This is a genomic window from Stenotrophomonas sp. CFBP 13725 (genome assembly GCF_014841935.1).
GTDB lineage: Bacteria > Pseudomonadota > Gammaproteobacteria > Xanthomonadales > Xanthomonadaceae > Stenotrophomonas.
The window spans coordinates 57013-98564 of record NZ_JACYUV010000012.1; the positions used below are offsets into that span (position 1 = coordinate 57013).

Below are 41552 nucleotides of genomic sequence, written 5' to 3' on the forward strand. Positions count from 1 at the left end.
GCTCACTTCGCTGCTCCAGCACGACGTGCTGCCGCGCATCCCGGCGGAAGGATCGGTCGGCGCAAGCGGTGACTTGACCCCGCTGTCCTACGTGGCGGCCGTGCTGTGCGGGGAGCGCGACGTCCTGTTCGAAGGACGCGTGCAGCCTGCGGCCGAGGTGCTGCCGCGGATCGGCATGGTGCCGCTGCGGCTGCGACCGAAGGAAGGCCTGGCGTTGATGAATGGCACTGCGGTGATGACCGGGCTGGCCTGCCTGGCCTGGCACCGTGCCGACTATCTCAGCCGCCTGGCGACCCGCTTGACGGCATTCAACGTGTTGGCCAGTGATGGCAACGCCCATCATTTCGACGAGACCCTGTTCGCGGCCAAGCCGCATCCGGGCCAGGCACGCATCGCCGCCCGCCTGCGCGCGGACCTGCACAGCGAGCGGCCGCCGCGCAACGCGCAGCGACTGCAGGATCGCTATTCGTTGCGCTGTGCCCCGCATGTGATCGGCGTATTGGAGGATACGTTGCCGTTCCTGCGGCAGTTGATCGAGACCGAACTCAACAGCGCCAACGACAACCCGCTGATCGACCCGGACGAAGAGCGCGTGCTGCACGGTGGCCACTTCTATGGCGGCCACATCGCGCTGGCCATGGATACCTTGAAGAACACCGTGGCCAACATCGCCGACCTGCTGGACCGGCAGCTGGCGCTGCTGGTCGATGCACGCTACAGCCATGGCCTGCCGGCCAACCTGTCTGCCGCCACGGGGCCGCGCGCGGCCATCAACCACGGGCTGAAGGCGCTGCAGATCAGTGTCTCGGCGTGGACGGCCGAGGCGCTGAAAAATACCCTGCCTGCCTCGGTGTTCTCGCGTTCCACGGAATGCCACAACCAGGACAAGGTCAGCATGGGCACCATCGCCGCGCGTGACTGCCTGCGCGTGATCGAGTTGGTGGAGCAGGTGGTGGCGGCAATGCTGATCGCGGCGCGTCAGGCGGTGGCGCTGCGCCAGCGGGTCGGCCTGCAGGCGCAGCTGCAGGGTGCGCTGGATGCGATGAATACCGATCTCGTCGGGCGCATCGCGCTGGTCGAAGAAGATCGCGCGTTGGACGGCGAGCTGCGCCAGCTGCTGCAGGACATCCGCGGACGCGCGTGGGCGATCTATGCCGATGCATGATCTGACGGAAGAAATCGCCCTGTCGCCCGCGTTCCACGACTGCGACCCGATGCAGGTGGTCTGGCACGGAAACTATTTCAAGTACTTCGAGATCGCCCGCTGCGCGCTGCTGCAGCGGCATGATTACGACTACCCGCAGATGCAGGCGTCCGGCTTCCTGTGGCCGGTGGTGGACGCGCGGGTCAAGTACATCCGGCCGTTGCGTTTCCAGCAGGCGCTGCGCGTGGTGGCACGCATCGTGGAGTGGGAGAACCGCTTGAAGATCACCTACGAGATTTTCGATGCGCTCAGCGGTGAGCGCCTGACCCGCGCCCATACCATCCAGGTCGCCGTCGCCGCTGACAGCGGTGAGATGCAGTACCTGTGTCCCCCGATCCTGTGGCAGAAGCTGGGAGTACCCGCACCATGAAACTGTTCGCTCCGCTCCGCATGTTGGCGGTGGTGTCGCTGTGTCTGCTGGCGTCGGCAACCAGCGCGGCCGACGCGGTCATCGAATCGATCACCCGGGATGTCGCGCGTCCTGCCGTGCTGCGTGGCAGCTTCAGCCAGCAGAAGCAGGTGGCGGGATTCCGCAATCCATTGCAGTCGCAGGGGCGCTTCGTGGTGGCGCACCAGCGCGGTGTCATCTGGTCCACCCTGAAGCCGTTCCCCTCGGAGATGGTCATCACCGCCGACCGCATCCTCAGCCGGCAGGCCGATGGCAGTACCCGCGTGGAACTCGATGCACGCGAGCAGCCGGCAATGCGCTCGGTGAACGCCACGCTGTTCGCGCTGATGAGCGGCGACGTGCAGGCACTGTCCAGCCAGTTCAATGTCGATGCGCGGCGCGAGGGGGCGGGCTGGACGCTGCAGCTCACGCCGAAGTCGGCGATGCTGGCAAAGGCATTCACCTCGCTGCGGCTGCGCGGTGACCGCTACGTACGTGACGTGGAGATCGTGGAAGCGGGCAATGACCGCACCCTGATCACCTTCAGCGCATTGACCGAAATGCCGGCCACGCTGAGCGCTGAAGAGGCCGCGCGCCTTGACTGACATGCGCCCTGGCGCGGCCGCGGCCGCCAGCCCACACCGCGCCTGGCGCTGGCTGGCCCTGGCGTGGCTGCTGGTGCTGCTGGCGCTGGGTGTGCAGCAGGCCCTGCAGTGGCGCCAGCAGCCACCGATCGACACCGACATCCTGGCGATGCTCCCGCAGGACGCCCACGATCGCCTGCTGTCCGATGCCACCCGGCGCATCGCCGATGCGAACTCGCGCGACGTGGTGGTGCTGCTGGGCAGCGATGACAGCGCAGCCGCTCTGCGTGCGCAGGAGGCATTCGCGCAGGCCATGGCCGACGATGCGGACAGCGGCCTGCTGCGGCCTGCCGGTGGGATGGACGGGTGGTTCGACCAGGCACGCGGGTTCTACGCCCCGTACCGGGATCGCCTGCTGACGCCAGCCCAGCGCGATCAGCTGCAGCAGACCGGCGCCGACGATCTGGCAGGGCAGGCGCTTGCGTCCCTGTACGGGCCGATGGGCGGTCCGCGTTTGACGGCGTGGCTGCAGGACCCTTTGGCGCTGTGGCCGGCATGGTGGCAACAGCAGGCCAAGGCGGCAGGCCTGCGCCTGGGCGACGATGGCTTGGTGCAGGCCGATGGCAAGCACTGGGCGGTGCTCCGTTTCGATACCCGTGATTCCGCCTTCCAGCTGGATGGCGAGCCGCATATCGACGCGCTGCTGGAGCGCGCGGGCACGGCAGCACGTGGGGCGGCGCCCGGGCTGGAAATCCTGCATGCCGGTGTTCCGTTGCATGCTGAAGCCGCCGCCGTGCAGGCCAACCGGGAGATCAATACGATCGGCTGGGGCTCGTTGGCGGCCGTGCTGTTGCTGGTCTGGCTGGCGTTCCGCTCGCTGCGACCGATCCTGCTGGTGGCGGTGTCGCTGCTGGTGGGGTGTGGCGTCGCCTTGGCCGTGACCGTGCTGGTGTTCGGCAAGGTGCACCTGCTCACGCTGGTGTTCGGTGCCTCGCTGGTGGGCGTCGCCGAGGACTACGGCATCCACTGGTTCGCGTCGCGCCAGGCGGCCCCACGTGAGAGCCGTTGGACCCTGCTGCGGCACCTGCTGCCGGGCCTGTGGCTGGCCTTGCTGACGAGTGCGCTGGCTTACCTGGCGCTGGCCATGGCGCCGTTCCCGGGGCTGCGGCAGATGGCACTGTTCTCGGTGGTCGGATTGTCCGCGGCGTTCGTGACGGTGATCTTGTGGTTTCCGTGGCTGGACGGTGGCCAAGTGCGGCAGACCGGTTTTTCGCACTGGCTTGGCGGCACGCTGCAGCGCTGGCCACGGCTTGCCGGGCGACGCCTGCTGCTGGTGCTGGTCGGTCTGGTGGTGCTGTCCGCTGCGGGCATGACCCGGTTGAAGGTGGACGATGACCTGCGCAGCCTGCAGTCCTCGCCTCCGGCATTGATGGAGCAGCAGATCCGTATCTCGCGGCTGCTGGGGATGCCCAGCCCCGCGCAGTTCTTCCTGGTGCAGGGGGGAGATGCCGAACAGCTGCTGCAACGCGAAGAGGCCCTGACCCGGCGGCTGCGCGCGCTGGAGCACGACGGCCGCATCGGCAGTCATCGCGCGATCAGCGACTGGTTGCCTTCAGCGGCGCAGCAGCACGCCGATGCCGCACTGACGCGTGGCATCGAGGCGGGCGTGCTGCGGGCCGTGGCGGAGGTCAGTGGCGAAACGCTGGAGCGCCCGGCGTTCACTGCGGCGCCGATGACCATCGAAGGCTTCGTGGCCTCTCCGGCGTCGTTGCCGGTCCGCCCCTTGTGGTTGGGCCGGCTGGGCGACGGGGTCGCCAGCGTGGTGCTGGTGGATGACCTGTCGCAGCCGCAGGCGCTGCGCGACCTGCAGGGTGCCGGAGCGGGACTGGACGGCGTGCGCTGGGTTGATCGCACCGATGATTTCTCGCGCTTGCTCGGTCACTACCGCAGTCTGATGAGCGTCATGCTGCTGGCAGGCACTGCACTGGTGTTTGCCGCGCTGTGGTGGCGCTATCGTCGCGATGCGTGGCGGGTGATGGTGCCGACGTTGTTGGCGGGGACGCTTACCGTCGCCCTGCTGTCCTTGTTCGGCCAGCCCGTGCAGCTGTTCAATGTGCTCGCCCTGATGCTGCTGCTGGGCATGGGCATCGATTACGGCATCTTCCTGCTGGAGCATCGGGGTGACCCCAGTGCGTGGGTGGCGGTCTGCGTGGGCGCGGCGAGTACCTGGCTGTCCTTCGGACTGCTCGGGCTGTCCGCGACGCCGGCGCTGCGTGCCTTCGGCCTTACCCTGCTGCTGGGTATCGGCCTGGTCTGGCTGTTGTCACCGCTGTTCCGGCCGGCCGGTGTGCATGAAACAAAGGAGTCCACCTGATGCGTTGGATACGCTGCGTTCGCCCCGCCCTGCGCCTGTTGGCGGCGATGACCGTACTCGCCGCGCTTGCCGCGTGCGCCGGCCGGCCCACGCGGACCGGTGGCGATCTGCCGCCGCTGCGGCTGTCGCCGGCCAGCCTGCAGGGCACCCTCGCACTGCAGCAGCAACTCCACTTCCGCTTCGGCCGGGTGGAGCGTGATCTGGATGCGTTGCTGGAGGCCGACGACGCGCAGGTGCAACTGCTGGTGCAGGCGATGGGCCAGACCGGCTTCCGCGTGCGCTGGGATGGCCAGCACCTGGACGAACAGCGCGCCCCGTGGCTGCCACGCCAGGTGCGTGCCGAACGGGTGCTGGATGATCTGCAGTTCGCACTCTGGCCCACCGCCGCCATCGCCGCCGTATTGCCGGCCGAGTGGACGGTCACCGACGATGGTGAACATCGCCGCCTGCAGCACGCCGGCCAGGAGGCACTGCATCTGCAGCGCCATGCCGATGGCAGCCTGCAGTTGGACAACCTGCGCGAAGGATACTCATTGACCATCCGTTCGGTGGATGGCGCGGCTGCACCGGCGCAGGAGACGCCGCCGTGACCGCCGCGGTGTATCTCAATGGGCTGGGCGTGGTGTGCGCCCTGGGCGCAGACCGCCACAGCGTGGCCAAGGGGCTGTTTGCCGCGGCCCCTGGCGGGCTGTCCGACTGCGATGACGTGGTGCGCGGGCGCACCCTCGCGCTGGGGCGCGTACGGGACGCGCTGCCAGACCTCTCGGCGCTGCCGATCTCGCTTCGTGGTCGCAACAATGCCCTGCTGGATGCGGCGCTGGTGCAGATCGCACCGCTGGTGAAGCAGGCCATCAGCCAACATGGTGCCGAGCGTGTCGCCGTGATCATCGGCACCAGCACATCCGGCATCGGTGAGACCGAACCTGCGCTTCGTGCGCTGCAGTCTGATGGCCAATGGCCTGCCGGCTTCTCTTACGGGCAGCAGGAGATGGGCAGTGCGGCATCGTTCGTGCGCCATCGCAGCGGGGCCGGCGGCCCGGCATGGACCTTGTCCACGGCCTGTTCGTCCAGTGCGAAAGCGTTGGCTTCGGCGGCGCGGCTGCTGCGCGCCGGGGTCGTCGATGCGGTGATCGCCGGTGGGGCCGACTCGCTGTGCCACTTCACCGTCGCCGGTTTCAGCGCATTGGAGTCGATCTCGGCCACGCGCTGCCTGCCGTTCTCGCGCAACCGCACGGGCATCAACATCGGCGAAGGGGCGGCGTTGTTCCTGCTCAGCCGTGAGCCGGGCCCGGTGCAGCTGGCCGGGTGGGGGGAGAGCTCCGATGCCCACCACATGTCCGCGCCTGACCCCAGCGGCGCCGGCGCCACGGCTGCGCTGCTCGAGGCATTGCAACGTGCAGGGTGGTCACCGGACGAGGTGGACTACATCAACCTGCATGGCACCGCCACGCGGCACAACGATGCGATGGAGTCGCGGGCAGTGGCCGGCGTGCTGGGCAGCACGGTGCCGGCCAGCTCGACCAAGCCACTCACCGGCCACGCGCTGGGTGCCTCCGGTGCCATTGAAGCCGCCCTGTGCTGGATCGCGCTGGTCGACAATCCCGATAACCGCCTGCCGCCGCACTGGTATGACGGCGATATCGATCCGGACCTGCCGGCACTCAGGCTGGTCACCCCGGGCGACTGTTCACCGGTCCCCCTGCAGCGGATGCTCAGCAGCTCGTTTGCTTTCGGCGGCAGCAACGCCGTGCTTGCCCTGCAGCGGAGTACGGCGGCATGACCGTGTATCCCATCCGGGACGTCGTGCCGCACCGGGCCAGCCTGCTGCTGTTGGACGAGCTGGTGCACTGGGACGATGACAGCATCCATGCCGCCCTGGTGGTGCCGTCGGAGGGCGCATTCGCCGGGCCTGACGGCGTGCCGGCGTGGATCGGCATCGAGTACATGGCGCAGGCCATCGCGGCCTGGGCCGGCTGCCGTGCGCGCCGTGATGGCGGCGAACCGAAGATCGGGTTCCTGCTCGGCAGCCGCCGCTACAGCAGCCAGCGCGATCTGTTTCCCGCCGGCACCCGGCTGGAGGTGTACGCGCGCCGCGAACTGATGGGTGACAATGGCCTGGGCATGTTCGCCTGCCGGATCGACGCGGGCGGGGAGACATGGGTGGAAGCAAATGTATCGGTGTTCGAGCCCGCTGACGCGCAGGCCTATCTGGAGAGTGGAACCGCATGACAGCCAACCTGGCGGTGCTGGTGACCGGCGCAAGCCGGGGCATCGGCCGTGCAATCGCGCTGCGCGCCGCGCGCGACGGCTTCGACGTGACCGTACATTGCCGCAGCCGCGTGGACGAAGCGCAGGCCGTGGCCGATGAGATAACCGCGATGGGACGGCAGGCGCGGGTACTCCCGTTCGATATCGCCGACCGCGCCGCAGCACGTGCCGCCCTGGAAGCCGATGTCGAAGCGCACGGCGCCTACTACGGTGTCGTCTGCAATGCCGGCATCGCCCGCGATGGCGCGTTCCCTGCGCTCAGTGAAGACGACTGGGACCAGGTACTGCACACCAACCTGGACGGCTTCTACAACGTGCTGCACCCGCTGGTGATGCCGATGGTGCGCCGTCGCCAGCCCGGCCGCATCGTGACGCTGGCATCGGTATCCGGCCTGATCGGCAACCGCGGCCAGGTCAATTACAGCGCGGCCAAGGCCGGCATCATCGGCGCCAGCAAGGCGCTGGCGGTCGAGCTGGCCAGCCGCCGCATCACGGTCAACTGCGTGGCCCCTGGCCTGATCGACACCGACATGCTGGATGCCGGCGTGCTGGAACACGCCTTGAAGGGCATCCCGGCCGGTCGTGTCGGGACGCCCGACGAGGTCGCTGCCACCGTCGCATTCCTGCTGTCCCCTGACGCTGCCTATATCACCCGGCAGGTGATCTCGGTCAATGGCGGGCTTGCCTGATGGCACGTGACGGGCGCCGCGTCGTGGTGACCGGTGCGGCTGCCATCAGTCCGTTGGGCCACGACTGGGCGACCATCCACGCGCGGCTGCGCGCACTGCGCAATGCCGTACGCGCGATGCCGGAGTGGGATGTCTATGAAGGGCTGAATACCCGGCTGGCTGCGCCTGCCGCGCCTTTCGAGCTGCCACCGCACTACAACCGCAAGACCACCCGTTCGATGGGACGGGTCGCCTTGATGGCAGTGCGTGCCAGCGAGCTGGCCCTGCAGCAGGCCGGACTGATCGACCACCCGGTGCTGCGGGGTGGACGCACCGGGGTGTCCTACGGTTCGTCTTCCGGCAGCCATGAAGCGGTGGGCGAATTCGGCCGGATGCTCAGCAGCTTCAGCACCGAGGGCATCACCGCCACCACCTACCTGAAGATGATGAGCCACACCGCGCCGGTCAACATCGGCGTGTTCTTCGGTCTAAGCGGGCGCATCCATACCACTTCCAGTGCCTGCACATCCGGCAGCCAAGGGGTGGGCGAAGCGTACGAAACCATTCGCGCGGGGCGCCAGACCGTGATGCTGGCCGGCGGTGCCGAACAACTTGATGCGACCGCCGCGGCGGTGTTCGACACCCTGTTCGCCACCAGCGTACGCAACGCGGCCCCAGCCACCACGCCGCGTCCGTTCGATGCCGGGCGCGATGGCCTGGTGCTGGGTGAAGGCGCCTGCACCCTGGTGCTGGAGGATCTGCAGCACGCGCTTGAACGCGGTGCCACGATCCTGGCCGAGGTGCGCGGCTATGCCAGCAACAGCGATGGCCAGCATGTCACCCAGCCCAGCAGCCCGACCATGGCCCAGGCGATGCGCCTGGCGCTGGAGGATGCGGGGCTGGACGCTGCACGGATCGGCTATATCAACGCGCACGGTACGGCGACCGAGCACGGGGACATCGCCGAAAGCCAGGCGACCGCCGAGGTATTCGGCAGCGCCGTACCGATCAGTTCGCTGAAGAGTTACGTCGGCCACATGCTGGGCGCGTGCGGCGCGTTCGAGGCGTGGGTGAGCATCGAGATGATGCGCAGCGGCTGGTTCGCCCCCACCCTGAATCTGGAAGACCCGGATCCCCGCTGTGCGGCGCTGGACCACATCATCGGCGACGGCCGTACGTTGCAGGTGGACCACGTGATGAGCAACAACTTCGCCTTCGGCGGCATCAATACGTCGCTGGTGTTTGCGCGTTTCGACGCCTCGGCAGCCTGAACGGCCTGCGGACAATGATGAACCCGGTGCACGAAAGTTCGCCGCGGTGGCGCTGTCGGGGCTGTGACGCCTTCCGCCCGTGACGGGTTTCCGACACAATCATGTCTTAAAGGGTAAAACCTGAAAGCATGCAAGCCTACGTCTACAAAAGCCACCGTAAAGACGACACCTACGTCTATCTCGCCGAGCGTGATGGCTTCGCTGTGCTGCCTGCACCGCTGGCTGCCTCGCTGGGAAAACTCGATCTGGTGATGGAAGTCGCGCTGACCGAAGATCGCCGCCTTGCCCGCGCCGACGCGGCGCTGGTGCGTGCCGAGCTGGCCAGTCGCGGGTTCTACCTGCAGGTGCCGCCCAGCATCACCAGCATGATGCCGCGCCACAATGACTGACCGCAGGCCGCGCGAGGTATACGGCGCCCTGGGGCTGGGCGCGCTGCTGTCGCTGGGTGCCGCCATCGGGGGTATCCCCGGCGCGGTGCTGGCGGCGCTGGCGCAGCCGGTGTATGCGCTGGGTGTGTCATGGGCCCGTCGCAGCCGCGTACCGCGCGCCGTGCCGCAGGTGCTGCGCGAAGAGGTTCCCGCGCTGTTGGCGCTGTGGTTGGCCGGCCCTGCGGTGCTGGCGCTGCTGATGGCCTGGCCCCTGGCTGCGCTGCGTGAAAGCGGCAGCCTGGCCGCCGCGCTGGGACTGGCGGTGCTGCTGGGGGTCGCGTTGCTTGCGGTCTGGCGTACCTGGCCGTTGTGGAGCGACGTGGAGCGTCTGGCCGGTGGCCTGCAGCGGCATGGGGCAGGCCTGTCCGGCCGCGACCTTGGCGCGTGGCGCGGACTGGCCGTTGCGGCCCTGGTACTGGCGATCAGTGCGCTTGTCGTGTTGCCAGCGTGGCCGGCGCTGCTGCCGGCGGCGCTGCGCTGGCCTGCCGTTGCTGCCATCGTGCTGCTGTCGCCGCTGCTGCACCTGATGCTGCAACGGATCGCACCGGCCGGCGCGGGGCGCGTGGCCCCGGCGACCCACACGGATGCGCTGCGTACCGCGTGGGAAGCAAACGAGCCCAGGGTCGACGCCGTGCCCACGGCGCTGGAGCCCATGCAGGCCGATGCCTTGGGCCCGGCCCTCTACGAAGCGGCGCGACATGGCCGCATCGAGCGCGCGCTGCAGCTGCTGCAGGCCGGCGCGGACCCGCGTGCTGCGCCGGACCCGCAATGGCGCGACCAACGTAATCTTCCGGTGCTGGCCGCGGTGCTGCCAGACCTGCGGCTGCTGCGCGAACTGATCGCCCGTGGCGTCGACGTCAATGCACCGCACAAGGGAATGACGCCGCTGCTGGCGGCGACCCGTGACAGCTGGCACGGTCGTCCCGAAGCGGTGATGACATTGCTCGCCAATGGCGCGGATTCGCGCGCCACCGACGCCGATGGCAATACGCCCCTGCACCATGCCGCGCGCAGTTCGGATCCCGGGGTGGCCGCGCTGCTGCGTGACGCCGCCGCCGAAATCGACGCCCTGAACAATGAAGGCTGGTCACCGTTGGCCGTGGCCTGTCAGGTCGGCAACTGGCGGCTGGCGCGTTTCCTGCTGGAACGCGGCGCGCGGGCCGAGCCCGTGGAAGGCATTCCGGTGCTGCTGGCCGCTGCGGCGACCGACGATGATGATCCCGCGGGCGTCCAGCTGCTGCTCAAGCACAAGGCGCGCGCCGATGCGCGTGACGCCCAGCGCCGCAGCGCGCTGCATGAAGCGGCGCTGGCAGGCCACTCGGCCATCATCGATGCGCTGTTGGCGGCCGGAGCCAACCTGGAAGCGCGTGATGCCCTGGGCCGCACCCCGCTGCTGGAGGCTGCCGCAGGCGGTCGTGCCGCCGTGCTGGAACACCTGTTGCCGCACAAGCCCGACCTGGCGGCGGTGGATGGCGACGGCCGCAACGCGCTGATGCTGGCCGCGATGGCGACGGACGTCCCGCCGCAGCTGGTCCGTCGCCTGCTGGACCTGGGTCTGGTCGCCGACCTGGCAGATCCCGTGGCACGACGCGCGGTGGACAGCGCTGCCGAAGCGGGCCGTTGGGCCATCGTCAGCATGCTCGACCCCGCGTATCCGCTGCCCGCCGCGGTCAGCGACGGCCTCGCGGCCGCCGAAGGCAGCGAAGGCGGGGCGTCGCTGCTGCCTGACCGGCCGCCGTTGGAACTGCTGCGCGAGTCCTTGGGCTTTGGCAATCTGGACGGCCTGGACGCGCTGGTCCGGCTGTGTCGCCCTGACGAACTGGGCGCGCTGCTGCACGATCCGGAACTGGCACTGGATCCACGCGCGGTCAGCTGGCTGCTGCAGCACGGCGCCTCACATGACGCGCTCGATGCCTGCACCGACACGCCGATGTTCGCGTTGCTCGCGCGTGGCGTGGACGCTGTGCCTGCCTTGCAGGCCATGCTGGAGCAGGGCGTTTCGCCCGCCGGCGCCGGCGGTCTGGCACGGTTCCTGGCGGCGTGTGCACAGCATGACCACGCCAGTCGCGGACTTGAACAACTGGCGCTGGAGCTGCTGGAGCGGGGCGCGGATCCGTTCGCGGCGTCCCCGGCAGGCGATCCGCCGCTGTCGCTGGCCGTGCGCTTGGGCTGGCTGCGCCTGCAGACGGGCCTGTTGAGCCTGGGCGTGGACCGCGAAGCACGCGACAGCCATGGCATGACGGCCCTGCATCTGGCGACCGCACTGGGTCGCGAAGCCGCATTGAAGACACTCGTCCGCCATGGCGCATCGCCGGAAGCCCGTGCCGCCGACGGCCAGACGCCGCTGGGCGTGGCGCTGTCCAGTGGCCGCCGCGATCTGGCCGATTGGCTGGACTGGCGGGTATGGACCCTGCCGCGCCGCACCTTGCGCGAGTCGGACGTGGCCGCGGCGGCCACCACCGGCGATGTCGATGCCGTGCGTCGCCTGATCGACCTGGGTTTCGCCGTCGACAGCGTCGATGCGCAGGGCTGTACCGCCCTGCTGCGTGCCGCAGGCGGCGGGCACCTGGCCGTGGTGGACCTGCTGCTGGCCCGCAAGGCGGATCCGCAACATGCCTCGGCCAGCGGTGCCACGCCGTTGTCAGCGGCGGTCAGCATGCGCCAGATGGACATCGTGTCGGCCCTGCTGGACGCCGGTGCGCAGCTGGAACACCGGCTGCCGGGCGGCGTCACGGTGCTGATGCTGGCCTCGGCACTGGGCCTGCCCGACATCGTGGCGCGTCTGCTCAGCGCCGGTGCCGACGTCCACGCGTGCGATGCACAGCAGCTGGCGCCGCTGCATTGCGCTGCGCTGTACGGATTCTCCGCGCGTGATCGTTCGCGCCTGCTGGCGCTGCTCGACACCCTGCTGCTGGCAGGGGCCGAACCGGATCAGTCCGCTGCAGGTGACGTAACCCCGCTGCTGTTGCTGCTGGGCGCGCGTGCCGAACCGGGCACGGCCTGCGACGAGCAGGTGGTGCTGGCCGGCGTCGAACGCCTGCTGGATGAAGACGTATCGCTGGACGTCCGCGATCCACGCGGGTTCGGGCCGCTGCACCTGGCCGCATTGCATGGGCTGCCGTTGCTGGTCCAGCGCCTGTTGCGTGCAGGAGCGGACCCCGAGGCACGCGACACGCTCAACCGCAGCCCGCGCGAGATCGCGGTGATGCGCGGTTTCATCGACGTGGCAGGTGAGTTCGCACCCCGGGTCCCGGGCGTGTCATCGATGGCGCGTTTCCTGCGCGAATGAAGCGCTGCGCCGCTGACCAGTGACGAGCCCCTATCGTCACTGGTCCTCGCGCGACCGGTCCCCATCGTGGCCTGCGTCGGCCTCGAACAGATGCATCAGATCGGCACGGGCGTCACGCGAGGTCTGGATCACGGCGGTCTCATCGTCGTACACCAGGTACTGGTCACGCAGCAGCTTCTCGTCGTGCTCGCGGAAACGCTGCACGTGCCGCTTCGCCGTGTCGCCCGGGATGCCCAGCGCGATCAGTACCCGTTCGCTGAGCTCCAGGCTGGTCCCGAAGACTTCGCGGAACGGTTCGGCGGCCATGTCCATCAAGCGCCACGCATGCTGGCGGTTACGCGCACGCGCCAGCACGCGCGCGTCCGGATACAGCCTGCGGATCAACCGCGTCGCGCGCAGGTTGGTTTCCGGATCATCCATCGTCACCACGAACACCGCGATCTCGGCGCCGCCGGCTGCGCGCAGCATCTCCGGGCGGGTCGGATCACCGTAGTAAAGCTGGTTACCGAATCGCCTCAGGTCGGCCACGGTATCCGGGTTGGCTTCCAGTGCGACGAAAGGCACCTTCTGCGCCGTCAGCAGCCGCGCCACCACCTGGCCGAAGCGTCCCATGCCGGCAATCAGCACCTTCGGCCGATTATCCGGTGCGACGTCGTCAGCCGGCGGGGCCTGGGTGGTCGTGCTGGCTTCGCGCCCCAGCAGCCGCAAGAGCACGATCATCAGCAGCGGTGTCAGCGCCATCGACAGACCGACGATGGCGACCAGCCGATCATGGTTGGCACTGCCCAGCAGCTGCGCGCGCTGTGCCTCGTTGAACACGACGAAGGCGAACTCACCGCCCAGCCACAGCACGCTGCCCAGCAGCAGCGCCTGTCGCGACGGCAGCTTGGCCAAGCGGCCGATGGCGTAAAGCATGCCGAACTTGACCACCAGCAGGATGCCCACGCCGGCGGCGATCATGCCCGGCTCGGCGATGATGCGGTCCAGATCGATGCCCATGCCGACGGCAATGAAGAACAGGCCGAGGAACAACCCCTTGAAGGGTTCGATCTGCGCTTCCAGCTCGTGCCGGAACTCCGAATCAGACAGCAGCACCCCGGCCAGGAACGCGCCAAGGCTGGCACTCAGCCCCGCTTCCTGCATGAACCACGCCGTGCCCAGCACCACCAGCAACGCCGTGGCGGTGAATACCTCCGGGCTGCGGCTGCGTGCGACCACGCCGAACACGCGGCGCAGCAGCGGGCGTCCGCACAGGATGACCACCGCCAGCGCACCGATCGCGATGGCGGCATCCTGCCAGTGCAGGGTCTGGTTGCGCGCGCCGCCCAGCAGCGGAATCGCGGCCAACAGCGGGATGGCGATGAGGTCCTGGAACAGCAGGATCGCGAAGGCCAGTCGGCCATGGTTGCTGTTCAGCGCCTTGTGCTCGGACAACAACTGCAGGCCCACCGCCGTGGATGACAGGGCCAGGGCGATGCCCACGACCAACGCGCTCTTCCATTGGAAATGATCAAGCATCAGCAGGCCGCCCAGCACGAGTCCGCAACTGGCGACCTGCAGCGCGCCGGCGCCGAACACCGAACGTCGCATCACCTTCAGTCGCGACGGCGATAGTTCCAGGCCGATGACGAACAGCAGCATCACCACGCCGATCTCAGCCGCGCCGAGGATGCGGTCTGCATCCTGCACGAAGCCCAGGCCATCGGGCCCCAGCACCACGCCAGCGGCCAGGTAGCCCAGCACTGCCCCGAAGCCGAGGCGGCGGAACACGGGGACGGCAATCACCGCCGCAAGCAGCAGGACCAACGCGAGTTCAAGCACACCGCTATGCATGGGGAGGAACGTCTGGGATGCGGGGGAACGGGCCGGATGCGAAGCACCGGACCCTCGGCGGTCATTATGCGCCGCGTGTTGCCCACGGCGCAGCGCGGAAACTGAGTGCGACCCTACCCGGTGCCGCGATGGGGTTGACCCACCCTGCCGACAGGTCCATCCTGCCCCCCGCCACGGCATGCCCGTCGGCACACCCTTCCGGAGTCCAACCCCCATGTCCAGCGACAGTAGAAGTCGACCTCGTTCGACGCCAGCGACGGCGACCGCCTGACAGGGACGGTTCGCCTGCGTTGGCGTTGCGCTTGCAACCACGAAGGCGAACCACGATGAACCAGAAGCAGATGCTGCGTCCCGCTGCCGACGCCGCCACCCTTGCCGCACCCCTGGCCGGTTTCAACACGGCCGATGCGGTCGAATACCTCAACACCTTGTTGCTGTCCCGCGCAGTGGAACTGCTGGGCGCGCTTCCGTTGCCGCGCGCGGTGAAGCTACTGGAAGCGCCGGAGCTACAGCGCGCCGGCGACCTCGTGGCTGCATTGCCGCCGGCCCGCGCCGCCGCGCTGCTTGGGTTGATGGCCGATGACCGCGCCACCGATATCGTCCATCAGCTGGATGAAGAAGAGCGCGCCCGGCTGGTGCCCCTGATCAGTGCCGACGCACGGCAGGTGATCCAGCAGCTGTTGAGCTATCCACCGCATACCGCCGGTGCACTGATGACGACCGAATTCGTCAGCGTGCCTGCCACGTGGACGGTCGGGCAGACCCTGCAGCACATCCGTGATGTGGAGCGCACGCGCGAGACCGTGTACGCGATCTATGTGCTCGACCCGACCAGCCAGCGCCTGCAGCAGGTGGTGACGATGCGCCGCTTGATCACCGGCCGGGCGGAGGACGCCATCCTCGACGTGGCGCAGGTCAACGCACCGGTCACCGTGGACGTGCAGATGGACCAGGAAGAAGTTGCGCAGCTGATCCGGCGCCACGATCTGTTGGCGATCCCGGTGGTGGATGCAGGGCAGCGCGTGCTGGGCATCGTCACCGTGGACGACATCCTGGATGCGCTGATCGAAGAGTCCACCGAGGACGCGCATAAGTTCGGCGGCATGGAGGCGTTGGAAAAGCCGTACATGCAGATCGGTTTCCTGGAGATGCTGCGCAAGCGCGGCGGCTGGCTGAGCGTGTTGTTCCTCGGCGAGATGCTGACCGCCAGCGCGATGCAGCACTACGAACACGAGCTCGCCCGTGCGGTGGTGCTGACGCTGTTCATCCCGCTGATCATGAGCTCCGGCGGCAATTCCGGTTCGCAGGCGACCTCGCTGCTGATCCGCAGCCTGGCACTGCGCGAACTGCGCCTGCGCGACTGGTGGAAAGTGGCCCTGCGTGAACTGCCCACGGGCATCGTGCTGGGTGTCATCCTGGGCACGCTGGCGATGACCCGCATCACGGTGTGGCAGCTGGGCGGACTGCACGATTACGGCGAACACTGGCTGCTGCTCGGCTTCACCGTCGCGGCAGCACTGGTCGGCATCGTCACCTTCGGCTCATTGTCCGGCTCGATGCTGCCGTTCGCCCTAAAGCGGCTGGGCTTCGACCCGGCCAGCGCCTCGGCCCCGTTCGTCGCCACCCTGGTCGACGTCACCGGACTGGTCATCTACTTCAGCATTGCCGCCACGATCCTCCACGGCACCCTGCTGTAAAAAAAGGGGACGGAGGGGATTAAGTCGTAATCGACCGCTGCGTAGCGAGCCGATTACGACTTAATCCCCTCCGTCCCCTTTTTTTGCTCTACTACGGCCATGAGCACCTACAACCTGCAGTCCGTGTTCCGCCCGCAGTCCGTTGCCGTTATCGGGGGCAGTCCGCGTGATCGTTCGGCGGGCCGTGCGGTGATGCGCAACCTGCGCGGGGCGGGCTTCGCCGGCAAGGTGGCGTGGGTCAATCCACGCCATGCGGAGATCGATGGCACGCGCACCGTCAAGCGCCTCAAAGACCTGGACTGGGTGCCGGAGCTGGTGGTGGTGACCGCGCCGGCCAGCATCGTGCCGCAGGTGATCGCCGATGCGGCGGCGCTGGGCGTTGCGGCGGCCATCATCCTTACCGCGCATCTGGGGGAGGGGCCCGGTTCGTTGGCGGCGCAGGTCGAAGCCAGCGCGCGCGCCAAGGGCCTGCGCATCCTCGGCCCGCACTGCCTGGGCGTGATCGCGCCCCATGCACGGTTGAATGCCAGCATCGCCGCGCACGTGCCGCAGGCCGGCGACCTTGCCTTGATCTCCGAATCCAGCGCCATCGCCGCCGCCCTGGTGGAGTGGGGCGTGGCGCGCTCGGTCGGGTTCTCCGCCGTGGTGTCGCTGGGTGACACGATGGACGTCGACTTTGGCGACCTGCTGGATTACTTCGCCACCGACTACCGCACGCGCGCGATCCTGCTGTATGTCGAACAGATCAAGGACGCGCGCAAGTTCATGTCTGCTGCGCGTGCAGCCGCGCGCTCCAAGCCGGTGATGGTGGTGAAGTCGGGGCGTGCCGAACGGATCATGCCGGGCAATGACACCCACGTGCAGGCGCTGGCACGTGCCGATGATGTGTATGGCGCGGCGTTCAACCGCGCGGGCCTGCTGCGGGTGAGCGCGCTGGACGAGCTGTTTACCGCGGCAGAGACCCTGGGCCGGTTGGGCGCATTCCCCGGCCGCCGGTTGGCCATCCTGAGCAACGGGGGCGGTGTGGGCAGGCTCGCGGTAGATCAATTGTCGGCACTGCGCGGCACGCTGGCCGGCCTGTCCGACAGCACCGTCAAGCAGCTCGATGCGGTGCTGCCGCGCGGGTGGTCACGCTCCAACCCGGTGGACATCGTGGTCGACGCCGATGGCGATCGGTATGCCGCCGCCATCGAAGCGCTGCTGGCCGACAACGAAAACGACGCCCTGCTGGTGGTCAACGTGCCCACGGCGTTCACCTCATCGGCCGACGCCGCGCAGGCACTCACCCGCACCTTGGGCCTGCGGCCACGGCATCAGCGGGACAAGCCGGTGTTCGCCGTCTGGCTGGGCAACGACGAGCGCGCCACGGCCACGTTGAACGCCGCGCGCGTCCCGACCTATCCCACCGAAGCCGAGGCCGTGCGCGGCTTCCAGCACCTGGTGCGCTATCGCGATGCGCAGAGTGCGCTGATGGAGACCCCGCCCAGCCTGCCGCAGGATTTCGTTGTCGATGCCGGCGCAGCGCGCGCGATCGTCGAGGCGGCACTGGCTGCCGGCCAGCGCTGGCTGGACCCCTTGGCGACGCATGCGCTGCTGAAGGCCTATGGCATTCCGTCCGCACCCGTGCTGCATGCCCGCGACGCCCACGAGGCGATGGACCTGGCCCAGCCCTTGCTGGAGCAGGGTGCCAGCGTGGCCTTGAAGATCCTGTCGCCCGATATTCCGCACAAGTCCGAGGTGGACGGTGTACGCCTGAATCTGTCCACCCTCGCGGCGGTGCAGGCCGCAGCGATCAGCATCCTGTCACGCGCGCGCGAACTGCGTCCCGATGCTCGCATCGACGGCCTGCTGGTGCAGCCCACCATCGTGCGCCCGAAAGCGCGCGAACTGATTGCCGGCATCGCCGACGATGCGACGTTCGGGCCGGTGATCGTGTTCGGTCGCGGCGGTACCGCCGTCGAAGTGATCAATGACAAGGCCCTGGCGCTACCGCCGCTGGATCTACGGCTGGCCCACGAGCTGATCGGCCGCACGCGCGTGTCGCGCATCCTCAAGCCCTACAGTGATTTCCCGGCGGCCGACGAGCGCGCCGTGGCGCTGGTACTGGTCAAGCTTGCGCAGCTCGCCGCGGACATCCCCGAGATCCGCACCCTGGATATCAATCCCCTGCTGGCCGATCGCGAAGGCATCCTTGCACTGGATGCCCGGGTGGCCGTCGCGCCATCGCGCATCCTGCACAAGGGACGCGGCCACCCGCGGTTCGCGGTGTTCCCGTATCCCAAGGAATGGGAGCGCGAACTGGTGCTGTCCGATGGCAGCACCGCCTTCGTGCGGCCCGTCCGTCCGGAGGACGATGCGCTGTTCCGTGCGTTCTTCGCCCGGGTCAGTGACGAAGATCTGCGATTGCGTTTCTTCCAGTCGGTGAAGCACTTCAGCCATGAGTTCATCGCGCGCCTGACCCAGCTTGATTACGCACGCTCCATTGCGCTGGTCGCCCTTGATCCGCGATCGGGCGAGATGCTCGGCGCGGTCCGCCTGCATGCCGATGCCGATTATCACAGCGGCGAGTACGGCATCCTGATCCGGTCGGACCTGAAGGGCCACGGCATCGGCTGGCGTCTGATGACGATCATGATCGAGTACGCGAAGTGGCTGGGCCTGGACACCGTGGAAGGCCAGGTGCTGCGCGAGAACAGTACGATGATCGCGATGTGCCAGAGCCTGGGCTTCACTACCCGGCTGGACCCGGACGACTCCACGGTGATGATGGTCAGCCTGCCGGTGCAGCAGGTGGCGTCTACCTTGTTGGCGTGATGCGCGGACCGGCGATAATGCACGAATGACCGAACGCATCCCGCTGCTGCTGCTCCCCGGCCTGCTCAATGATGCAGAGCTGTGGCGCGACCAGTTGACCGCACTCGAGGATATCGCGGCGTGCAACGTCGGCGATCTGACCCGGGGCGATACGATGCAGGCGGTGACCGACGCCGTACTGGCGCAGGCGCCACCGCGTTTTGCACTGGCCGGATTCTCGATGGGCGGTTTTGTCGCCCAACAGATTGTTCGCACTGCACCCGAGCGTGTTCTCCGGCTGGCCCTGATCGGCACCTCGATTCGTGCTGATTCGCCCGAACGCGCTGCGCAGCGCGCAACGCAGGTGGCCAGCGTGCGTCTTCCGGGCCGGTTCAATGGGTTCGGTGACACGCTGATGCGCAGTTACATCGATGCCTCGCGGCTGGATGACGAGGCGCTGGTACAGCGCGTGCGGGCGATGACGGCCCGGCTGGGCGCGGAGGTGTTCCTGCAGCAGAGCGCGCTGCAGCGGGTGGACGGGCACGATGTGCTGTCCGGCTATCAGGACCCGTTGTTGATCGTCTGTGGGGCGAATGACCGCATCACCCCCGTGTCGATCAGCGAGGAAATGCAAGCGCTGGTGCCGCATTCCACGCTGGTCGTCGTGCCTGGCAGCGGGCATCTGGTGCCGATGGAGAAACCGGCCGAGGTCAGCGCGGCGCTGCGCGCGTGGTTGCTGCGGGACTGACGCAATCCGCCGAGCATGGCTCGGCGCTACCAAAGCGCGACAAAGGGGCCCGCCGAACCGGCTCGATCAGTCCCACGCCGGGGCGATGCCCTCGGGATTGGCGAGTCGATGACCGCGGTCCAGTTTGGCGATCTGCGCCAGGTCCTCGTCGGTCAGCCGCAGGCGGGCCGCTTCCAGGTTGCCGGCCAGGTTCGCGCGCTTGGTCGAAGACGGGATCACCGCGAAGCCCTGCTGCAGGGCCCAGGCCAGCGCGACCTGGGCAGCCGTCGCCTGATGGCGCCCTGCGATGGCCTGGATCACCGGATCCTTGATCACCTCACCGTAGGCCAGGCTCATGTACGCGGTGATGTGGATGCCCTGTTCCTGCAGGAACGGCACCAGCAGGCGGTTCTGCAGGTAAGGATGGATCTCCACCTGATTGGTCGCGATCTGGTCCGCACCGAGGATGCCGATGGCGCGGCGGGTCTGGGCGATGGTGAAGTTGGAGATGCCGATGGCGCGCGTCAACCCGCGCGCCTTCGCGTCAGCGAGGGCGGGCAGGTAGGTCTCCATCGGCACCGCGTCGTCCGGCGACGGCCAGTGGATCAGGGTCAGGTCGACCCGATCGGTGCGCAGCTTCTGCACGCTGGCCTCCAGGCTGGCGATCAGCGCATCGGGCTGGAACTCGCTGATCCAGATCTTGGTGGTCAGGTACACGTCATCGCGCGACACATCGGATTCGGCGAGCGCCTGACCGACCTCCGCTTCATTGCCGTAGATCTGCGCGGTATCGATGGCGCGGTAGCCGACGTCGAGTGCGTTGCGCACCGAATCGATCACCGCTTGGCCTTTCAGGCGGAAGGTGCCGAGGCCGAGAGCAGGAAGGGTCATGGGGGAGGACTCCAGCAGGGGATGGAAAGAGGGTAGGGCAGGGGGTGTGTGCATGCGGGCAACGCTGCGTCGTGGCAGCGGGATGGTGCTCAATGCGCGGCCACGGCAATGCCGTTGGCCTGCTCATCGATGCCATCACGTCGATCCAGGCGGCCGCTCAGCGCCGTCAACCCGAGCGCGCCCAGGACCACCACGGCCCCCAACCAGGGCGTGTGCATCAAGCCGACGTGTTCCACCACCAGGCCGCCCAGCGAGGCGCCGAGGGCGATACCGATGTTGAAGGCGGCGATGTTCAGGCCGGAAGCCACATCCGTTGCCTGCGGTGCGTAACGCTGCGCCTGCTTGACCACGTAGACCTGCAGGCCGGGCACGTTGCCGAACGCCACCGCACCCAGTGCCAGCACGGTCAGCAGGACCAGCCAGGTGTTGTACGCGGTGAACGTCAGCACCAGCAGCACCAGCGCAAGCAGCGCGAAGATTCGCTTCAGCGCGGGAATCGGGCCCAGCCGGTCGGCCAGTCGGCCGCCCCACACATTGCCGAATGCCACCGAGATGCCATACACCAGCAGTACGCCGCTCACGGCATTGGCCGAGAAGCCGGTGACATCCTGCAGGATCGGGGCGAGATAGGTGAAGGAAAGGAACGTGCCGCCGTAGCCCAGCGCGGTCATGGCGTACACCAGCAGCAGGCGCGGCTGTGCCAGCACCCCCAGTTGTTGCCGGAACGTCGCCGGCGCGCTCTGTGCCAGGTTGCGTGGGACGAACAACAGGCTGCCCAGCAGGGCCACGACACCCAGCGCGGAGACCGCAAGGAACGTCGCACGCCATCCCATGTGCTGGCCGATGAAGGTGCCCAGCGGCACGCCGGTCACCAGGGCGACAGTCAGGCCGGTGAACATGATCGCGATCGCGCTGGCGGCCTTCTCCTTCGGCACGACCGAGGTGGCGATGATCGAGCCGATGGAGAAGAACACGCCATGCGCCAGGCCCGTGAGGATGCGCGCGACGATCAGTGAGCTGTAACCGGGGGCCAGGAAGGCGACCAGGTTGCCAAGGGTGAACACCACCATCAGGGCGACCAGGAGGGTTTTGCGCGGTACGCGGCCGGTGAGCGCGGTAAGCACCGGGGCACCGATCGCTACCCCCAATGCGTAGAGGGACACCAACAGGCCTGCCGAGGGCAGGCTGACCTGCAGGTCGGCGGCGATGGTGGGCAGCAGCCCGACAATGACGAACTCCGTGGTGCCGATGGCAAAGGCGCCGAGAGTCAAAGCCAGAAGGGCGAGGGGAATGCCACGGGTCATGACAGGGTCCAGCGAGGAGGAAGGAGCGCAGTCTGCGCCGCGTACCTTTGCGCCGGAAGCCATCTTCACGCCAATCACTCTTGCGCCATGGTCAATAATGGCTCCATGAAGACGACCCTTGATGAGATGCAGGCGCTGCTGGCGGTCATCGACTGCGGCACCCTCAGTGCGGCAGCGGAGCAGCTCGGCCAGACCACGTCAGGGGTAAGCCGCGCACTGGCGCGCCTGGAACAAAAGCTCGGCACCACGCTGCTGACCCGCACGACGCGGCGGCTGCACCTGACCGCCGAAGGCGAGGCATTCGTACGCCAGGCGCGGCACATCGTGGAGGCGGTGGAGACGGCCGAAGAGCAGATGGCGCTGCGTCGCCAGCGTCCGGCCGGCCGCCTGCGCGTGGACGCGGCGATGCCCTTCGTGCTGCATGTCATCGCCCCCTTGGTGGCCCGCTATCGCGATCAGTTCCCCGACGTCGCCCTGGAGGTCAACAGCTCGGAGCGCTACATCGATCTGTTGGAACGACGAACCGACCTGGCCATCCGCATCGGCCCACTGGCCGACTCGACCCTGCATGCACGCCTGCTGGGCCGGTGCAGGTTGCAGCTGGTGGCGGGCCCGGGATATCTGCAGCGACACGGCATGCCGGACAGCCTATCGGCCCTGCAGGGGCATACCCTGCTGGGATTCAACGAGCCTGAATCGCTCAACCGTTGGCCAGTGCCCGGTGATGATGAGGGGCAGCTGCGGATCCGCCCGGACATCGCCGCGTCGAGCGGCGAAACGTTGCGCCGGCTGGCGGTGGAAGGCGCCGGCATCACCTGCCTGTCCGATTTCCTGACCCACAGCGACCGCGCTGCCGGCAGCCTGGTACCGGTGTTGTCGGCGCAGACCCTTGATGTCTTCCAGCCCATCCACGCGGTGTACTACCGCAACACGGCGGTGTCAGCGCGCGTACGCTCGTTCCTGGACGTGCTGGCCGCGGAAATGCAACGGGCGCCGTTCGTGCCCGTTGCCTGACCCCTCCGTACGACCAGCAGACGCGATGGCCGTTATGCGGTGGCCATCGGACGACGCGCCGCATCCAGCGTGAACACGCCGACCGCGTCCGTCAGCCGCGCTGCCTGCTGCTCCATGCTGCGGGCGGCGGCCGAGGCCTCTTCCACCAGTGCGGCATTCTGCTGGGTCGCACCGTCCATCTGCACGATGGTCTGGTTGACCTGTTCGATGCCGGCACTCTGTTCCTGGGACGCTGCGGAGATGTCAGCCATGATGTCGGTGACCCGCTGCACCGATGCGACGATGTCGCCCATCGTGGCGCCGGCCTGACGCACCAGTGCGGACCCCTCGGCCACGGTGTCCACCGAGGTCGCGATCAGGTCTTTGATCTCCTTCGCGGCGGCAGCGGAGCGTTGTGCCAGCGTGCGTACTTCGCTGGCCACCACCGCGAAGCCGCGACCCTGGTCACCGGCGCGCGCGGCTTCCACGGCTGCGTTCAACGCCAGGATGTTGGTCTGGAACGCGATGCCGTCGATCACCGTGATGATATCGGCGATGCGCCGCGAAGCGGCTTCGATGCCGCTCATCGTGGCCACTACCTGGCCAACGACATCGCCGCCCTCCGAGGCGACCGTCGCGGCGCGGTGTGCCAGTTCGTTCGCCGTGCGCGCATGGTCAGCGTTCTGGCGAACGGTGGACGTCAGCTCCTCCATCGAGGCGGCGGTTTCTTCCAGATTGGCCGCCTGCTGTTCGGTGCGCTGCGATAGATCGTTGTTGCCGGTGGCGATCTCGGCGGCCGCATCCTGCACGCTGTTCGCCACCTGCTTGATGTCGGCGACTATGGTGGCCAGCTGCGCCGCCGTCGTGTTGGCATCGCCGGCGATGCGCGCGAACACGCCGTGGAATTCGCCATGCATGCGCGCACGCAGGTCACCATCGGCGATGGCGCGCAGCATGGTCGACACCTGGCCCAGATTGCCATCGGTCACCTGCATCAACTGGTTGAGGCCAGCGACCATGTCGGCGAAGTCATGATCGAAGCGTGCCACGTCGCCCCGCTGGCTGAAGTCGCCCGACGCCGCGGCACCGGCAAGCTGCTTGATCTGCGCATTGATCGCGCCCAGATTCACCTTCGCCCGATCCAGCGTATCGGTGATCACCTGCTTTTCGCCCGGCAGGCGGTCCATGTCTTCGGACAGGTCACCCACCGCGTAGCGGCTGACGATGTCGATCACCCGCATCTTCACCTGGATATGGGCCGCAACCAGTGCGTTGCAGTCGGCGACCATGCGCCCATACGCGCCGGGGAAGGCGTCGGCCTGCATGCGGTAGCTGATCTGCCCGGCGTCGTGGGTACGGGCCATCTCCGCCTGCGCGGCCAGCACGCCACGCAGCGTGCTCTGCACGTCCTGCATCGCCTTGGCCAGTCGACCGATTTCGTCATTGCCCTGCACCGGTACCCGGTAATCAAGGTCGCCGGCCGCCACCGCGCGTGCGGCCGCTTCCATCGCCGCCACCGGGCGCACCACGGCGCGGCGCAGCCACCAGGCCAAGGCAAGCAGCAGCAACAGTGCGGCAATGACGGTCACGACGGCGCTGGTTACCAGAAGTTCGCGCGCATCCGTAGCGCGCTGGGCGATGGCCGCATCGGCGACCTTTGCGGTATGTGCGGCGAGCGCATCCAGCGCCTGGGCCAAAGGCCGGTCGCGCCCGCGCACCGGCGCATCGCCGGCAGCCGGGTCGTAACCGGATGCAATGTAGGCCTGGAGTGCACTCTGGTAGTCGCGCTCCAGCGTGTCCTGATCGGCCATGAAGGCGGCCACCTGTTCGCGGGTCGTCGCATCTTCAGCACGGCCAACGGTGGCCGCCAGATCGCGCACCTTGCGGCCTTCTTCGACCAGCGCAGCCGTGTGCTTCTCGCGCAGCGCATCGTCGCTGCCGCGCAGCAGCACGTTCTTCCATTCCTGCACCTGCAGGCGGAACTCGCGCTGCAGCTTCTCCGCATCGCGGTTCACCGCATAAGAGGCAGGCATCGCGGTACCCAGGTCAAACCAGGCCGACGCCAGGCCGGCCAGGGCACTGGCGACCAGGAGCAACAGGCCCAGCGCCGTGGCACCGACCAGCTTGAACTGGATGCCACGCGCAGGGAGGGAGGAAGCCGGGCTGGCGGTGCGCATGAGCTGTCTGATCCGGGAAGGGAATTTCGGTATCGGTCAAACAGCGCCGCGCTTAAGTGCCAATTCGGTCACGGTTCGTGTTGCATTCAATGAGATGAAAGCTTCGTGATAGCGCTTGAGTCTGCGTCTATGGAACGAATCAAGACCATAGACATCAGCATTAAATGTAACTATTGTAGTTACATGAAAGCCGCCAACCCATTGTCCGACGCCCTGCACGTCATGGCCCATCTGGTGGGCCAGACCATGCCGATGACCTCCACGCAGCTGGCCACGTGCCTTCCCACCCATCCGGTGGTGATCCGGCGGCTGCTTTCGCAGATGCAGCAGGCAGGCCTGGTGCACAGCGCGCGCGGCCACGGCGGCGGCAGCCTGCTGGCCCGACCGCCCGCAACGATCTCGCTGCATGACATCTACCTTGCCGTCGGCGCGCCCTCACTGGTGCAGGGCCAGGTGCAGCACGAGGGCATCGGCTGCCCGATCCGCCAGCTCGTCGAGCAGGCGCTGCACGAAGGCGCCGTGCAGGCACAACGCCTGCTGGAAGCGCGCCTGCGCTCGACCACGCTTGACACGCTGGGGGCGGAATTCGCCCGCCACCTGCAGCACCACCACCACGGAGCGCACCATGCAGACTGAAGTCATCATCGTTGGCGGTAGCTTCGCCGGCCTGTCCGCCGCGCTCATGCTCGCCCGTGCCCGCCGCGATGTGCTGGTGATCGATGCTGGCAAGCCGCGCAATCGCTTTGCCAGCCATTCGCATGGCGTGCTGGGGATGGATGGCATCGCCGGCAGCGACCTGCTGAAGACCGCGCGCCAGCAATTGCTCGATTACCCCAGCGTGCGCTGGCTCAGCGGTGAAGCGGTGGAGGCTGCCGTCGGCGCCGACGGCGTGCAGGTGGGCTTGGCAGACGGCACCCTCGCCACCGCGCGCAAGCTGCTGCTTGCGACGGGCATCAGTGACCAACTGCCCGACATCCCCGGCCTGGCCGAGCGCTGGGGAAGCACCGTGCTGCACTGCCCCTACTGCCATGGCTACGAAGTAGGCGGCGGGGCGATCGGCGTACTGGGTGGCGTGGAGGGTGCTGCCGCAAAGGCGGCGTTGCTGGCCGACTGGGGCACGATCACGTTCTTCAGCCAGGGCCTGCCGATCACCGACGACGAGGCGGCCAGCCTGCAGCAGCGCGGCGTTCAGATCGAAACCACGCCGGTGGTCGCCGTGCAGGGCGAGCAACTGAAATGGCTCGAACTGGTCCTGGCCGACGGCCGATACAGCGCGCAGCGGGCACTGTTCGCCCCTGCACTGCAGGCCATGGCAACGCCGCTGGTCGAGCAACTGGGCTGCCGGTTGGTCGACAGCCCGCTGGGCGTACTGATCGACGTCGATGCGCAGAAGCAGACCAGTGTCCCGGGCGTCTATGCCGCCGGGGACGCTAGCGTGATCGGCAACATCACCCTGGCCAGCGCCGAGGGCGTGCGTGCCGGCGTCGGCATCCACCATGCCTTGGTAACCGAAGACAGCCGGCCCCGCCACACCGCCGGCTGACGCGCGCGATTCCTGGTGGTCCGCTGCCGCGTCAGCGAGCACCATCATCGTCAGTTGATCGACGGCAGGGTTCCCCCATGCGTTCCGAAGCACCGCTGGCGCAGGCCCGCTGCGCTTCGCAGATGACCTTCAGCGTCTCTTGCGCGTTGCACGACGGGCTGGGCGGTCTGGCAGGACGTGCGGTCTCCGGCGTCGGCAACCTGCCGCTGCCGGTGCTGCCCGCCGCGCTGCAGAACGAAATGCGCGCGGTGTTGCACGGCGCAGGCCGCGAACTGATCCACTGGGGAACCGTGCTCGGTTTCTCCCGTGCCGTGCAGCAGGCTGAACGGCTGATTCCCGGTGTCAGTCTGCCCTACCAGGCGTATCAGCTGTTCTCGGCGCTGTCTGCGGCCGGCAGGGGACAGATACTGAGCGCGCTGCAGCAGCTGCCGTTCTCCGCGCTGGTGCCTGCGCAGGTGCTCCAGGCGCTGGCGGAGAGCCTGCGCCGAATCACGGGAGAACGGCTGCCGGCGCACGGCGACATCGCACCGATCGTGCTGGGCCTGGCCGTCTGTGCGCTGCTGTGTGCCAGCCAACGCCCCGCCATGTCGCCGCCGCAGACGGCCCCCGGACGCGCGCTGGTGGCGGGCATCGGCTGGCTGCGTGTGCTCGCAGGCCTGCATGCTGCACTGCCGCCTGCCACCGCGTCTGGCCGCACACGGGCCGCCGGCAGGACGGTCGCGTTCGTCCCTGCACACCACAACGCCACCGGCCTGCTGCGCGTCGGAACGACGGGCTGGCCTGCCCTTCCGTCGCTGGCAGGGGGGCGGGCCGCGCCGACATGGACCGAGGCAAGTGCCTGGCCGCTGCAGGGCGTCGAGGCCGGCGTAGCGAAGGTCAAGGTGAAAGTACCGGTAAAGCTACCGCGACCGGCGTCGCAGGCGGGTAGCGGCCGGACCGGTGCGGCTGCGCCTCCGGGCCGCAGCCGGACCACCCACCACCGCCGGTGGCATGCGCGGCCGGATGGCCGCTTGGGCAGCGACGGCCGCGGCGCGGTCGATCCTCAGCTTCCGCCGTGGCGCCCGCAGGGCGTCGTCGGCCAACAGCCCCCGCACGCAAAGGAAAGCACGGCAGTGGCCAAGCAGGCGATCGCCCATGGCACGAAGTCAGGCCATCCCGCCATGAACCGCAACGCGCGCCTCACCCCTGCGCCGCCGTCCGCCGGCCTGCGGGCCATCCTGCCGACCAACGCCAGCATGCCGCTGGCACCACCCGATACCGCCGCGCCACCCGCCGAGCCATCAGGCGAGCCCCTTTCCTGCCTGCGCTTCCACGACATCGACGAGGCGCGCCTGCAGGTTGGCAAGATGCGCTTCCTGCCGCTGCAGCCGGCTTTCTGCGTGCCGCCCGACACGCGCGCGGACTTCCTGGATGGGTTCGACGCCGCGCCCTCGTCACGCGACGCGGCGGCAAGCTGGATGAAGTTCCATGCGGTGCACGAGGACCTGGCCGCCGCGCAGCGCCGCGCCGGGGCCAGCAAGTACTTCGGCTTGGGCCAGATCGAACGTGCCGAGCCACGCGACGCCACCGCGCTCGGTGACGATGCGCTGTACGCGCTGATGACGGTATCGGTGCTCAAGGATGGCGAGCTTCAGCGGCGCCAGGTCACGTCTGCGCAGGTGCTTGCCCGCAACAGCTTCCGCCTGCTGCAGCACCGCGCGCCGTCCGGCCTGCAGAAAACGTTTCTTGTGTTTTTCATCAACGCGGCCGCTTCGCCGTGTCGGGGGGCGCGGGCGGGTTTCCTGGAGGTGACCGCGGCGGCCGATGGCGAGTACGCCGTGCACGATGAAGTCGCAGGGTTCGGCCTGTCGGGCAGCTCGCTCGATGCGCTGGTGGAAGGTGCGCAGAAGATGTCCGGCTGCCGTTTCGAGGCGACGCCCTTGCCGGCCGCTGGGTCCAGCGGGAGTGAAGAGGCCGACCTGGCCGTGCCCGCGCGCCACCTCTTCGTTCGCGAGCAGTCCACATGGTGCGGCAATGCGCGCTACATGCCGCAGGTGCTGAACGACGATCTGCCCTTCTTCATCGCCAGGAGCGTGCACGTGCCGGGGCAGGCCGACCCGACCATCCTCTACCGGAACAGCTTTTCATTGGGCACTGACATCCTGGTGCACATGGACGAGCATGGCCAGGTGGGCGCGCTACCGCTGCAACTCTCAACGTCGGTGCCGGGAAGGGTGATGCTGAGGTCGCCGGAGAGTGCCGTCACCCGTCGCCTCATGGGTCTGCACGACCTGCACGACGGCGATCAATACCTGCTTCTGGACCTGATCGAGCGGTTTGAACGCGGCGGCATGAGCTGGATTCCCGGCGCCATGGCCGCCCCCTGCCGACAGCAGGACGACGTCGAGGTGAGCGGGCAAGCCATCGCCTGCGCTCTGATGCCCGCCACTACCGACAGGCCGGCATCACCCCCTGCGCCGCCGCCCCGATCCCTCTTTGTATGGGCGGATGATGAGGTCCGCTACGTGGATCACGATGGAACACCGGGCACGCTTTACTTCCTGCGCAGCGGCATGAGAGCGCGCAATCTGGTGCTCGCGCCAGAGAACGATGAGGACACCCTTGACTTCGCGCGACGCAATGACCTGCGGCCCCACACGCGATACGCCGAAGATGAAGTGCTCTGGCTGCTGAAAGGCGAAGGCTTCGAGCGCATCCGTGCGGAGACCTCAGCGGACGCCGATGACCAATCGCAGGAGACGGCCTGATGGTCATGATCGAGATCGCCGCCATTCAACCCCGCTACGAGGAACCAGCATGAGCCACGCACCGGTTCGCCTGCGGTGCGATGGCCTGCAGCGGGCGTTTCAGCCCTGCGCGCTGGCCTGCTCCAGCTCGGCGACATCCTGTGCGGACAAGGCAACGCGGGCCGCCGCCAGCACGTCGTGCAGCTGCTCCACACTGGTCGCACTGACGATCGGCGCGGTGATCGACGGACGTGCGATCAGCCACGCCAGTGCCACCTGGGATGCCGTCGCGGCATGTCGACTGGCAATGTCATCCAGCGCCGTCAGGATGCGTTGGCCGCGCGGATTGAGATACTTCTCAACCACGCTCTTGCCACGGGCAGGGCTCTTGGCGGCATCCTCGGCGCGGCGGTACTTGCCACTGAGGAAACCACTGGCCAGTGAGTAATAGCTGATCACCCCGATCTGTTCGCGCTCCACCAGCGCTTCCAGTTCCGATTCGTAGCCGACCCGGTCGTACAGGTTGTACTCCGGCTGCAGGCTTTCATAACGGGGCAGGTGGTAGTTCGCCGAGACCTCCAGGGCGTCCGCAAGGCGCGATGCACTGTAGTTGGAGGCACCGATCGCATGCACTTTGCCCTGCTCGATCAACCGGGCGAACGCACCCAGCGTGGATTCCAGCGGTGTGGACTCGTCATCCTCGTGCGCCTGGTACAGGTCGATGTGATCGGTCTGCAGGCGGCGCAGGGAGTCTTCCACCGCGGCATTGATGTTGTCCGGGGACAGACCGGGACGCTCGGACCACTTCGCCACCTTGGTGGCCAGCACGACGTTGTCGCGCTTGCCGCTGCGGGCGAACCACCTGCCGATCAGTGTCTCCGACTCACCGCCCTGGTTGCCGGGCACCCACGCGGAATAGGCATCGGCGGTATCGACCAGATTGAACCCTGCATCGACGAACGCATCCAGCAGGGCGAAGGTCTGCTTCTCATCCGCACTCCATCCGAATACATTGCCGCCGAACGCGATGGGATGCACCTGCAGGCCGGAGCGGCCGAGTTCGCGGGTTGCTGTCATGCGAAGGTCTCCTGGATAACCGAGCATCCAGCATAGATCGTGTTGCATGACCGCGCTGCGGCAGTGACCACAAAACTGTGTTGCGCACGCGTGCGCCGCGATAACGCTATGTGAACACCATGGGCGCCTCGGCTGCTAGTCTGCGCCCACCATCCGCGGGAGCCGATCCATGAAAACCCTGTTGAACGCATCTGCCTGTTGCCTTGCCCTGGCCATGGTGCTCGCCGCACCGGCGCACGCCCTGTCGCCTGTTGCCAACCCCGGCGCAGCGGATATGCAGGCATCCCCGGCGATCGAGGCGGCGGTGAAGTCCGCTACGCGCGATCCGGCCAACATCACCCGCGACGCCTACCGCCATCCGGCGCAGACGCTGTCGTTCTTCAAGGTGACGCCGACCAGCACCGTCATCGAAATCACCCCGGGCAACGGCTGGTACAGCGAGATCCTGGCGCCGCTGGTGCGCCAGCAGGGCCAGTACGTGGCCGCCGTCGTGGATCCGATGTCCGTACCGGAAGGACGTGGACGGGACTACCAGCAGCGCAGCCGCGAGGGCCTGCAGAAAAAGTTCGGCGCCGCGCCGGCGCAGTTCGACAAGGCATCCGAGGTCGCTTACAACCCGGCCGCCCCGGTGTTCGGCAAGCCGGGTTCGGCCGACGTGGTGCTGACCTTCCGCAACGTGCACAACTGGCGCAAGTCGGGCCAGGCGCCTGGCATGTTCAAGGGCTTCTACGAGGTACTGAAGCCGGGTGGCGTGCTGGGCGTGGTGGAGCACCGTGCGAAGGCCGACGTCGGTGATGACGATGACACCGGCTATGTGGGACAGCAGCAGGTGATCGCCATGGCCAAGGCCGCAGGGTTCACGCTGGACGCGAGCAGCGAGATCAACGCCAACCCGCGCGACACCAAGGATCATCCCAACGGCGTGTGGACCTTGCCACCGTCCAACAACCATGATGCCGCCGACGCCGCGAAGTACAAGGCAATCGGTGAGAGCGACCGCATGACGCTGCGCTTCATCAAGCCGCGTAGCTGATCCAGGGTGACGCGATGTGGCGGGTGCCTTGCACGGGCACCCGCGGCACTCCGCCGGCAGGCCCTGTGACGGATGGGACGGCATGCGTCAGACTTGACGTACTTTCCTCCTGCCACGCCTGCCCGGTGGATGTGCTGTCCGTCCGGGCACGCATCGCACTGCCGGCCAGGACCGAGCCCTGCACCGATGGCCCTGATCCTTTTCAACAAACCTTTCAACGTGCTCTGCCAGTTCACTGACCGCAGCGTACCGCCGCGCCCGACCCTCGCCGGGTTCGGCCTGCCGCCGCAGGTATATGCCGCCGGTCGCCTGGACCATGACAGTGAAGGCCTGCTGCTGCTGACCGACGATGGTGGCCTGGCGCATCGGTTGACCGACCCACGGCACAAGGCCGACAAGACCTACTGGGTGCAGGTGGAAGGGGAGCCGACCGACGACCAGCTCGACCAGTTGCGGCGTGGCGTGGTGCTCAATGATGGCCCGTCGCTACCTGCCAGCGCCGTATCCATACCCACCCCCACCCTGTGGCCGCGCGATCCGCCGGTACGTTTCCGCAAGAGCGTGCCCGACGCGTGGCTGGCCGTGACCCTGCGCGAAGGGCGCAACCGTCAGGTTCGTCGGATGACCGCAGCGGTCGGTCTGCCCACCCTGCGGCTGGTGCGGGTGGCCATTGGGCCGTATCGGCTGGATGACCTGCAGCCTGGCCAATGGCGGCAGGTGGACTGACGCGCAAATGACGAAGGGCGCGGTTTTCACCACGCCCTTCGTCACTGCGATGTTGCGGACAACGGGAGGCGGATCATCGATCCACCCCGTCGGCTCAGGCATCGCTGCCGATATCGCTGTGCTCGTCCACCACCGTGTTGGCACGACGGTCACGGGCGGCCACGCGCTTGGCCTGGCTGTTGACGACATGACCGCCTTCCAGCTTCTTCTTCTGCTGCTTGCGGTACAGCGCATAGCCCAGCAGGCCCACGCCCACCGCTGCTGCCGCGATCGTCACCGCGGGGTTACGGCGCACGGCCTTGGTCGCGATCCGGCCACCGGTCTTTACGGCACCCAGCGCGGCGCCGGTCTTCAGCCAATCTGCAGCGGTCGGCCCGAAATGACGCAGGCTGCCGCCCAGGTTGCCGCCTGCGTGCTTGATGCCGTCGCCGGCGCTGTGGGCCAGGTCAAGGGCGCGTTCCAGTGCACGGTCGGTGATTACGGTCAGTCTGCTCATGTAGGGTCCTTTGCCTCGGGTCGGACTCCAGTGTCGCGCGGTCGCTGTAAACGGCATGTCAGGCAAGCGGGCCGATGGCGTGACTCCATGGCCGCCATTCAGGAATCCCGCACCTCCTGATGACTGGGTTACGTTCCGCGGGGTTTGGCGCGGTGCGTTGCCGTGGCCGTCCACGGGTCCTCCGGCCAGGGATGCCGGGGATACCGTCCCTTCATCTCCTTTTTCACCTCGGCATAGGTGTTCGCCCAGAAGTTGCGCAGATCCTGGGTGACCTGCAGCGGACGTCCGCCCGGCGACAGCAGATGCAGGGTAAGGGCGACACGGTTGTCGGCCATCCGTGGCGTATCTGCCAAGCCAAACAGCTCCTGCAGCTTCACCGCCAGCACCGGGGGCACGGGTTCACCGGTCTCGCTGTCCAGGGCGTAGCTGATCGCGCGCTCCTGCCCGGACGGCACACGGATGCGGGTTGGTGCATGGCGCTCCACCAGCTGGCGCTGCGACCAGTCCATCGGCGTTTTCAGTGCCTCGCCAAAGCTGGCTTCATCCAGCGCATCCAGCCGGGTCTTACCGCGGAAGGCAGGCTGCAGCCACGTGGCGCGACTGGCCAGCAGCGCGGCATCGCCGACATCCGGCAAGCCGAGCTCGGGCATCCAGCGGCGCAGCCCCTGCACGCGCGCCTGCCATTGGCGCAGGCCGTCGGTCCACGGCAGGGCCTGCAGCCCGAGTTCGGCCACCGCCTCGGTCAGCGCGGCGGCGGCATGGGCGGGATCGACGCGCCCCGCCGACCGGCTGTCGAAGACGATGCGGTCGAAACGGCTTTCCCGCAGCGCGACCAGCGCGCGTCGATCGGCGTCCCAGCGCACGATGTCCTCGGTGACGAAGCCCGCCGGAAACGCACGGCGCAGGTACTGCTCATCCACCGGTGCAGCGCGCAGCAGCAACGCATCACCGCGTGCCTCGAAGCGCAGCTCGCTGGCCACCAGCCACGGCTCGCCGCGCAGGTCGCTGAGTTCGTGCAGGCGCGCGCTGCGGCCGTTGGCCAGCAGGTAACGCAGCGGGTCGTTGGGATGTCGGTACGCGATGCGGTCGGGGAACGCATGGGCCAGCAGGTCGCCCAGTTGATGCGCTTCGATGCTGGTGGGCGGCACGGCATTGCAGCGCAGGCGTCGGCGCCATTGCTTCGCGGCCGCATCGATGGCGGCCAGCCCACTGCGGTTCGCGTCGTGGGGCGCGCGGCCGGCGCGGAATGCGGCCAAGGCACGCCAGCGCGCGGCCAGCCCGTCACCGCCCTGGCGCAGCGGATCGCGCGCCTCCAGCAGCGCGGCGACGTCGGCAGCCAGCGCCTGCTCGCCTGCCGTATCGGCCGCCAGCAGCATCGAGGCCAATCGCGGGTGTGTGCCCAATGCCAGGATGCGACGGCCCTGCGCCGTGATCGCGTTGCCGGACGACAACGCCCCCAGGCGCTGCAGCAGCTCCCGCGCGGCGGCCAACGGTCCGGCCGGCGGCGCGTCGACGAAGCGCAGGTCGCTGCTGCCCCACGCCGCCAGCTCCAGCGCCAGGCCGGCCAGTTCCACCTGTTCGATCTCCGCCCGGCGCTGGGGCTCCAGCCGCTGCGACTGCGGCCACAGCCGCCACGCCCAGCCGCTGGCGACGCGACCGGCGCGACCGGCGCGCTGATCGGCCGAGGCCTGCGCGATGTGCACCACGTCCAGACGGGTGAAGCCGCTGTTGGGATCGTACTGCGGCTCGCGTGCGAGGCCGCTGTCGATCACCACGCGCACCCCGGGCAGGGTGACCGATGATTCGGCTACGTTGGTGGCCAGCACCACGCGTCGTCGGCCATCGGTGGCGGGCTGCAGCACGCGCCCTTGTTGTTCCACCGGCAGCTCACCGTGCAGCGGCAGCACCTCGGTGCCGTTGTCCACGCTGTCCTGCAGACCCGCCAGTACGCGCTGGATTTCGCGCTGTCCGGGCAGGAACACCAGCACATCGCCGGGATGGCTGGCCAACGCCTGCTGCACCGCGCGGCGGACCTGCAGTTCCAGCAGTTCGTCGCGGCGTGCCGGGAAATGGCTGACCTCCACCGGAAAGCTGCGCCCCTCGCTGGACAGACGCGGCGCATCGAGGAACTGGGCAAGCCGTTCGCCATCCAGCGTTGCCGACATCACCACCAGGCGCAGGTCTTCGCGCAGCTGTGCCTGCACATCCAGCGCCAGCGCCAGGCCCAGGTCACCACTGAGATGCCGCTCATGAAATTCGTCGAACAGGATCGCGCCGACGCCCTCCAGCATCGGGTCGTCCTGCAGCATGCGGGTCAGGATGCCCTCGGTCACCACCTCGATGCGCGTCCGCGCCGACACTTTGTTGTCGAAGCGGATGCGGTAGCCCACCATGTCACCGACGTCCTCGCCGCGCTGGCGCGCCATGAACTGCGCGGCACTGCGCGCCGCGACGCGGCGCGGCTCCAGCAGGATGATCTTCCTGCCCTGCAGCCACGGGGCATCAAGCAGCGCCAGCGGTACCTGGGTGGTCTTGCCGGCCCCGGGGGGGGCCTCCAGCACCAGCCGGGGGTGCACCGCCAGCGCATCCAGCACCTGCGGCAACAGCGACGAAATCGGGAAGTGCGGGGTACTCATCCTGCAAGGATAAGGGCGCACGGGGCCATGGGTACAATGGCGCGGCGTTTTCCCCACAGCGATGACCATGCAACTGATCGATATCGGCGCCAACCTGACCCATGACTCCTTCGACCGTGACCGCGATGCCGTGCTGGCGCGTGCGCGCGAGGCGGGCGTGGCACAGATGGTCATCACCGGTGCCAGCCGCGAGCACTCGCCGCTGGCCCTGCAGCTGGCCCGCCAGCATCCCGGTTTCCTGTACGCCACGGCCGGCGTGCATCCCCACCATGCGGTGGAATACACCGACGAATGCGATGCCGAGATGCGCGCGCTGCACGCGCACGCCGAGGTCGTGGCCGTGGGCGAGTGCGGGCTGGATTACTTCCGCGATTTCGCACCGCGCCCGGCGCAGCACCGCGCCTTCGAGCGGCAGCTGCAGCTGGCCTCGGAGGTCAGCGCTGCGGACGGCGGACGCAAGCCGCTGTTCCTGCATCAGCGTGATGCGCACGACGATTTCATGGCGCAGATGAAGAACTTCGAGGGCCGCATCGGCGCGGCGGTAGTGCACTGCTTCACCGGCGAACGCCAGGAAATGTTCGACTACCTGGACCAGGACTGGTACATCGGCATCACCGGCTGGCTGTGCGACGAGCGCCGTGGCGCGCACCTGCGCGATCTGGTCAAGCACATCCCGGCCAATCGCTTGATGATTGAAACCGACGCGCCCTACCTTCTGCCGCGTTCACTGAAGCCGATGCCGAAGGACCGTCGCAACGAGCCGATGTATCTGGCCCACATCGTCGAAGAACTTGCGCGGGATCGCGGTGAAGCGGTGGAGGTCGTCGCAGCGAATGCCACGGCGGCCGCGCGGACGTTCTTCCGCTTGCCGGGGTGATGGCGGAGGTTCCGCCGAGCGTGGCGGGGCGTTACTGACGCCCGTCGCCGTGCGCCCACGCGTCCTGCAGCCCTTCCCGGTAGCTGGGGAAACAGGGTTGCCACTGCAACAGAGCGCGTGTTTCGCGGCTGTCGATGCGCTTGTTGCTTTCGTAGAAGCGGCGCAGCGTCGGGCTGACCGAGGCATCGTCCCACGCCTGCGCCGGCGGCATGGCCCGCCCGCTCAGGCGTGCGGCGTAGGCCAGCACGTCCTGGGGTGGGGAAGGTTCATCGTCCGCAGGCAGGTACAACGTATGCCCGCTTGGCTGCCGCAACGCTGCGATGATGACGGCGGCCAGATCTTCGATGTGCAGACGGTTGAACACCAGCCCCGGTCGCAGCACCTGCCGTGCGCGGCCTTCGGCCAGCTGCACCAGTGCATTGCGGCCGCGCCCATACAACGCAGGCAGGCGGAATACCGCCGAATCGAGCGTGCGCGCGGTGGCCAACGCCTGCCACTGCGCTTCAGCACGCAGTCGGTGCAGCGCAGCGCTGCTGCGGCCATCGGCCTCGGACCGCGCGTCGACCCAGCCGCCATCGCGGTTGGCATACACGCCCGTCGATGACAGATAACCGACCCAGCGCAGGGCCGAACTGGCCTGCAGGGCATCGTGGAGCACGCGCAGCGCCGGGTCGCCGTCGGCATCGGGCGGCACGCTGCTCAGCACGGCGTCGGCCTGATCCACGGCGGCCAGCAGCGCCGCGTCCGGATCACGGCCAGCGACCAGCGCATGGCGGGTCAACCCGTCCAGCGGTGCTTCTGTAGGATTGCGCACCGTGCCGCTGACCTGTACCCCAAGCGAGTGCAGCCGCGTGGCCAGCAACCGCCCGCTGTAGCCCATGCCCAGGATCAGCACCCGGCGGGGCAGGGCGCGCACGTCGTGCATCGCCGTCAGCCTGCGCGCTCGGCCTGATAGGCCTGTAGCTGCGCGTACGCCTCTGCCAGCAGGGGCGCGGGCTGGCCGAAGGCCTGTGCACGCGCCACCATGTCGCCCACGATGTGATCGGCTTCCACCTGCTGTCCGGCTTCCAGGTCACGCAGCATCGACGCCTTCAGGGCGGAGCCCGGCTGGGTCAACGCGCCCAGTGCGGTCTCCTGCGCGGCGGCAGGGATCGGCTCACCGGACGCCTCGGCGACCGCCACGCACTCGGCGTACAGGCCACGCAGAAACGCATCGCCGCCATCGCCGGCCACGATCGTGCCGATGTCGGCGCGTCGCAGGCAGGTGGCCGCCGCCAACGCGGTCAGGAAGGTGTACTTGATCCACTGCTCCTGGGCGATATCCTCGCTCGCGACATGGTCCACGTCGGCCTGCACACAGGCCGCCGCCAGCGCCAGCACGCGCGCACTGAGCCCGACGTCGTCGCGCTCGCCGAAGGTAAGCTTCGCGGCCTTGGCCAGGTGCCGTATGGCGCCGTCTTCATCCTTGGTGGCGCTGATGAAGCACAGGCCGCCCAGCACCGCATCGCGGCCGAAGCGTGCATCCAGCGCGGCGTAATGGCGCAGGCCGTTGAGGATCGGCAGCACGCTGGCGCGCGTGCCGACCGCCGGCGCGATGGCCTCGATCGCACTGTCCAGGTCGTAGGCCTTGCAGCTCAGCACCACCAGGTCGAAGGAGCGCTCGGCGACCAGCGCCGGCAGGGTCTCGGCGGTGACGTGCTGTACCGGGAACGCGGCATCGCCCAGCGGGCTGCGGATCACCAGCCCGTCGCGCTGCAGCTGGGCTGCACGCGCCGGGCGCACCAGGAAGGTGACGTCCACGCCGGCCTGGGCCAGGCGTCCGCCGAAATAGCCGCCCGTACCACCGGCGCCGAGGATCAGGATGCGCATCTGCAGGTCACTCCAGGTTCGGGAAACATGAATATTATTGGCTGGCCTATTGTGCACGCAGCCGTGTTGCTATGATGAAGCCTGGATCGGGGATTCCCGGTCGGCATTGGGCCTCGGCGGATTCGCTGGGGCCTTCTGCTTTTCAGGGGAAGCATTTGACGCCGTAGCCGTGGCAACCGGCTTGTGCATCCCGGTCGAGTTTGGTGGCTATGGCAGAAGTCGCTGTAATCATCCTTCTTTTGCAATTGCGGGGTGCGAGGACTTGGCTGCGAGACTGGACATCCGGAAATTGGTGTTAATCGCTATTCTTTTGGCGCCGATTTCTTTTGCAGCCTCAAGTGGAATAGTTTCCGCAATTGAATTTCTGTTCGCGCACACGCTTCCCGAAGGGGGTTGGCGCAGCGTGGAAGACGGTATTACTGTAGGCGCAATGATTTATGGGCTTACAGTAGCTCCTGTATTGGAGAATCTGCTTCTCCTTGGCGCACTGCTTGTCGTGAAGAGGCTGATCGTCAGCGACGTGATGGCCTCCTTGATTACCGCACTCTTGGCTGCCTCAGCTCACATGTTGCTTTCGGGGCAAATAGCCTATGCAGCGGTAATTCCTGGATTCTTTGTCATGTCAATGTTGGCGCTTTCCCCACAGACAAGGTCTGAGGGCTACTGGATATCGGTAGTTCACCACATCGCGATCAACAGCCTGTCTGTAGCGAGCATCCTCATACGACACGTTTAGGACAACAGGACAGCACGAACAACGGGTACCCGTCATCCATGCTGTCCATGCCATGGTCGCCACTTTCATCGACAAATACGATGTAGTCGCTGAACCGCATCACGTCAGCTCCGCAGGCCGACGCCCCGGCGCAGCAGCCACAGGGCCACGAAGGTCAGCGCGACCACGAAGCCGATCATCAACGCATAGGCCACCCACAGCGGCACATCGCTGGTACCCAGCAGGCCGTAACGGAACGCGTTGACCATGTAGAAGATCGGGTTGGCATGCGTGGCGGCTTCGGCCCAGCCCGGCAGCAGCTTCACCGAATAGAACACGCCACCCAGGTAGGTCAGCGGGGTCAGGATGAAGGTTGGCACGATGGCCACGTCATCGAACTTCTTCGCGTACACGGCATTGATGAAGCCGGCCAGCGAGAAGATCGTCGCGCCCAACAGCACCGTGGTCAGCGTCACCAGCGGATGCGGGATGCGCACGGGGGTGAAGAACATGGCGATGATCAGCACGATCACGCCCACCATCAGCCCGCGCAGCACCGCACCGGCCACATAGCCCCACAGGATCACCCAGTTCGGCATCGGACTGACCAGCAGCTCTTCCACGTGGCGGCCGAACTTGGCGCCGAAGAACGACGAGCTGATGTTGCCGTAGCTGTTCTGGATCACGCTCATCATCACCAGGCCCGGCACGATGAACTGCATGTAGCTGTAGCCGCCCATCTCCCCGACGCGCGAGCCGATCAGGCCGCCGAAGATCAGGAAATACAGGGTCATGGTGATTGCCGGCGGCACCAGGGTCTGGCCCCAGATGCGCAGGATGCGCGCCACTTCGCGGCGGACCACGGTGGCCAGCGCGATGCGGTTGCGTTGCCCGTCGGTCAGTACGGGGGTCGGGGTGGTGCTCATGCCACGTTCTCCTGGTTGCCGGTGAGCCGTACGAACAGCTCTTCCAGGCGGTTGCTCTTGGTGCGCATGGATCGCACGCGGATACCCGACGCATTGAGTGCGGCGAACACGCGGTTGAGGTCCATCGCCCGTGGCATGTCGATGTCCAGCGTGTGGCCGTCGGTGGCGGTCAGCGTCGCACCCTCGATCTGCGGCAGCTCCGCCGGCAGCACGCCGTCGATGTCGAACAGGAAGCCTTCCACGTCCAGCTTGGCCAGCAGTTCACGCATCGGGCCCTGGGTGACGATCTGGCCGTGGTTGATGATGGCCAGGTTGCGGCACAGGTGCTCGGCTTCTTCCAGATAGTGGGTGGTGAGGATGATGGTGGTACCGGCGACGTTGATCTCCTGCAGCACCCGCCACATGTCGCGGCGGATCTCGATGTCCACGCCGGCGGTCGGCTCGTCCAGGATCAGCAGGCGCGGGCGGGTCATCATCGCGCGGGCGATCATCAGCCTGCGCTTCATGCCGCCGGACAGGGTGCGGCTCATCACCTGTGCCTTGCCCCACAGATGGGCGCGCTTGAGCTCTTCCTCGGCGCGCTTTTCCGCTTCGGCCCGGTCCACGCCGTAGAAGCCGGCGTAGTTCACCAGGATGTCGAACGGCTTTTCGAACAGGTTGAAGTTGATCTCCTGCGGGACCAGGCCGATCAGCCGCATCGAGGCACTGCGCTCACGCACCAGGTCGGTGCCGAACACCTCCACCTGGCCATCGCTGAGATTCACCAGCGAGCTGACGATGCCGATCAGGGTCGACTTGCCGGCGCCGTTCGGGCCCAACAGGGCGAAGAAGTCGCCCGGGGCCACTTCCAGGGAAACGCCCTTCAGCGCCACGGTGCCGTTGTCGTAGGTCTTGCGCAGGTCGCGCACGCGCAGGGCGGGCGCGTTGTTGTTCAGGGAAGCCAAGCTCGAAGCCTTTGCGCCGGCAGGTGGCGCATGGAGGGGTTCAGGGGGGGCTATTATAGATCCCCCCACGGGCTCGCCCCGGCTACACACTGTTCCCATCGCCGTGCCTGTCCAATTTCCCATCAAGCTGGTCGACCGCCGCATGCTGGCGCCCACCGTCGGCCATTACCAGTTCCTCCGCGATGACGGCCAGCCGCTGGATTTCCAGCCCGGCCAGTTCATCCAGGTCCACTTCCAGTACGCCGATGGCACCGAGACCAAGCGCAGCTACTCGCTGGCGACGATCCACGACCATGCCCTCGGGCCGGGCGAGGCGGTGGATATCGCGGTGAGTTTCGTGCCCGGCGGGGCCGCCACCGCCCTGTTCGAGGGCCTGGATATCGGCGGCCGGCTCAGCGCCAGTGGTCCATACGGCCGGTTCTGCCTGCAGCCGGGTGACCATAACGGCCGCTACCTGCTGATCGCCACCGGCACCGGCGTCACCCCGTACCGCTCCATGCTGCCCCTGCTGGCAACGGCGATGGCCGAGCGCGGGGTGAAGGTCGTGCTGCTTCAGGGTGCGCGGACGCCGGCCGAGCTGCTGTACAGCGAGGATTTCGACGCCTTCGCGGCGGCGCACCCGAACTTCCGCTATGTGCCGTGCCTGTCGCGCGAGTTGCCGGCTGCGCCGGGGCCGGACGTGCGCCATGGCTATGTGCAGCAGCAGCTGGCGGACATCGCGCCGGATGCGGCCACGGACATCGCCTACCTGTGCGGCAACCCGGACATGGTGGACACCTGTGTCGACGCGCTGAAGGCAGCCGGCCTGGGCAACCCGCAGATCCGCCGCGAGAAATACGTTTCCAGCAAGTAGGTCGGCGAACGGGTGAGACCCCCTCGCGGGTGGCTGCTGCGAAAAGCGGATTACGTGTTGGGGGCCGGGCGGTGGGGCTGGTCGGGGGACGGCAAAAACTGCGTCCTGCGTGCCTCGTTTCGTGCCATCCATGGCACTCAACGCCCCCGCCCCGCCCCACCGCCCGGCCCCCTGACAGGTTCAGTGGCCGCCAGCCGCGTAGTAAAAAAGAGAAAAGCGGTAGCGCCGACCCATGGTCGGCG

At 67.7% G+C, this 41552-nt stretch carries 34 protein-coding genes and 1 pseudogene (1 of these 35 running past the window's edge); 23 read left to right on the plus strand and 12 right to left on the minus strand.

Features of this window, described 5'->3' with window-relative positions; all coding sequences use genetic code 11:
- From IFT65_RS16105 to IFT65_RS16155, 11 genes are all read left to right on the plus strand, one after another.
- Window positions 1-1165: the 3' portion of an aromatic amino acid ammonia-lyase gene (locus IFT65_RS16105; RefSeq protein WP_192082340.1), read on the plus strand. The gene continues 386 nt to the left of window position 1, outside the view; 1165 of the gene's 1551 nt are visible here — the last part of the coding sequence; its start codon lies off the left edge, out of view; its stop codon occupies window positions 1163-1165.
- Window positions 1152-1574 carry an acyl-CoA thioesterase gene (locus tag IFT65_RS16110; RefSeq protein WP_192082342.1) on the plus strand — a complete coding sequence of 141 codons (423 nt, stop codon included), beginning with the start codon at window positions 1152-1154 and terminating at the stop codon, window positions 1572-1574. The genes IFT65_RS16105 and IFT65_RS16110 overlap by 14 nt, the downstream gene beginning before the upstream one ends.
- 20 nt (window positions 1575-1594) lie before the next feature.
- Window positions 1595-2197 carry an outer membrane lipoprotein carrier protein LolA gene (locus IFT65_RS16115; RefSeq protein ID WP_249405195.1) on the plus strand — a complete coding sequence of 201 codons (603 nt, stop codon included), beginning with the start codon at window positions 1595-1597 and terminating at the stop codon, window positions 2195-2197.
- Between the two features lies 1 nt (window position 2198).
- A complete protein-coding gene (locus IFT65_RS16120) occupies window positions 2199-4550 on the plus strand; it encodes an MMPL family transporter (protein WP_192082406.1) in 2352 nt (783 codons plus the stop codon).
- Entirely contained in the window at window positions 4550-5140 is a 591-nt protein-coding gene (locus IFT65_RS16125; RefSeq protein WP_192082346.1) for a DUF3261 domain-containing protein, read from the plus strand. The genes IFT65_RS16120 and IFT65_RS16125 overlap by 1 nt, the downstream gene beginning before the upstream one ends.
- A complete protein-coding gene (locus IFT65_RS16130) occupies window positions 5137-6330 on the plus strand; it encodes a beta-ketoacyl-ACP synthase (protein WP_192082348.1) in 1194 nt (397 codons plus the stop codon). The genes IFT65_RS16125 and IFT65_RS16130 overlap by 4 nt, the downstream gene beginning before the upstream one ends.
- Window positions 6327-6779 (plus strand): hotdog family protein, encoded by a 453-nt coding sequence (locus IFT65_RS16135; protein ID WP_192082350.1) that lies wholly within the window; start codon window positions 6327-6329, stop codon window positions 6777-6779. The genes IFT65_RS16130 and IFT65_RS16135 overlap by 4 nt, the downstream gene beginning before the upstream one ends.
- Window positions 6776-7507, plus strand: a complete 732-nt coding sequence (locus IFT65_RS16140; protein ID WP_192082352.1) for a 3-ketoacyl-ACP reductase FabG2 — start codon at window positions 6776-6778, stop codon at window positions 7505-7507. The genes IFT65_RS16135 and IFT65_RS16140 overlap by 4 nt, the downstream gene beginning before the upstream one ends.
- Window positions 7507-8757 (plus strand): beta-ketoacyl-ACP synthase, encoded by a 1251-nt coding sequence (locus IFT65_RS16145; protein ID WP_192082354.1) that lies wholly within the window; start codon window positions 7507-7509, stop codon window positions 8755-8757. The genes IFT65_RS16140 and IFT65_RS16145 overlap by 1 nt, the downstream gene beginning before the upstream one ends.
- A gap of 128 nt (window positions 8758-8885) precedes the next feature.
- Window positions 8886-9146 (plus strand): YcgL domain-containing protein, encoded by a 261-nt coding sequence (locus IFT65_RS16150; protein ID WP_188325398.1) that lies wholly within the window; start codon window positions 8886-8888, stop codon window positions 9144-9146.
- Entirely contained in the window at window positions 9139-12474 is a 3336-nt protein-coding gene (locus tag IFT65_RS16155; protein WP_192082356.1) for an ankyrin repeat domain-containing protein, read from the plus strand. The genes IFT65_RS16150 and IFT65_RS16155 overlap by 8 nt, the downstream gene beginning before the upstream one ends.
- A 36-nt stretch (window positions 12475-12510) precedes the next feature.
- Here IFT65_RS16155 and IFT65_RS16160 read toward each other — a convergent pair whose 3' ends face one another.
- Complete coding sequence (locus tag IFT65_RS16160) at window positions 12511-14307, minus strand: monovalent cation:proton antiporter-2 (CPA2) family protein (RefSeq protein ID WP_192082358.1); 1797 nt, start codon at window positions 14305-14307, stop codon at window positions 12511-12513.
- 326 nt (window positions 14308-14633) lie between these two features.
- Here IFT65_RS16160 and mgtE point away from each other — a divergent pair, with 326 nt between their 5' ends.
- The 3 genes from mgtE (at window position 14634) to IFT65_RS16175 (ending at window position 19545) form a co-directional block, all read left to right on the plus strand.
- The gene (gene mgtE / locus IFT65_RS16165; protein ID WP_192082360.1) at window positions 14634-16004 is read left to right on the plus strand and encodes a magnesium transporter; all 1371 of its coding nucleotides are present in this window, start codon (window positions 14634-14636) and stop codon (window positions 16002-16004) included.
- Window positions 16005-16103: 99 nt separating this feature from the next.
- On the plus strand, window positions 16104-18818 hold the full coding sequence (locus IFT65_RS16170) for a bifunctional acetate--CoA ligase family protein/GNAT family N-acetyltransferase (RefSeq protein WP_188325394.1): 2715 nt from the start codon (window positions 16104-16106) through the stop codon (window positions 18816-18818).
- Between the two features lie 25 nt (window positions 18819-18843).
- On the plus strand, window positions 18844-19545 hold the full coding sequence (locus tag IFT65_RS16175) for an alpha/beta hydrolase (RefSeq protein ID WP_192082362.1): 702 nt from the start codon (window positions 18844-18846) through the stop codon (window positions 19543-19545).
- Window positions 19546-19611: 66 nt separating this feature from the next.
- On the opposite strand, the gene dkgB is transcribed toward IFT65_RS16175, so the two are convergent.
- On the minus strand, window positions 19612-20415 hold the full coding sequence (dkgB, locus tag IFT65_RS16180; RefSeq protein WP_192082364.1) for a 2,5-didehydrogluconate reductase DkgB: 804 nt from the start codon (window positions 20413-20415) through the stop codon (window positions 19612-19614).
- Window positions 20416-20504: 89 nt separating this feature from the next.
- Window positions 20505-21719: an MFS transporter gene (locus IFT65_RS16185; RefSeq protein WP_192082366.1), complete on the minus strand. Its 1215-nt coding sequence runs from the start codon at window positions 21717-21719 to the stop codon at window positions 20505-20507.
- 105 nt (window positions 21720-21824) lie between these two features.
- Between IFT65_RS16185 and IFT65_RS16190 the strand changes: the two genes are divergently transcribed.
- Window positions 21825-22733: a LysR substrate-binding domain-containing protein gene (locus IFT65_RS16190; protein ID WP_192082368.1), complete on the plus strand. Its 909-nt coding sequence runs from the start codon at window positions 21825-21827 to the stop codon at window positions 22731-22733.
- Window positions 22734-22765: 32 nt separating this feature from the next.
- Here the strand turns inward: IFT65_RS16190 and IFT65_RS16195 are convergent, their stop codons facing one another.
- Entirely contained in the window at window positions 22766-24889 is a 2124-nt protein-coding gene (locus IFT65_RS16195; protein WP_192082370.1) for a methyl-accepting chemotaxis protein, read from the minus strand.
- 183 nt (window positions 24890-25072) lie between these two features.
- Between IFT65_RS16195 and IFT65_RS16200 the strand changes: the two genes are divergently transcribed.
- The 3 genes from IFT65_RS16200 (at window position 25073) to IFT65_RS16210 (ending at window position 29179) form a co-directional block, all read left to right on the plus strand.
- Complete coding sequence (locus IFT65_RS16200) at window positions 25073-25525, plus strand: Rrf2 family transcriptional regulator (protein WP_192082372.1); 453 nt, start codon at window positions 25073-25075, stop codon at window positions 25523-25525.
- Window positions 25515-26432 carry an NAD(P)/FAD-dependent oxidoreductase gene (locus IFT65_RS16205; protein WP_192082374.1) on the plus strand — a complete coding sequence of 306 codons (918 nt, stop codon included), beginning with the start codon at window positions 25515-25517 and terminating at the stop codon, window positions 26430-26432. Before IFT65_RS16200 ends, IFT65_RS16205 begins: the two co-directional genes overlap by 11 nt.
- A 77-nt stretch (window positions 26433-26509) precedes the next feature.
- A complete protein-coding gene (locus IFT65_RS16210) occupies window positions 26510-29179 on the plus strand; it encodes a hypothetical protein (protein ID WP_192082376.1) in 2670 nt (889 codons plus the stop codon).
- Between the two features lie 99 nt (window positions 29180-29278).
- Here IFT65_RS16210 and IFT65_RS16215 read toward each other — a convergent pair whose 3' ends face one another.
- A complete protein-coding gene (locus IFT65_RS16215; RefSeq protein ID WP_192082378.1) occupies window positions 29279-30235 on the minus strand; it encodes an aldo/keto reductase in 957 nt (318 codons plus the stop codon).
- Window positions 30236-30449: 214 nt separating this feature from the next.
- Between IFT65_RS16215 and IFT65_RS16220 the strand changes: the two genes are divergently transcribed.
- Both IFT65_RS16220 and IFT65_RS16225 read left to right on the plus strand, forming a co-directional pair.
- Window positions 30450-31268, plus strand: coding sequence for a methyltransferase (locus IFT65_RS16220; RefSeq protein ID WP_249405197.1), 819 nt, complete (start codon window positions 30450-30452; stop codon window positions 31266-31268).
- Between the two features lie 186 nt (window positions 31269-31454).
- Complete coding sequence (locus IFT65_RS16225) at window positions 31455-31994, plus strand: pseudouridine synthase (protein WP_192082382.1); 540 nt, start codon at window positions 31455-31457, stop codon at window positions 31992-31994.
- Window positions 31995-32088: 94 nt separating this feature from the next.
- Here the strand turns inward: IFT65_RS16225 and IFT65_RS16230 are convergent, their stop codons facing one another.
- Window positions 32089-32490 carry a hypothetical protein gene (locus IFT65_RS16230; RefSeq protein ID WP_188325382.1) on the minus strand — a complete coding sequence of 134 codons (402 nt, stop codon included), beginning with the start codon at window positions 32488-32490 and terminating at the stop codon, window positions 32089-32091.
- Between the two features lie 128 nt (window positions 32491-32618).
- Window positions 32619-35126, minus strand: coding sequence for an ATP-dependent helicase HrpB (gene hrpB / locus IFT65_RS16235; protein WP_192082384.1), 2508 nt, complete (start codon window positions 35124-35126; stop codon window positions 32619-32621).
- A gap of 67 nt (window positions 35127-35193) precedes the next feature.
- Here hrpB and IFT65_RS16240 point away from each other — a divergent pair, with 67 nt between their 5' ends.
- Window positions 35194-36003: a TatD family hydrolase gene (locus IFT65_RS16240; protein WP_192082386.1), complete on the plus strand. Its 810-nt coding sequence runs from the start codon at window positions 35194-35196 to the stop codon at window positions 36001-36003.
- A gap of 31 nt (window positions 36004-36034) precedes the next feature.
- Here the strand turns inward: IFT65_RS16240 and IFT65_RS16245 are convergent, their stop codons facing one another.
- The gene (locus IFT65_RS16245) at window positions 36035-36928 is read right to left on the minus strand and encodes an NAD(P)H-binding protein (protein WP_192082388.1); all 894 of its coding nucleotides are present in this window, start codon (window positions 36926-36928) and stop codon (window positions 36035-36037) included.
- Between the two features lie 5 nt (window positions 36929-36933).
- Entirely contained in the window at window positions 36934-37872 is a 939-nt protein-coding gene (panE, locus tag IFT65_RS16250; protein WP_192082390.1) for a 2-dehydropantoate 2-reductase, read from the minus strand.
- Between the two features lie 292 nt (window positions 37873-38164).
- Between panE and IFT65_RS16255 the strand changes: the two genes are divergently transcribed.
- Window positions 38165-38608 carry a CPBP family glutamic-type intramembrane protease gene (locus tag IFT65_RS16255; protein WP_192082392.1) on the plus strand — a complete coding sequence of 148 codons (444 nt, stop codon included), beginning with the start codon at window positions 38165-38167 and terminating at the stop codon, window positions 38606-38608.
- A gap of 1 nt (window position 38609) precedes the next feature.
- Here the strand turns inward: IFT65_RS16255 and IFT65_RS18930 are convergent.
- From IFT65_RS18930 to IFT65_RS16265, 3 genes and pseudogenes are all read right to left on the minus strand, one after another.
- Window positions 38610-38708 (minus strand): annotated as a pseudogene (locus IFT65_RS18930) (DUF3800 domain-containing protein); the annotation flags it as partial.
- Between the two features lie 4 nt (window positions 38709-38712).
- Window positions 38713-39513, minus strand: a complete 801-nt coding sequence (locus IFT65_RS16260; protein WP_188325377.1) for an ABC transporter permease — start codon at window positions 39511-39513, stop codon at window positions 38713-38715.
- Window positions 39510-40457, minus strand: coding sequence for an ABC transporter ATP-binding protein (locus IFT65_RS16265; RefSeq protein WP_192082394.1), 948 nt, complete (start codon window positions 40455-40457; stop codon window positions 39510-39512). The genes IFT65_RS16260 and IFT65_RS16265 overlap by 4 nt, the downstream gene beginning before the upstream one ends.
- 103 nt (window positions 40458-40560) lie before the next feature.
- Between IFT65_RS16265 and IFT65_RS16270 the strand changes: the two genes are divergently transcribed.
- A complete protein-coding gene (locus IFT65_RS16270; protein ID WP_192082396.1) occupies window positions 40561-41310 on the plus strand; it encodes an FAD-binding oxidoreductase in 750 nt (249 codons plus the stop codon).
- Window positions 41311-41552 lie beyond the last annotated feature (242 nt).

What these genes read in the sequence shown, in the direction of transcription:
- IFT65_RS16110 (WP_192082342.1), top strand. Translation starts at nt 1,152, where the DNA reads ATGCCGATGCATGATCTGACGGAAGAAATCGCCCTGTCGCCCGCGTTC.
- IFT65_RS16115 (WP_249405195.1), top strand. Translation starts at nt 1,595, where the DNA reads ATGTTGGCGGTGGTGTCGCTGTGTCTGCTGGCGTCGGCAACCAGCGCG.
- IFT65_RS16120 (WP_192082406.1), top strand. Translation starts at nt 2,199, where the DNA reads ATGCGCCCTGGCGCGGCCGCGGCCGCCAGCCCACACCGCGCCTGGCGC.
- IFT65_RS16125 (WP_192082346.1), top strand. Translation starts at nt 4,550, where the DNA reads ATGCGTTGGATACGCTGCGTTCGCCCCGCCCTGCGCCTGTTGGCGGCG.
- IFT65_RS16135 (WP_192082350.1), top strand. Translation starts at nt 6,327, where the DNA reads ATGACCGTGTATCCCATCCGGGACGTCGTGCCGCACCGGGCCAGCCTG.
- IFT65_RS16140 (WP_192082352.1), top strand. Translation starts at nt 6,776, where the DNA reads ATGACAGCCAACCTGGCGGTGCTGGTGACCGGCGCAAGCCGGGGCATC.
- IFT65_RS16145 (WP_192082354.1), top strand. Translation starts at nt 7,507, where the DNA reads ATGGCACGTGACGGGCGCCGCGTCGTGGTGACCGGTGCGGCTGCCATC.
- IFT65_RS16150 (WP_188325398.1), top strand. Translation starts at nt 8,886, where the DNA reads ATGCAAGCCTACGTCTACAAAAGCCACCGTAAAGACGACACCTACGTC.
- IFT65_RS16155 (WP_192082356.1), top strand. Translation starts at nt 9,139, where the DNA reads ATGACTGACCGCAGGCCGCGCGAGGTATACGGCGCCCTGGGGCTGGGC.
- IFT65_RS16160 (WP_192082358.1), bottom strand. Translation starts at nt 14,307, where the DNA reads ATGCATAGCGGTGTGCTTGAACTCGCGTTGGTCCTGCTGCTTGCGGCG.
- mgtE (WP_192082360.1), top strand. Translation starts at nt 14,634, where the DNA reads ATGAACCAGAAGCAGATGCTGCGTCCCGCTGCCGACGCCGCCACCCTT.
- IFT65_RS16170 (WP_188325394.1), top strand. Translation starts at nt 16,104, where the DNA reads ATGAGCACCTACAACCTGCAGTCCGTGTTCCGCCCGCAGTCCGTTGCC.
- IFT65_RS16175 (WP_192082362.1), top strand. Translation starts at nt 18,844, where the DNA reads ATGACCGAACGCATCCCGCTGCTGCTGCTCCCCGGCCTGCTCAATGAT.
- dkgB (WP_192082364.1), bottom strand. Translation starts at nt 20,415, where the DNA reads ATGACCCTTCCTGCTCTCGGCCTCGGCACCTTCCGCCTGAAAGGCCAA.
- IFT65_RS16185 (WP_192082366.1), bottom strand. Translation starts at nt 21,719, where the DNA reads ATGACCCGTGGCATTCCCCTCGCCCTTCTGGCTTTGACTCTCGGCGCC.
- IFT65_RS16190 (WP_192082368.1), top strand. Translation starts at nt 21,825, where the DNA reads ATGAAGACGACCCTTGATGAGATGCAGGCGCTGCTGGCGGTCATCGAC.
- IFT65_RS16195 (WP_192082370.1), bottom strand. Translation starts at nt 24,889, where the DNA reads ATGCGCACCGCCAGCCCGGCTTCCTCCCTCCCTGCGCGTGGCATCCAG.
- IFT65_RS16200 (WP_192082372.1), top strand. Translation starts at nt 25,073, where the DNA reads ATGAAAGCCGCCAACCCATTGTCCGACGCCCTGCACGTCATGGCCCAT.
- IFT65_RS16205 (WP_192082374.1), top strand. Translation starts at nt 25,515, where the DNA reads ATGCAGACTGAAGTCATCATCGTTGGCGGTAGCTTCGCCGGCCTGTCC.
- IFT65_RS16210 (WP_192082376.1), top strand. Translation starts at nt 26,510, where the DNA reads ATGCGTTCCGAAGCACCGCTGGCGCAGGCCCGCTGCGCTTCGCAGATG.
- IFT65_RS16215 (WP_192082378.1), bottom strand. Translation starts at nt 30,235, where the DNA reads ATGACAGCAACCCGCGAACTCGGCCGCTCCGGCCTGCAGGTGCATCCC.
- IFT65_RS16220 (WP_249405197.1), top strand. Translation starts at nt 30,450, where the DNA reads ATGGTGCTCGCCGCACCGGCGCACGCCCTGTCGCCTGTTGCCAACCCC.
- IFT65_RS16225 (WP_192082382.1), top strand. Translation starts at nt 31,455, where the DNA reads ATGGCCCTGATCCTTTTCAACAAACCTTTCAACGTGCTCTGCCAGTTC.
- IFT65_RS16230 (WP_188325382.1), bottom strand. Translation starts at nt 32,490, where the DNA reads ATGAGCAGACTGACCGTAATCACCGACCGTGCACTGGAACGCGCCCTT.
- hrpB (WP_192082384.1), bottom strand. Translation starts at nt 35,126, where the DNA reads ATGAGTACCCCGCACTTCCCGATTTCGTCGCTGTTGCCGCAGGTGCTG.
- IFT65_RS16240 (WP_192082386.1), top strand. Translation starts at nt 35,194, where the DNA reads ATGCAACTGATCGATATCGGCGCCAACCTGACCCATGACTCCTTCGAC.
- IFT65_RS16245 (WP_192082388.1), bottom strand. Translation starts at nt 36,928, where the DNA reads ATGCACGACGTGCGCGCCCTGCCCCGCCGGGTGCTGATCCTGGGCATG.
- panE (WP_192082390.1), bottom strand. Translation starts at nt 37,872, where the DNA reads ATGCGCATCCTGATCCTCGGCGCCGGTGGTACGGGCGGCTATTTCGGC.
- IFT65_RS16260 (WP_188325377.1), bottom strand. Translation starts at nt 39,513, where the DNA reads ATGAGCACCACCCCGACCCCCGTACTGACCGACGGGCAACGCAACCGC.